55 protein-coding genes and 1 other RNA gene (2 of these 56 cut by a window edge) are annotated in these 57,671 nt (G+C 51.2%); 5 read left to right on the top strand and 51 right to left on the bottom strand.

From position 1 onward, the window contains the following. From mraZ to GYMC10_RS09010, 11 genes are all read right to left on the bottom strand, one after another. Positions 1-186, bottom strand: the start of a protein-coding gene (mraZ, locus tag GYMC10_RS09060; protein WP_009590832.1) for a division/cell wall cluster transcriptional repressor MraZ. 252 nt of this gene lie to the left of the window's left edge; the window shows 186 of its 438 coding nt (coding positions 1-186); the start codon lies at positions 184-186; its stop codon lies beyond the left edge, outside the window. Positions 187-393: 207 nt separating this feature from the next. After that, positions 394-1,662 carry an adenosylhomocysteinase gene (locus tag GYMC10_RS09055; RefSeq protein ID WP_015734228.1) on the bottom strand — a complete coding sequence of 423 codons (1,269 nt, stop codon included), beginning with the start codon at positions 1,660-1,662 and terminating at the stop codon, positions 394-396. Between the two features lie 40 nt (positions 1,663-1,702). Next, positions 1,703-3,334 carry a bacillithiol biosynthesis cysteine-adding enzyme BshC gene (gene bshC / locus GYMC10_RS09050; protein ID WP_015734227.1) on the bottom strand — a complete coding sequence of 544 codons (1,632 nt, stop codon included), beginning with the start codon at positions 3,332-3,334 and terminating at the stop codon, positions 1,703-1,705. A 188-nt stretch (positions 3,335-3,522) separates the two neighbouring features. Continuing rightward, positions 3,523-4,461, bottom strand: coding sequence for an ABC transporter ATP-binding protein (locus GYMC10_RS09045; RefSeq protein WP_009590843.1), 939 nt, complete (start codon positions 4,459-4,461; stop codon positions 3,523-3,525). Then, complete coding sequence (locus GYMC10_RS09040) at positions 4,458-5,453, bottom strand: ABC transporter ATP-binding protein (protein ID WP_009590828.1); 996 nt, start codon at positions 5,451-5,453, stop codon at positions 4,458-4,460. Before GYMC10_RS09040 ends, GYMC10_RS09045 begins: the two co-directional genes overlap by 4 nt. Positions 5,454-5,466: 13 nt before the next feature. After that, entirely contained in the window at positions 5,467-6,417 is a 951-nt protein-coding gene (locus tag GYMC10_RS09035) for an ABC transporter permease (RefSeq protein ID WP_009590830.1), read from the bottom strand. A gap of 2 nt (positions 6,418-6,419) precedes the next feature. Then, positions 6,420-7,352: an ABC transporter permease gene (locus GYMC10_RS09030; RefSeq protein WP_009590847.1), complete on the bottom strand. Its 933-nt coding sequence runs from the start codon at positions 7,350-7,352 to the stop codon at positions 6,420-6,422. A gap of 207 nt (positions 7,353-7,559) precedes the next feature. Continuing rightward, positions 7,560-9,224 (bottom strand): peptide ABC transporter substrate-binding protein, encoded by a 1,665-nt coding sequence (locus GYMC10_RS09025; protein WP_015734226.1) that lies wholly within the window; start codon positions 9,222-9,224, stop codon positions 7,560-7,562. A 149-nt stretch (positions 9,225-9,373) separates the two neighbouring features. Beyond that, positions 9,374-9,760, bottom strand: a complete 387-nt coding sequence (locus GYMC10_RS09020) for a DUF3397 domain-containing protein (protein ID WP_015734225.1) — start codon at positions 9,758-9,760, stop codon at positions 9,374-9,376. 11 nt (positions 9,761-9,771) lie between these two features. Then, positions 9,772-10,731, bottom strand: a complete 960-nt coding sequence (locus GYMC10_RS09015; protein WP_015734224.1) for a ketopantoate reductase family protein — start codon at positions 10,729-10,731, stop codon at positions 9,772-9,774. A 139-nt stretch (positions 10,732-10,870) separates the two neighbouring features. Beyond that, positions 10,871-11,521, bottom strand: a complete 651-nt coding sequence (locus tag GYMC10_RS09010) for an RsfA family transcriptional regulator (RefSeq protein WP_015734223.1) — start codon at positions 11,519-11,521, stop codon at positions 10,871-10,873. A 341-nt stretch (positions 11,522-11,862) separates the two neighbouring features. On the opposite strand from GYMC10_RS09010, the gene GYMC10_RS09005 reads away from it, so the two are divergent. Beyond that, positions 11,863-12,099: a DUF2626 domain-containing protein gene (locus GYMC10_RS09005; protein ID WP_006209059.1), complete on the top strand. Its 237-nt coding sequence runs from the start codon at positions 11,863-11,865 to the stop codon at positions 12,097-12,099. Positions 12,100-12,353: 254 nt separating this feature from the next. Continuing rightward, positions 12,354-13,466 (top strand): coiled-coil domain-containing protein, encoded by a 1,113-nt coding sequence (locus GYMC10_RS09000; protein ID WP_015734222.1) that lies wholly within the window; start codon positions 12,354-12,356, stop codon positions 13,464-13,466. Positions 13,467-13,500: 34 nt separating this feature from the next. Here GYMC10_RS09000 and GYMC10_RS08995 read toward each other — a convergent pair whose 3' ends face one another. Together GYMC10_RS08995 and GYMC10_RS08990 are read right to left on the bottom strand one after the other, a co-directional pair. After that, positions 13,501-14,751, bottom strand: coding sequence for an extracellular solute-binding protein (locus GYMC10_RS08995; protein WP_015734221.1), 1,251 nt, complete (start codon positions 14,749-14,751; stop codon positions 13,501-13,503). Positions 14,752-14,949: 198 nt separating this feature from the next. Further along, a complete protein-coding gene (locus GYMC10_RS08990; protein WP_015734220.1) occupies positions 14,950-16,281 on the bottom strand; it encodes a PhoH family protein in 1,332 nt (443 codons plus the stop codon). A 117-nt stretch (positions 16,282-16,398) separates the two neighbouring features. Between GYMC10_RS08990 and GYMC10_RS08985 the strand changes: the two genes are divergently transcribed. Beyond that, positions 16,399-17,079: a YhcN/YlaJ family sporulation lipoprotein gene (locus GYMC10_RS08985; RefSeq protein ID WP_015734219.1), complete on the top strand. Its 681-nt coding sequence runs from the start codon at positions 16,399-16,401 to the stop codon at positions 17,077-17,079. A gap of 450 nt (positions 17,080-17,529) precedes the next feature. Here GYMC10_RS08985 and GYMC10_RS08975 read toward each other — a convergent pair whose 3' ends face one another. From GYMC10_RS08975 to GYMC10_RS08955, 5 genes are all read right to left on the bottom strand, one after another. Continuing rightward, complete coding sequence (locus GYMC10_RS08975; RefSeq protein WP_015734217.1) at positions 17,530-18,633, bottom strand: LCP family protein; 1,104 nt, start codon at positions 18,631-18,633, stop codon at positions 17,530-17,532. Positions 18,634-18,796: 163 nt separating this feature from the next. Next, a complete protein-coding gene (locus GYMC10_RS08970) occupies positions 18,797-19,090 on the bottom strand; it encodes a YlaH-like family protein (protein ID WP_009592386.1) in 294 nt (97 codons plus the stop codon). A 39-nt stretch (positions 19,091-19,129) separates the two neighbouring features. Next, complete coding sequence (typA, locus tag GYMC10_RS08965) at positions 19,130-20,971, bottom strand: translational GTPase TypA (protein ID WP_009592389.1); 1,842 nt, start codon at positions 20,969-20,971, stop codon at positions 19,130-19,132. Between the two features lie 152 nt (positions 20,972-21,123). Continuing rightward, on the bottom strand, positions 21,124-21,636 hold the full coding sequence (locus tag GYMC10_RS08960; protein ID WP_015734216.1) for a hypothetical protein: 513 nt from the start codon (positions 21,634-21,636) through the stop codon (positions 21,124-21,126). Positions 21,637-21,894: 258 nt separating this feature from the next. Continuing rightward, positions 21,895-22,557: a TerC family protein gene (locus tag GYMC10_RS08955; protein ID WP_036666043.1), complete on the bottom strand. Its 663-nt coding sequence runs from the start codon at positions 22,555-22,557 to the stop codon at positions 21,895-21,897. Positions 22,558-22,685: 128 nt separating this feature from the next. On the opposite strand from GYMC10_RS08955, the gene GYMC10_RS08950 reads away from it, so the two are divergent. Further along, on the top strand, positions 22,686-23,378 hold the full coding sequence (locus tag GYMC10_RS08950) for a TerC family protein (protein WP_015734214.1): 693 nt from the start codon (positions 22,686-22,688) through the stop codon (positions 23,376-23,378). 130 nt (positions 23,379-23,508) lie between these two features. Here the strand turns inward: GYMC10_RS08950 and thiI are convergent, their stop codons facing one another. The 6 genes from thiI to GYMC10_RS08920 form a co-directional block, all read right to left on the bottom strand. After that, positions 23,509-24,747: a tRNA uracil 4-sulfurtransferase ThiI gene (gene thiI / locus GYMC10_RS08945; RefSeq protein WP_015734213.1), complete on the bottom strand. Its 1,239-nt coding sequence runs from the start codon at positions 24,745-24,747 to the stop codon at positions 23,509-23,511. Further along, positions 24,744-25,904 (bottom strand): cysteine desulfurase family protein, encoded by a 1,161-nt coding sequence (locus GYMC10_RS08940; protein WP_015734212.1) that lies wholly within the window; start codon positions 25,902-25,904, stop codon positions 24,744-24,746. The genes thiI and GYMC10_RS08940 overlap by 4 nt, the downstream gene beginning before the upstream one ends. Before the next feature lie 168 nt (positions 25,905-26,072). Continuing rightward, on the bottom strand, positions 26,073-26,762 hold the full coding sequence (locus GYMC10_RS08935) for a lytic transglycosylase domain-containing protein (RefSeq protein ID WP_041621954.1): 690 nt from the start codon (positions 26,760-26,762) through the stop codon (positions 26,073-26,075). Between the two features lie 155 nt (positions 26,763-26,917). Beyond that, on the bottom strand, positions 26,918-27,280 hold the full coding sequence (locus GYMC10_RS08930; RefSeq protein WP_009592139.1) for a hypothetical protein: 363 nt from the start codon (positions 27,278-27,280) through the stop codon (positions 26,918-26,920). Between the two features lie 69 nt (positions 27,281-27,349). Next, on the bottom strand, positions 27,350-27,574 hold the full coding sequence (locus GYMC10_RS08925) for a DUF1540 domain-containing protein (RefSeq protein WP_006209042.1): 225 nt from the start codon (positions 27,572-27,574) through the stop codon (positions 27,350-27,352). Between the two features lie 138 nt (positions 27,575-27,712). Continuing rightward, positions 27,713-28,219 carry a YpuI family protein gene (locus tag GYMC10_RS08920; protein WP_009592128.1) on the bottom strand — a complete coding sequence of 169 codons (507 nt, stop codon included), beginning with the start codon at positions 28,217-28,219 and terminating at the stop codon, positions 27,713-27,715. 255 nt (positions 28,220-28,474) lie between these two features. On the opposite strand from GYMC10_RS08920, the gene GYMC10_RS08915 reads away from it, so the two are divergent. After that, positions 28,475-30,397, top strand: coding sequence for a S8 family peptidase (locus GYMC10_RS08915; RefSeq protein WP_015734210.1), 1,923 nt, complete (start codon positions 28,475-28,477; stop codon positions 30,395-30,397). A gap of 74 nt (positions 30,398-30,471) precedes the next feature. Here GYMC10_RS08915 and GYMC10_RS08910 read toward each other — a convergent pair whose 3' ends face one another. The 27 genes from GYMC10_RS08910 to GYMC10_RS08790 all read right to left on the bottom strand — a co-directional run. Beyond that, entirely contained in the window at positions 30,472-30,750 is a 279-nt protein-coding gene (locus GYMC10_RS08910; RefSeq protein ID WP_015734209.1) for a hypothetical protein, read from the bottom strand. 313 nt (positions 30,751-31,063) lie between these two features. Then, an RNA gene (gene rnpB, locus GYMC10_RS31670) (RNase P RNA component class A) lies at positions 31,064-31,470 on the bottom strand. A gap of 88 nt (positions 31,471-31,558) precedes the next feature. Beyond that, on the bottom strand, positions 31,559-32,674 hold the full coding sequence (locus tag GYMC10_RS08905) for a Nif3-like dinuclear metal center hexameric protein (RefSeq protein WP_015734208.1): 1,116 nt from the start codon (positions 32,672-32,674) through the stop codon (positions 31,559-31,561). Beyond that, positions 32,650-33,408, bottom strand: coding sequence for a tRNA (adenine(22)-N(1))-methyltransferase (locus GYMC10_RS08900; protein WP_041621953.1), 759 nt, complete (start codon positions 33,406-33,408; stop codon positions 32,650-32,652). Before GYMC10_RS08900 ends, GYMC10_RS08905 begins: the two co-directional genes overlap by 25 nt. A 262-nt stretch (positions 33,409-33,670) precedes the next feature. Continuing rightward, positions 33,671-34,801 (bottom strand): RNA polymerase sigma factor RpoD, encoded by a 1,131-nt coding sequence (gene rpoD / locus GYMC10_RS08895; protein WP_036666181.1) that lies wholly within the window; start codon positions 34,799-34,801, stop codon positions 33,671-33,673. 42 nt (positions 34,802-34,843) lie between these two features. Further along, positions 34,844-36,661 carry a DNA primase gene (gene dnaG, locus GYMC10_RS08890; RefSeq protein WP_015734206.1) on the bottom strand — a complete coding sequence of 606 codons (1,818 nt, stop codon included), beginning with the start codon at positions 36,659-36,661 and terminating at the stop codon, positions 34,844-34,846. A gap of 41 nt (positions 36,662-36,702) precedes the next feature. Beyond that, the gene (locus GYMC10_RS08885; RefSeq protein WP_009592134.1) at positions 36,703-37,179 is read right to left on the bottom strand and encodes a YaiI/YqxD family protein; all 477 of its coding nucleotides are present in this window, start codon (positions 37,177-37,179) and stop codon (positions 36,703-36,705) included. A 214-nt stretch (positions 37,180-37,393) separates the two neighbouring features. Further along, positions 37,394-39,469: a glycine--tRNA ligase subunit beta gene (gene glyS, locus GYMC10_RS08880; protein WP_015734205.1), complete on the bottom strand. Its 2,076-nt coding sequence runs from the start codon at positions 39,467-39,469 to the stop codon at positions 37,394-37,396. Then, entirely contained in the window at positions 39,462-40,349 is an 888-nt protein-coding gene (gene glyQ / locus GYMC10_RS08875) for a glycine--tRNA ligase subunit alpha (RefSeq protein ID WP_015734204.1), read from the bottom strand. The genes glyS and glyQ overlap by 8 nt, the downstream gene beginning before the upstream one ends. 370 nt (positions 40,350-40,719) lie before the next feature. After that, on the bottom strand, positions 40,720-41,475 hold the full coding sequence (gene recO, locus GYMC10_RS08870) for a DNA repair protein RecO (RefSeq protein WP_015734203.1): 756 nt from the start codon (positions 41,473-41,475) through the stop codon (positions 40,720-40,722). Between the two features lie 36 nt (positions 41,476-41,511). Further along, positions 41,512-41,652 carry a YqzL family protein gene (locus tag GYMC10_RS31805; protein WP_009590824.1) on the bottom strand — a complete coding sequence of 47 codons (141 nt, stop codon included), beginning with the start codon at positions 41,650-41,652 and terminating at the stop codon, positions 41,512-41,514. 138 nt (positions 41,653-41,790) lie between these two features. Further along, positions 41,791-42,693 carry a GTPase Era gene (era, locus tag GYMC10_RS08865; RefSeq protein ID WP_015734202.1) on the bottom strand — a complete coding sequence of 301 codons (903 nt, stop codon included), beginning with the start codon at positions 42,691-42,693 and terminating at the stop codon, positions 41,791-41,793. Positions 42,694-42,765: 72 nt separating this feature from the next. Continuing rightward, positions 42,766-43,173 carry a cytidine deaminase gene (gene cdd, locus GYMC10_RS08860; RefSeq protein ID WP_015734201.1) on the bottom strand — a complete coding sequence of 136 codons (408 nt, stop codon included), beginning with the start codon at positions 43,171-43,173 and terminating at the stop codon, positions 42,766-42,768. A gap of 21 nt (positions 43,174-43,194) precedes the next feature. Continuing rightward, positions 43,195-43,578: a diacylglycerol kinase family protein gene (locus GYMC10_RS08855; protein WP_015734200.1), complete on the bottom strand. Its 384-nt coding sequence runs from the start codon at positions 43,576-43,578 to the stop codon at positions 43,195-43,197. Further along, positions 43,578-44,075, bottom strand: coding sequence for an rRNA maturation RNase YbeY (gene ybeY / locus GYMC10_RS08850; RefSeq protein ID WP_015734199.1), 498 nt, complete (start codon positions 44,073-44,075; stop codon positions 43,578-43,580). Before ybeY ends, GYMC10_RS08855 begins: the two co-directional genes overlap by 1 nt. 2 nt (positions 44,076-44,077) lie before the next feature. Beyond that, positions 44,078-46,378: an HD family phosphohydrolase gene (locus tag GYMC10_RS08845; protein WP_015734198.1), complete on the bottom strand. Its 2,301-nt coding sequence runs from the start codon at positions 46,376-46,378 to the stop codon at positions 44,078-44,080. 14 nt (positions 46,379-46,392) lie between these two features. Continuing rightward, positions 46,393-47,364, bottom strand: a complete 972-nt coding sequence (locus GYMC10_RS08840; protein WP_009590792.1) for a PhoH family protein — start codon at positions 47,362-47,364, stop codon at positions 46,393-46,395. Positions 47,365-47,370: 6 nt separating this feature from the next. After that, a complete protein-coding gene (yqfD, locus tag GYMC10_RS08835; RefSeq protein WP_015734197.1) occupies positions 47,371-48,564 on the bottom strand; it encodes a sporulation protein YqfD in 1,194 nt (397 codons plus the stop codon). Further along, positions 48,561-48,854, bottom strand: coding sequence for a sporulation protein YqfC (yqfC, locus tag GYMC10_RS08830; RefSeq protein WP_009590797.1), 294 nt, complete (start codon positions 48,852-48,854; stop codon positions 48,561-48,563). The genes yqfD and yqfC overlap by 4 nt, the downstream gene beginning before the upstream one ends. A gap of 192 nt (positions 48,855-49,046) precedes the next feature. Further along, positions 49,047-49,514 carry a hypothetical protein gene (locus tag GYMC10_RS08825; RefSeq protein WP_261979626.1) on the bottom strand — a complete coding sequence of 156 codons (468 nt, stop codon included), beginning with the start codon at positions 49,512-49,514 and terminating at the stop codon, positions 49,047-49,049. Between the two features lie 129 nt (positions 49,515-49,643). Beyond that, positions 49,644-50,651: a flotillin-like protein FloA gene (gene floA, locus GYMC10_RS08820; RefSeq protein WP_009590804.1), complete on the bottom strand. Its 1,008-nt coding sequence runs from the start codon at positions 50,649-50,651 to the stop codon at positions 49,644-49,646. Between the two features lie 93 nt (positions 50,652-50,744). Further along, positions 50,745-52,106, bottom strand: coding sequence for an NfeD family protein (locus GYMC10_RS08815; protein ID WP_015734195.1), 1,362 nt, complete (start codon positions 52,104-52,106; stop codon positions 50,745-50,747). A gap of 265 nt (positions 52,107-52,371) precedes the next feature. After that, the gene (locus GYMC10_RS08810; RefSeq protein ID WP_006209020.1) at positions 52,372-52,812 is read right to left on the bottom strand and encodes a GatB/YqeY domain-containing protein; all 441 of its coding nucleotides are present in this window, start codon (positions 52,810-52,812) and stop codon (positions 52,372-52,374) included. A 16-nt stretch (positions 52,813-52,828) separates the two neighbouring features. After that, complete coding sequence (rpsU, locus tag GYMC10_RS08805; protein WP_005547957.1) at positions 52,829-53,002, bottom strand: 30S ribosomal protein S21; 174 nt, start codon at positions 53,000-53,002, stop codon at positions 52,829-52,831. A 184-nt stretch (positions 53,003-53,186) separates the two neighbouring features. Then, a complete protein-coding gene (locus GYMC10_RS08800) occupies positions 53,187-53,546 on the bottom strand; it encodes a histidine triad nucleotide-binding protein (protein ID WP_015734194.1) in 360 nt (119 codons plus the stop codon). A 282-nt stretch (positions 53,547-53,828) separates the two neighbouring features. Then, entirely contained in the window at positions 53,829-57,272 is a 3,444-nt protein-coding gene (locus GYMC10_RS08795; protein ID WP_015734193.1) for an AAA family ATPase, read from the bottom strand. Position 57,273: 1 nt separating this feature from the next. Next, positions 57,274-57,671: the 3' end of an exonuclease SbcCD subunit D gene (locus GYMC10_RS08790; RefSeq protein WP_015734192.1), read on the bottom strand. Its footprint extends 787 nt past the window's final position; 398 of the gene's 1,185 nt are visible here — the last part of the coding sequence; the start codon falls outside the window, past its right edge; it ends in the stop codon at positions 57,274-57,276.

Here is a 57,671-nt window from a genome sequence, read left to right as displayed (position 1 = left end):
CTTCATGAGGGGTAGGGATTTGAGCTTCTGCTCCATGATGGCCCATTCATCTTTGGGGTATACAAAGAGGCAATTGTCCAAACCGCGGGTTACGATAAACGAGGTGCCCAAGAGGTCGCGAAATTTAGCGGGGATGATGATTCTCCCCTTATCGTCGATGCTATGCTGAAACTCCCCCATAAACATCAGGCATTCCACTCCTTAACCCCGATTCCCCACTTTGCACCACTTTCCACCACTTTAGGATAATAGATTCGGCGTCAAGAATCAAATCCCTTCTGAGCTGCATTTGTTTTTTTGGAACTTTCTCTCAGAACAACCGCGCAAAAAACCTCCTTTCATCCCGCCGGGGGATGGAAAGGAGGTCTGCAAATGATCTGAAGCTGCTGCGGTTTAATGCTGGGCCCAGCTGTCCAAGTAGGATTTCTGCTCAGCGCTCAGGCTGTCGATATGGATACCTAGACTTTCCAGTTTATATAATGCAACCTGTTGATCCAGCTCGTACGGAACATTCACGACGCGGTTGCCGATGCTCTGGTACTGATCATTCACGTGTTTGAGCGACAAGGCCTGAAGCGCAAACGTCATATCCATGATTTCTGCCGGATGTCCGTCCCCTGCCGCCAGATTCACCAAACGGCCTTCAGCAAGCAAATAGATCTTACGGCCGTCCTTCAAATGGTATTCTTCGATATTGCGACGAACCGTCCGAACCGACTGGGATCGCTCCGACAGATCCGGTTTGTTGACTTCCACATCGAAGTGCCCGGCATTGGACAAAATGGCGCCATCCTTCATGACATCAAAGTCTTCTCCGCTAATGACGTCGCGGTTGCCCGTGACGGTTACGAAAAAGTCTCCCCGTTTAGCCGCTTCGCGCATCGGCATAACGTGGAAGCCGTCCATGTACGCCTCAACCGCCTTGATCGGATCAATCTCGGTCACAATGACGTTGGCGCCGAGACCCTTGGCGCGCATCGCCACGCCTTTTCCGCACCAGCCGTAGCCTACGACAACGACCGTCTTACCTGCAACCACCAGGTTGGTGGTTCGGTTAATTCCGTCCCAGACCGATTGCCCCGTACCGTAACGGTTATCGAATAAGTACTTGCAGTACGCGTCGTTCACGGCAACCATCGGGAATTTCAGAGCGCCTTCTTTCTCCAGCGATTTCAGGCGCAGAATGCCCGTCGTTGTCTCTTCGGCACCGCCTCGCACTCCTTCTAGCAGATCCGTGCGCTCGGAGTGAAGGATCGTTACGAGATCCCCGCCATCGTCGATGATCAGATCCGGTCTCGTTTCCAGCGTTGAGATGAGGTGCTGCTTGTATTCCTCCGGATCCGGGTTGTACTTGGCAAACACCGTGATTCCGTCTTCCACCAACGCCGCGCATACATCATCCTGCGTCGACAGCGGATTGCTGCCGGTAATCGTCACTTCGGCTCCGCCGGCTTGGACGACCTTCGCCAGATACGCGGTCTTCGCTTCCAGATGCAGCGAGATGGCCACTTTCAAGCCTTTGAACGGTTGTTCTTTCTCGAATTGTTCGCGTACCCGGTTCAATACCGGCATGTGCGCCTGCACCCAATCAATTTTGAGATGACCTTCCGGTGCCAGTTTCAGGTCGGCAATATTGCTGGTTTGTATTGATGATGAGCTCATTTAACAGCCTCCTAGGATCTGATGTTTGAATTCCTGATCATTATACGTAAACGACGCGGTGCATGCCCGAAGCATCGTATGGGATTTCCATCAGGCGATCCACCAGATTCAATCCGTAACGATTCATGTATTCCAGTATGTTGTATACCCGCTCCTGAGGCTTCCCTTCCGGGAGCAGCGTCTGTTCGATGCGCTTCCATTGTGCCAAGGCGGCCTCATGCTGCTGTTCCAGGGCATTCCGGGATTTACTTAACAGGTAATCCATCTGCTCCAATATTTTATCTTTGTTGGTTAGACCTAATTTTAACAGTCCGCTCTGCATTTTGCCAAGATCTTCTATTAAAGGTTGATATAATGCTTCGAATTGCTTCCGGGTTTCGCTGAAGCGTTCCTCCAGATTCAGTTCGTCCTTGCTTGCCAGCCAAGCCTCGCGCTTCTCGGACAAGCGAAGCTGAACATCCTCGAAAGACAATCCGTATTTCTCCATCAGCTTGTGGACGGCACCGTCCACAATGGAGAAAGACATTCTCGGGATGATTAGCGGCATCTGCAAGCCCATATCGGCAAATGCATAGCGCGTAATCGCCCAGTAAGAGATTTCGCCAGGACCGAGTATCGTCCCCAGCACGGGGAGCAGCGAGTCCTGCATGATCGGCCGGGTCAGCACGTTATTGCTGAAGCGCTCAGGAAACTGATGCAAATCCTGAAGCAATTCTTCCTCCGTGAGAGAAACGATGCCCTTGCGGTCGGAGAACACGCCTCCTCCCCGGTACAGCAGCAGGCGTCTGCCTTCATGCAAGTAGAACAGATTGGCCCCGTTCTCGGATACGTCGGCCTGGACCTCGTATCCCAGTCCGTCGATATCCCTTGCAGCCTGCTGGTACGAAAGTCCCAGTGTCTCGTTGCGGGTAATCAGCGATTCGAATATGGGCACTTCCAGCGCCCGAAGTCCCGGGTCTGCGGAATCCAGGAGGATCAGTCCATATTTGCCGAACATGGAGCCGATGAGTTTAGCAAATGCCTCGCTTAATCCGGCCGAGCCGTCAAACGATTGAGACGCAAGCTTCAGCAGGTCTGCCTTGTATTCGCTGTCCGCCAGCTGCGTCTGAAGCTCTGCCAGCATCATCGACCAGTCCTCTTCAGGAACATCGGTATAACTCACCGATGTCCTGAGCCCGTCCTTGGCATCCAGCTTGATTTTGGACAGCTGCTGATCCGGAGTCAGGAAATACGTGTGATTGACTTCATCCCAGTCATGGTCCTCTCCGGCGATCCAAAATACAGGCACAACGGGACGATTCAAGCGTTCCTCCGCTTCGCGGGCAGCCTGAATCACGGTGATGGCTTTATATATGACAAGCAGGGGGCCGGTAAACAAACCGCTTTGCTGTCCACCAACCATGGTAACAGTTCCGGGCTGTTCCAGCAGTTGAAGTGATTTATGTACGGCGGGGTGATCATTGTGTTTCTGGTTATACGTTCGAAGACATGCTGCCAGCGATTTGCGCTGAATTCGTTTGTCTTCCGAAAGATCCAGCCATTGTACCCGCTCGGCATAGCCGTGCTCGCCGCGGTGATCTTCACCGTAGAACCCGCTTACCCGGTCGAAATGGTGAATATAATCATGGGCGAGACGCGAAGCGAGGGATAATGGTTCCGGAACGATATTCATGAGGTATGCCTCCTATTCTACGTCGCAACCAAATCTAGATTGTGCATGCAGGTAAATTTATTTCTTTATTTTTTGCCTTTCTTGATTGTACCGAATGTTGGCATTGTGCGTCAAAGGAAAAGAATAGCCGCCGGCACGATGCCAGCGGCTATTCTTGAAGCAGCTTCCTATTAGCAGGTATGGATGACTTAAGCGTAGGCTTTGGCAACCCAGTGTCCTTTGGACACTTCGACCAGCTCCGAATCCTTCACGTCCAGCTGAACCGTTCCGTCTTCGCCTTTGGCTGCCGAAATCGGCCCCTGCGAATCGTCTTCCAGCTTGAGGCGCTTTTTGTTTGCCTCAATTTCAGGATCCGGAATCGGAATCGCGGACAGCAGGGTTTTCGTGTACGGATGGATCGGGTTCGCATACAGTTCCTCACTGTCTGCCAGCTCCACCATTTTGCCCAGATACATCACCGCTACCCGGTCGCTGATATGCTTAACCATGGACAGGTCATGCGCAATGAAGAGATAAGTTAAACCAAGCCGATCCTGCAGATCTTTCAACAAATTGACAACCTGCGCCTGAATCGAAACGTCAAGCGCCGAGATCGGCTCGTCACAAATGATGAATTTAGGGTTTACCGCAAGGGCGCGGGCAATTCCGATCCGTTGACGCTGCCCCCCCGAGAATTCGTGAGGGTAACGCGTCGCGTGGTCGCTGTTCAAGCCGACCATATCCAGCAGCTCCTCAATCCGCTTCTTGCGTTCGGCGCGGCTGCCTGCCATTCCATGAATATCCAAGGCTTCGCCGATAATGTCCGACACCGTGAATCTTGGATTCAGCGAGGCATACGGATCCTGGAAAATCATCTGCATATCGCGGCGCATCGCTTTCATCTTGCCAGGGGACAGCTTGTAAATGTCCGTTCCGTTAAAATTAACGCTCCCGGCCGTAGGTTCATAGAGGCGAAGAATCGTCCGTCCTGCGGTTGACTTGCCGCAGCCGGACTCACCCACCATACCAAGCGTTTCGCCTTCGCGAATGAAGAAGTTCAGGTCGTCAACCGCTTTAAGCACTTGACCTTTGCCAACGTTGAAATACTTCTTCAGGCCTTTTACCTCAATTAAATGGTTATCCTTCATGAACCCTGCGCCTCCTTCGCCATCGGGTGCAGATTCCAGCAGCGCGCGATGTGCGTGTCGCTGAATTCCGTTGCGCCCGGGTCGACCCGTTCGCAAATTCGCATAGCCTCATCACAGCGAGCAGCAAACGGGCAGCCTACCGGCGGCTTAATGAGATCGGGAGGCGTACCGATGATCGGGATCAGCGGCTCGTCCTTCTTCTGATCCAGGCGCGGCATGGAACGAAGCAAGCCTTTGGTATAAGGATGCTGCGGATTTTTAAAAATCTCCCATTTCGTTCCCGTTTCCACCACTTCGCCCGCATACATGACGATCACGCGGTCGCACATGCCGGCAACCACTCCGAGATCATGCGTAATCAGAATGATGGATGTGCCCAAACGCTCCTGCATTTCCTTCATCACGTCCATAATCTGCGCCTGAATGGTAACGTCAAGGGCAGTCGTCGGTTCATCCGCGATCAGCAGGGTCGGCTTACATGCAAGGGCGATCGCGATCATCGCGCGCTGGCGCATACCGCCGGAGAATTCATGCGGATACTGGTTGAAGCGCTCTTCCGCGTTTTTGATGCCCACCAGCTTCAGCATTTCGATGGCATGTTTCTTGGCTTCCGAGAATGACATCCCTTGGTGCTTGACCAGCACTTCCGTGATTTGTTTTCCTATTTTAATGGTTGGATTGAGCGAAGTCATCGGATCCTGGAAGATCATCCCGATATCCTTGCCGCGAATCGCTTCCATCTGTTTGTTCGTTTTTTTGAGAAGGTCTTGTCCTTGGAAAATGACCTCTCCTTTTTTTATTTCTGAGGGCGGGGACGGAATCAATCGCATAATGGTCTGGGCGGTAACACTTTTACCGCTTCCGGACTCACCGACGATGGCAACCGTCTCCCCCTTGCCGACTTCAAAATTCATGCCGCGGACTGCCTTTACTTCACCGCCGCGAACACGAAACGATACGTTGAGGTCCTTCACCTGCAAGATCGGTTCCATACCTTCCCACCTCCTATTTTTTCAATTTCGGATCCAGCGCGTCACGCAATCCATCACCGAAAATGTTAAATGCCAACATCGTCAAGCTGATAAATAGAGCAGGGAACAACATCCGCCATGGATAATACATCCATCCGGACAAGGCATCATTAATCATGGAGCCCCATGATGCAACCGGTGCTTGAACGCCAAGACCAAGGAAACTCAGGAAAGCCTCGGCAAAGATTGCGCTTGGAACCGACAAGGTCAAGGTAACGATGATCGGCCCCATCGCATTCGGAATCAAATGCCGGAACAGCAGGCGCGCAGTTCCCGCACCCATCGAGCGTGAAGCGAGCACATACTCTCTGCTCTTCAGCTGCATGATTTCGCCCCGCACGATCCAGGACATGTTAATCCACCCCGTAATGGTTAAGGCGAGTATGATCGTGCCTAAACTTGGCTCGAATACAACCAACAGCAAGATCGTAACGAGCAGGTACGGAATGGAATACAAAATTTCCGCAAATTTATTCATGAACTCATCGACGCGGCCACCGAAATAACCCATGATGCCGCCATATATTACGCCAATCATCAAGTCAATCGCAGCTGCTGCAAGACCAACGGTCAAGGATATCCGAGCTCCCATCCAGGTACGAACAAAGACGTCGCGGCCCAGATCGTCGGTTCCAAACCAATGTTCTGATGAAGGCGGCATATTCGTATTCATCAAATCATTCGTTTCATAATCATATTTAGAGATCATCGGGCCGATGATGGCCATGATGACAATCAGGATCATTATAATCAAGCCTGTCATTGCCAGCTTGTTCTTGCGCAATCTCTCCCAGGAATCTCTCCAGGAAGACAAGCTTTCACGCTGTATTACCTCGGATTGCTTCTCATCAGGACCAATCTTCTGAAAATCTTCAGGCTTCAAGTTTAGTGCCGCAGGATGAGGCATACGCTGTTCTTTCTCCATGTCTACCTCTCCTTCCCGCCGGTCAATTTAATGCGTGGATCCACAAATACATACACGATGTCCGTGACAAAACGAGCCAGCATCAGCAGGATGCCGTAGAAAATCGTAATTCCCATGATGACGGTATAATCACGGTTCGTGATACTTTCAACAAACTGCTTGCCTATGCCGCCGATACCGAAAATCTGTTCAATGACGACCGAACCCGTGATAATGTTCGCTGTCATTGGACCGACATAAGTCACGACCGGCAAAATACCGTTACGGATAACATGACGGAACATAATCGCAAACCAGTTAAGGCCTTTGGCCTTCGCCGTCTTGATATAATCCGAATGCAAAACTTCCAGCATGCTGGACCTTGTCAAACGAGCGATAAATGCAATCGGTTGTGCAGACAGCGCCATGACCGGAAGCACGTAGTCCAGCGGTCCCTCAAAGCCCATGACGTTGAATATGCCTGCTTTCTCCGCGAGAACGAATTGCAACAAGGACGCGAGCACAAAACTCGGTACCGCGATGCCCAGAACCGAGATAATCATGGCGATGTTGTCAATCAGCTTGCGGTGATACAAGGCTGCAAGCATCCCCAGCAGGACGCCCACGATGACGGATACCACAATCGCGATAAGACCCAAACGTAGTGACGGGCCAAACGTGTCTACAATAATATCTGTTACGGATTGTCCCTGTTTCTTCATGGACAAGCCAAAGTCACCCTGGATGATATTGCCCAAGTATTTCGTATACTGCTGAAATACCGGTTTATCCAAATCATACTGCTCCATCAGCCTCGCCAGAATTTCAGGCGATGGCTTTTTCTCTCCCATAAACGGATCGCCCGGTATGGCTTTCATAAGAAAAAAAGTGGCTGAGATCAGTATGAATAACGATACAAGCATATAAAAAAACTTACTCGCCACATACCTCAGCATTTCGCTAGCCTCCTGATCAGTTCTTCTAAACCAAGCCGTCTCTATAATTGTATAATTCCAGGACGGATTGGGCATCCCTTAACTTTCCCCAACGGACACAAGATTTGGAAACCTTGCGCTCATATAAAAAATCGGGATATATATGAGGTTTAGAATGCCCCACATATATATCCCGAAACGTAACCTTTTATAATGGTTTACAAAAGACTACTCGATATATGCGCGTGTGAAATCAATGTCACCTTTATAATCCAGATGCAAGTTCTTCACCCATGGTTTAACCAGGGACACACTGGAGTAGTAGTAGATCGGCATGACCACTTGGTTGTCTTCAACGAGAATTTTCTCAGCTTGGGACATCAGCTCCATGCGCTTGGCATTATCGCTTGTCGCATAGGCATCCTTCACAAGTTTGTCGTATTCTTCGTTTTTGAAACCAGTGTCATTGTTACCGCCGTTGGATGTCCACATATCGATATAAGTCATCGGGTCGTTATAGTCCGCCCCCCAGCCGGAACGTGCCACTTGATAGTTCAAGTCATCACGATTCTTAAGGAATACGCCCCACTCTTGGTTTTGAACCTTCACAGTAACGCCAAGGTTGTTCTTCCACATATCGGCAATGGCAAGCGCAATTTTCTTGTGGTTGTCATCGGAGTTGTGGATCAGAGTAACTTCAGGCATTGTGGTATAGCCTTTTTCCTTCATTCCTTGCTCGAGCAGTTTCTTGGCTTCTTCAAGATTTTCTTGGAAGTAAGTATCCGGCACCTCGTTACGGTACTCATCGGACTCACCCTTGATGCCTGGAGGAACAAAGCCGTAAGCAGGCAATTGTCCGCCTTGCGTAATTTTCTCTACGATCGCTTTACGGTCAATCGCCATAGAAAATGCTTTACGGATGTTCACATTGTCGAATGGTTCTTCCGTTGTGTTAAAGATATAGAAATACGTCGATGAAATCCCTTTGATCATCAGTTCATCGCCCAGTTCCTTTTTGATCGCCGTCAGTTGATCCGTCGGGATGTTGCCTGTTGGATGACCTGCATAATCCAATTCATCGTTACGGTAGCTTGAAAGTTCAGTTGCAGAGCTGTTGACGATGCTCATTTGGACTTTTTCAAGTTTGATGGAGTCCTTGTCCCAATATTGGTCATTCTTAACAAGCTCGATCTTTTGACCTTTTGTCATTTGTGAAACTTTGAACGGACCATTGCCGATCAAAGTGTCCGGTTTGGTCGCCCAAGAAGCATTACCTTCCACAGAGCTGTGAACCGGGAAGTACGTTTGGAAAGACATCAAGCTGAGGAAGTATGGCGTTGGGTTCTCCAGCGTAACTTCCAGCGTGTAATCATCGGTAGCTTTTACGCCCACTTCATTGGCGTCTTTGATCTCTCCAAGATTGTAAGCTTCAGCGTTCTTGATATAGTACAGCTGATATGCGTACGGTGATGCAGGCGTAAAGTTTGGATCAAGTACGCGTTTCCATGCGTATTCAAAGTCCTTGGCCGTTACAGGATCGCCGTTGCTCCATTTGGCATCTTGGCGAAGGGTGAAGACATATTTCAGTCCATCTTCCGAAATATCCCATTTTTCAGCCACGCCCGGCTCTTCAGTGCCTTCTGCACCTTTACGAACCAGACCTTCGAACACAGCATTGATTACCGTATTCGATGTATTGTCTTGAGACAACCCCGGATCCAATGTTGGAGGGTCGGAAGCAAGGTTCATGCGAAAGACTTGCTCTTTCGGTTTGTTACCCGCTTCCCCATTGTTGGCACTTTGATCATTCTTGTTAGCTCCACATGCTGCCAGCACTGAACTGAAGGCAAGAATCAGCGTCATGAGAAGCAGTAGTTTCTTTTGTTTCTTCATCTTGCGGTATCCCCCTCATAGATTTTAGGTATATGCTTATCGATTATACAACCAGTGGTCAAAAAAATCCAGAAATCAATAAATTGAAAAATCTGCCTGACCCAATGATCAAACAGATTTCTCATATAATACTAGTTATTAGATTGTACTTACATCATCTTAATTATGTAGGAGAGTAGACCAAAAAATGTAAAAACTATGTAACCAAAACTCATTGTCACAAAGCCGAGCCTCCACACGGCCCGCAGCAGCCTTTTTCCGTTTACCTTGCCTTTCCAGCGGTTTTGCGCACTCCCGATCAGCCCCGCCGCGATCAGCAGCATCAGGAGTATCAGATAAAATCCGAATTTGGTCTGGAACGTATTATTAAACAAGGCGGAAACCGAGAACAGCATAAAAAAGGTGGTGATATCCATGGCCAGCTCCAGCGCTTGTTTTCGATTCTTATTTCTTTGGAGCACTATGATATACACGATCAGAAACGGAATGAACGGAAAAAGACTCAATGTGTTAAACAGACCCTGCAAAAACCCCATGCTAAGACCCCCTATAGATTCATCCCCTCGATGAGCTGCGTGATCAGCTCGTGTTTTGGCACTGAAACGCCATATTTGTGTCCAAGCTGGACAATGCTTCCGTTAATCCAGGCAACTTCCGTCGTTCGGCCGTCCATCACGTCCTTTAGCATGGAGGACGTGTTACCTGAAGTGGATTGGCAGACGCTTACAATCCATTCCCACAGCTTGTTTCCATACGGAATTCCGGCAGCTTCATATACAAGGATTCCTTCATGATACAGCTGCTTCATAAGCCCGGCCCGTTCAGGGGAGGATAACAGCGCTCCGTTAGGAATCCGCCACAATGCAGTCAAAGGGTTAATGACCGCATTCATCAGCAGTTTACGATAGATCATCTCATCCATCTCATTCGACAATAAAGCTTCAAATCCTGCTCTATTCAGCTCTTTAACCAGCTCAATATCATGATCTTCATGGGATGTAGCCCCTATAAAGCTCGCAGCAGGCATCATTTTGCCGATTGTCGTCGTTCCGTGGCCGGCGTGCAGAACCGAGGAACTGCTTGTACGCTTGGCCCCTTCCGTGGTAATCGCTGCATAGAGCTTCCACATGGGCAGCAGCTCCCGAAGCCGTTCCAAATGGCCTGTACCGTTCTGAAAACATATGAGATTGCGGCGATGGTGTCCGAATGGTGCCAGCACTTCCCTGGCCATCTCTTCGATCCCTTGCTGCTTCAACATGAGAAAGAGATAATCCGCATCCGCTGCCGCTCCCGACTCGGCAAAGGCATTCCATGCACGGACCGAAAAAGCATGGGGGGCAACGGTCTGAGGCTTCCCCTCCGTCTTCTCGATCGTGATGCCGGTAGTCCGGAGTTTGCTCGCCTGCTCCTCGCTGCGGCACCATACCGTGACGCCGCAGCCTGAAGCCGCAAGTTTGCCGGCATACAACAGGCCCAAAGAGCCGGCCCCGATGATATGTATATTCATGATCATCCCCCATTACTGTCTTTAAACATGATGTGCTAGTCTTAGTATATATCAGAATAATCTTCAATACGCACAAATAACCCGCCAAAGCGCATGAAATGCACTAGTGCGGGTTACGGCGGGTCAGGATAACCTTTACCTATTCGATTCGTTCCAGATTACCGTTGGCATCCATTTTGAAGCGGGTCTTCAGTTCCTCGTCCTCTTCATTCAAAAAAGCCAGCCTCCGTGCCCGATCCATAATCTGAATCAGTGCCTTATAATCGTCATTGACCACATGGTAATCGGTTTTCACTTCGCTTACTTCCTTCAACAACCGTTGATTCTCGCTGCGGAGCCTTGCAAGCTCATCCTCTTTTTCACGCAAATTCTTCTCAAGCAGTTTGTACTGGCGTGAACTTTCCTGCAGCCCGCCCTTCCACTGACGAAGGAAACGGATCACCGCATCGATGGACAGCGTCTCTTCGCTTGCGCCATCATTTCTATAAACATCGTGCTCCATTTCCGGAGCTGCCAATCCTGCAACTTGTGGTCCGCTGGCGGAAGGCTGTTTTTTATAATAACTTCTCTTTTGACGCTGAGATTTCGCCAAGCTGATAGCATCCTCATATTTCTTGCGAACACAGCTGTTCCAACGAAATCCGCAAGCCGCCGATGTCCGGCCTATTCTTTCTCCGACTTCCTCAAAGGCAGCCAATTGGGTGCTGCCCTCACGAATATGACGCAGGGTTACCTCCGCCAGTATTAGGTCGTCCTCTGCGCTCCATGCATCCTGTCTCACTGCTGACATACCATAAAACCCTCCTAACGACATCCTAAAATAACCGTCTTCAATACCGTAAATCGGCTGCTGAATAGGGTATAAAAACTGCTTAGTTCATTTCTATGCCTCTCATAGAGTTCATAGAATCTATTTGATACTAAAATGTATTTCCATTTTGATTACAGATCATACTCTTACGGAGGGAAAAGGGGCGTTTCACCCAAATTGTTCCCGAATTCAATGTCCTGCTTCTGGTTAATAATAAAAAATAAAGGGTTTTCTTGAGTTAGGCGTTTACACGTTTTTCCCATAACGCTATAATGTTCATAGCAGCATTATGTGCGTACATACGAGAGGAGGATATAATCGTGGCACGGATGTTTCGAGTCCTTGGCTTTTTCACCCTGACCATCGGGTTGATGGCCTTTGCCGGAGATCATATTGAAATGGCACTGCTTTTCTTCCTGCAGACCGCATTTTTCGTGATCCTGGGATATTTGAAATTCACGGAGAGAACCTATATTCTTCTCTTCTGGGCTTATATGATCGTGACCTTCACAGGCTTTAGCTACTGGACGGTCTTCATTATGGGCAAACCACTCTAATATGTAAACCATGCAAGCGATAAACGAGATCCGCCGGCGGTCAACCTGGACAACCTGAGGCTGCGCTGGTGGATTTTCCTTGCGATTAGAGAACAAGTACTTAAAAGAGCGATCAGGTGCTTTAGCTGCCGGATCGCTTTTTTAGTGCCTAAAGGTTGATAATTGAGTCGTACGCGTCATATATTGGTTAAAATGAAGGGACAGACCATGGTTGGTATCCTTTCGACTAACAACCATGCAAGGAGGACTCCCGTTTGAAAGTACGAATAAAATACCCACTCCTCCCGGTCTTGCTGTGTTTAACCCTATTCTTCTGCTTCATCGGCGCTCCCGCTGCGGTTTATTCCCAGCAGGATGTCAGCCCCGTCATGCCTGACTCGGAAGAGGCGCGCAAGCTTCTGGAGGACAGCCTCTCCATCGTGGAAATCGATCATGAAATCGAACGGATAACCAAACGCATGGAGGAATTGCAGACTCTTCAGAATGAGCTGCAAACCCAAATCCAGGATATGGGCTTGCGCATTGAAGACCGGCGAGCTCGGGCGGCCGCCGTCCTTCGGTCATATTACATGGGTGAGCGGGATAACTTATTTTTCATGCTGCTGTCTGCTAAAGACTTAGCCAGCTTTTTCCGCGTCATGGACTTTTACGATATTATTATTCAGAACGACCGGGATACGCTTACCGTGTATAACAATCAGTACCGCTCCCTTGCTTCCGCTCAGGCTGAAGCAGCACGGAATGCGTCCCAGCTCGCCGAAGTAAAGGACAGCCTGGTTGAGCAGCGCGAACGGGTGCTTGCGCTTGAGCAGCAGGTAGATGGAGCACTCACAGACAGCGGCAATCCGGATGCCATGAAGAGGCTGATCGAGGAGTTCACCCTCTATTGGGAGAATGTAGGGCTGTACGAGGTGAAGCGTCATTTCCAGGCCCTGGCTAGCGCCATGGAAAATCTGCCGTCGTTCGTCCAAGGCAGCAAGAATATACTGAAGACCAACGGCAAGGTATACACCATCGACATCCATGAAGATGATCTCAACACGTTTTTAAGATCCGAAGACGAAATCTTTAATAGCTTTGCGTTTCATTTTGACGATGGAAAAGTAATAGCTTCCGGCGAAAGCGGAAATTTGTCGCTGCTGATTGAAGGGAAATACACCGTCATTAACGAACCGGAGAATGCCATTATGTTTGAAGTCGACAAACTTGTGTTCAACCGGCTGGAATTGCCCGACACAACGCGCAGAGCGCTGCAGGAAGAATTCGACATGAACTTTTATCCCAAGCAGCTGGTTTCTTTCTTGAAAGCGACGGAGGTCGCAAGCGACGATCAACGATTAGTGGTTAAAATGGAGCTGGATCTATAGAAAAAGCTGCCCGCGAGGGCAGCTTTTTTTCTTGTTATGGTTGAGCAGGCGTGTACAATTTCATATATTCTTCAACCGTTATTTCGCCATGCAGCAATCGATATGCCGATTCGCTATAAGTCTGGAAACCTTCCGAATCGCCAAAATCCAAGGCGGCCGGCTCATTCCGGGAGAGCAGCACCTGGGCGGGAACCGCTGCTTTTTGCCAAATGCCCCGATCCTTCAGGTTCGTGCCCGTGACATACATTTCGGATATAACGGGGAGTGTTCCTGACGTTTTGCTCCATTCCTGCTGCATCTCTTTGCTTGTCATATACGTAATCCATTTCATGGCAAGCGCGGACGACTCCGTCTGTGCGGCTACCGCAAAACTTCTCGCTCGTACAACCGGCGTATTCAAATGGCTCTTTCCCATGGCCAATGCGGAAGACAATCCGCTTACCTCTCGGTCCGCGAAGCTCGAATACGGCTCAACGGCCACGGAAGCCTCCTCTATGCCAGAGGAAGGTTCCTGCCCCGTTTCTATCGTATCTGCTGCGCCTTGGGACGATTCCAGCGTTCGAAGGTGATTGCGGATTAACATTTCAAGTACTTCTTGATCCGGCTTGGAAGGATCGCCTTCAAGCAAATGCACCGCCGCGCCGAATGCGTAAGGATCCTTCGGATCAAATGAGAGGACAGGGCTCGTCTTATGAAGCTCCATATATTCCTTCCAAGCCTGACGGCTCTCCGGCATGTTAAATGAGGCGCCGTCTTTCCCTTCGGTCTGCCAGGTCACGATATAGGGATCTATATCAAAAGGCATTCCCCATTGATACCCGTTCCATTGCAGCTGCGGCAGAAGACCATTCAGGGTATCCTCGCCGGTCACCGTTGTCTGTGATGCATCGACGGGCAGAAGATATCCCGTCATTGCAAGCGCTTTAATGTAATGGGAATCCGTTAATATAATGTCCGGTCCTTCGCCAAGGGACATATGAAGCAAAAACGATTCTTTCTCCGTACCGGCTGTTTCCAGAGGCGTGATTTCGATCTCGGCTCCGGTCTCTTCCATAAACCGTTCGTTGAGCGCTTTCAGTTGCCTCAGCTCGTCCGGATTCAATTGGACGCCGACCTTGATGGGGCCTAGGTCGCTCTCTGGCACCTCCGGCCTCTGCTGCGGAGGAATCGGTTCATCCCCGGGCGGTTCCCGTCTCGTATGATGAGTGAAGTCAAAGCTGGGAGATAAACTGGATAAGGATAATAATAAAATGGCGAATAAGAACCAATATTTCTTCCGCTTCATATCCCCTCTTCACTCCTCCCATAGTCGCATGCCCTTATTTTACCAAACTTATAGTGCTCTTGTCCTATCTTTTTTTATAATTTACCAGTCCATATTTTACTAATAGGACCCGATCGCTAAAAGGACTGTCCATATGAATTCCGGACAGTCCTTCTCGTACAAGTTACTTTGTGAAATCATTTCTCGGGAAATATCACGCTACAGCAAATCGGCCGCCAGCTGTGCCAGCTTGGAACGCTCCCCTTTAGTCAGCGTAATATGTCCGCTTAAACCTTCCTGCTTAAATCGTTCAACCACATAAGTCAGCCCATTGCTAACGGCATCCAGGTAGGGATGGTCAATCTGTTCCGGGTCCCCCATCAGTATCACCTTGCTCCCTTCTCCCGCCCGGGAAACAATCGTTTTGACCTCATGGCGGGATAAGTTCTGAGCCTCATCAACGATGATGAACTGACCTGGAATGGAGCGACCGCGGATGTAAGTCAGTGCTTCTACCTGGATGCTTCCCAGACCCATCAATATTTTATCGATATCGCCGGATTTCTTGGTGTCGAACAAATACTCCAGGTTGTCATAGATCGGCTGCATCCACGGTCTCAGCTTCTCTTCCTTTTCTCCCGGCAAATATCCGATATCTTTCCCCATCGGAACGACCGGACGCGCAATGAGCAGTTTTTTGTATTTGTGTTCATCCTCCACCTTGGATAGTCCTGCTGCCAATGCCAGCAAGGTTTTGCCCGTACCGGCTTTTCCCGTAATGGTAACCAGCGGAATGTCGTCATTCAGGAGAAGCTCAATCGCCATGCGCTGTTGAGCATTCCGGGCACTGATGCCCCATACGGGCTCATTGCTTAGATGAAGCGGCTCTAGTCGGGTTGCATCTTCATTCACATGAAGAAGGGCAGACTTGCCGGATCCCATCTCGTCCTTCAGAATAACGAATTCGTGCGGATAAAGCGGATAAGAGAGTTGAAGTGGTTTAATCGGCAAATAACGATAGCTGTAGAATTCATCGATCACGGAAGGATGCACCTTGATCGTTGAGAATCCCGGATATAATTCGCTTGGATCCGCCGTGCGGTCAGTTAGATAATCCTGTGTCGTTAGCCCAAGCACATCCGCTTTTATTCGAACGAGGACATCCTTGCTGACAAGAACAACGGGTCTTCCGTCCTCCTTCGGCTCCTCCTCCAATTTATAATTTAACGCGACAGCCAAAATACGATTGTCGTTCGATGCTTCGCTAAATAACTCCTGTACCTTGACGAAGCTGCGATGATTTAGCTCAACCTTCAACGTCCCGCCGTTCTCCAGAAGAACTCCGTCGTGAAGATGACCTTGTTCTCTAATCCCATCAAGCAATCGGGAGACCATACGGGCATTGCGGCCGATTTCATCGACATTTCGCTTCTTGGAATCAATCTCTTCAAGAACCACCGCAGGAATGATGACTTCATGCTCCTCGAATGCATAAATCGATTGAGGATCATGCAGCAGTACGTTCGTATCCAGTACAAATATTTTTTTCATCTTATCCCTCCACTGCTTCTTCATCAGGTACACACATAAACCTTTCCGTCCCGGACATAATAAGCGTAGCGACTGGAGTAATTTAGCGAATTCTATTACGAAAGGACAGATCAATCCATGAGAGCTGCTCTATCCATCATGCTGGCGGTGTTGTTGCTCGCAGGCTGCGGGACCGCCAATAACAATGCATCACCCTCTCCTCGTAATCAAACCGATGGAACCACTGCTAACAGTGTTCGCAACATGAACAGGAACAGAGGTTATACCACCAACAATGTAGACGGTTGGACACCGGATAACCCCAATACGGGGCGTGTCGGTAACGTAAATGATAACAACGGACGAGTTGACGCTACAACCGCAAATCACCTGAAATCGCTGGCTGAGAGCGTGCCTGGCGTTAAAAACGCGAACTGTGTTGTCATGGGCAAAACGGCTGTCGTCGGGCTGAATGTAGATGGAAATTTAGATCGTGCAGAAGTTGGAACCATTAAATACACGGTCGCGGAAGCCCTTCAAACCGATCCGGCAGGCGCCAATGCGCTGGTTACCGCCGATTTGGACGTAGCCAACCGGATTGCCGAGCTTGGTCGGCACATTCAGGAGGGACATCCTGTTTCCGGACTTGCCAGTGAACTTGCAGACATCGTTGGCCGTATCATCCCTCAATTGCCGAAAGACGTAACGCCGCGAGACGGGAATGCACAGCGAAACGGGAATGGGCAGCAAAACGGTGCTAAAACGGTAAAACCAAATCATCGCGGTCATGCACCGGCCCATCCACAAAACGGGAAATAAACTTGAGGATGATTTCGGTCTTACGCGCGGACATATCCCGTCATGACCCGAGTTTGTCCGTCACAAGTCTCCAAATTTCATACAAAAAAAGCCCAGTGAAACTCACTGGGCTTTTTTTAAGGTCATAACAACGCCACTAACCGGCATAGCTGCTTCGCTAGGGACATGACCGTTAACATATTTGGAGTATGACTGCTTATTCGGTGCAACATGGACACCCATGTCGAAAGAACCCGTCATGAGCGACATGGAATCAGAAGGACGACATCCGAAGGATCCCCGTTCCCTAATGGAATCCGCCCGCACCAGTGCAGGGCAACCCGTCTGCCGACTATGGATCAATGGGTGTGTCGTATGCATCATGAGGTAGGACATTCCTTCGGCCTCCTGTACAATGATCTCCATCTGATACATTGTATTATAACATACGATAAAACTTGCCTTCAATTGTCACGGAGCCGTTGCAGAATCCGCTTCTGTTCCCTGATCGCCGGCGTTGTGTTTCCCTGCAAGCTCATCTTGCAGCGCTTGTTTGGCTGCATTGAGTTCATTTGCATTAATGTAAACGTTAGGACTTCTCCACTCACCGGTAATCGGCATAAATTTAACGTCTTCTTTGCCAATATCATAATAAGTCGCGAGCAAGTTCCGGATTTGCTCCTGCTCGAAATCGGTGGTCATATTGTCGCTGACCGCATCCAGCGCATTGCCGACCTTCGTAACGCCGCCGAACGATTTCATCTTGTCCAGCAAGGAATGCAACACTTCGCTTTGGCGGGCATTGCGATCAAAGTCGTTGGACTCCTTGGTTTTCGGATTACAGTTCATTGATTTGCGGTAACGCACATAGTCTAGCGCCTTCTTGCCATCCAGCTTTTGCGGACCCACCGTCAGGTTGATGTCGGTTCCATCCACGGAATCCCGGTGGCACATGTTGTATTGTACGTTAACATCCACCCCGCCGAAGGTATCCACGACGTCGCGGAAACCCTGAAAATCGATGACCGTTACATAATCGATATTAACGCCAAGATACTTGCTCATCATGACTTTCATTTCTTCTTCTGCCGGAATGCCGCTGCCCGGCTCCTTTTTCTCGGCTGCTTTGTAAGCTGCTTTAAATCTTGGGTAGTAGGCGTTCAGCTTCGTCGCCTTGTATCCTTCAAGTTCAATCAGCGTATCCCGCGGCAGGGATACCAGCGTCGACGTATTGGTTTCCGGATGCATGGAGGCGACCATCACCACGTCCGTCAGGTACGTCCCTGTTTCCGGACGATGATCGGTTCCCAAGAGCAGCACGGTAATCGGTTTTTCTTTCGCGGAATGGCCCGGAGCTACCGGCTTGTCGATCCCGCTTTTCTCGATGACCTGATTCCCCTTGAAGAAGAGATATCCGGCATAACCTGCTGCAGCCAAAACCGCGATTAGCAGTACGATCAGAATAAATTTAAAAAATGATTTCCATGGACTTTTTTTCTTTTTAGGAACTGGCTGTTTCTTGCCCTTCCCCCCACTTTTGGCTCTTGGAGGGAGATTGGTATGAGTAGGATTCATATCATAACACCTGATTTCATTCAAATTAGATGAATGTCCGATAAACGCTTCACATTTCGAAGCATTTACCGGACCATGGTTGACTTCTCTCTCTTATAAACGATGGGGACTGACAAAAAGTTGCCGTAGTGTTGTTGCCTGAAATGCTAAATTTCTACAAACCTTATGACTTCGGCTCGGCTTGAGCCTTCTTCTTCTGACGATCTTCAACAAAGTATCGAATACGCACCATCAGCATCAACGCCACAGCGACCAACAAGCATTGGATAATCGGCAGCTTATCGATCTGAAACACAAGCAGTATCGCCGAACCCAGGGCCATCAAGATATACAGGAGAATCTCCTTCAACAGAGGAAGCTTCTGCTTCACTCGGAATACCTTGTTGTAAACGTAGGTGATCAGCACAAAAATGACGATATACGAAACGAGCGGGTGCGCGGCAAACCATTCCTGCATGATAGGTTCACTCCTTTTGGGCAAGTAGATCTCTATCTATTATAGATTTGCTTGCGCCATTTTACGATGTTTTTCTGCGCGTTCGCGCTCACTCTTGTTCAAAATCTTCTTGCGGAGACGAACAGATTTCGGCGTAATCTCGCAATACTCGTCGTCGTTCAAGTATTCCAGAGCTTGCTCAAGCGAGAAGATGACCGGTGTTTTCAATTTCACCGTATCGTCCTTCGTTGCCGAACGAACGTTGGTCAATTGCTTCTCTTTACAAATATTGACGACGATATCGTTGTCGCGGGTATGCTCCCCGACGATCATGCCTTCATAAATCTCGGTCCCCGGTTCCAGGAACAGGGTTCCGCGGTCTTCAACCGACATCATGCCGTAGAACGTCGAAGATCCGTTTTCCGTGGAAACCAGCACGCCTTGATGGCGTCCGCCCACTTGGCCGCCAACCAGCGGGCCATAGCTGTCGAACGCGTGGTTCATAATGCCGTAGCCGCGTGTCAGCGTCAAGAAATGGGTGCGGTAGCCGATAAGCCCGCGAGCCGGAATCAGGAATTCCAGACGGACTTGACCGTTTCCGTTGTTCACCATGTTCACCATTTCGGCCTTGCGTGTTCCAAGGCTTTCCATAACGGCGCCCATGCTCTCTTCCGGCACGTCAATCAGGAGGCGTTCGATCGGTTCCATTTTGACGCCATCGATTTCCCTTACGATAACTTCAGGCTTGGATACTTGAAGCTCATAGCCTTCACGACGCATATTCTCAATCAGGATACTGAGGTGAAGCTCGCCGCGTCCCGAAACGATATAGGCATCCGGGCTGTCCGTCTCATCCACTCGCAAGCTGACGTCCGTTTCCAGTTCTTTGAAGAGACGGTCACGAAGCTTGCGGGATGTCACCCATTTGCCTTCGCGTCCGGCAAAAGGACTGTTGTTCACCAGGAACGTCATTTGCAGGGTAGGCTCGTCAATTTTGAGAACCGGGAGGGCTTCCGGATGCTGCGGATCCGCAATGGTTTCTCCGATGTTGATGTCTTTGATGCCTGCGATCGCCACGATGTCGCCAGCGCCTGCTTCGGCAACCTCGATCCGCTTCAGTCCCTGGAAACCGAACAGCTTCTCGATACGGGCATTCTTGGTGGAACCGTCTCTAAGCATAACGGCAACCGGTTGGCCTTGCTTAATGACCCCGCGATTCACGCGGCCGACGGCGATACGGCCCAGATATTCATTGTAATCCATCAAGGTAACGAGGAACTGCAGAGGCTCGTCCACTTTCTCGGTAGGGGAAGGGATATGGTCGATAATGGTTTCGTAAAGAGCAAGCATGTTATCGTCTTGCTTCTCCGGATCCATGCTAGAAGTACCGTTTAGGGCAGATGCATATACTACGGGGAAATCCAACTGGTCGTCGTTCGCTCCAAGCTCAATGAACAGGTCAAGCACTTCATCGATCACTTCAGCTGGGCGAGCAGCCGGACGGTCGATCTTGTTTACAACGACGATCGGCGTCAAGTTATGGGCAAGCGCTTTGCCCAGAACGAACTTGGTCTGAGGCATGCAGCCTTCGTATGCGTCAACAACGAGCAGAACGCCGTCGACCATTTTCATGATACGTTCGACTTCACCGCCGAAATCGGCGTGTCCAGGCGTATCCACGATGTTGATCAAGAAATCTTTATACGTAATAGCCGTATTTTTGGCTAGGATGGTAATACCGCGTTCGCGCTCCAAATCATTGGAGTCCATCGCGCGCTCCTGCAGGGTCTCATGCTCCCGGAAAATACCGGACTGCTGCAGCAGTTGGTCTACAAGTGTTGTTTTGCCATGGTCAACGTGAGCAATAATGGCAATGTTGCGAATCTGATCTCTTGATTGCATAAATATATCTCAAATCCCTTCTATTCGAATGAGCCACAAAGAAAGCGCCGGACGACATGCCGACGCTTCAACATACATCCTATAATATAGGTAAACGAGCGGGAAAATCAAGTCTTTTCAGAAAACTTCCAGCAACTTTTACCTCTTCCCGATTACCAGCCTCGGCTCCATTTATTATTGCGTCTCGGACGATTGCGGCCGAAGATCATCCAAGCGCCCGCAGCGATCAAGATCAGCGCAATAATGTAGAACGCTCCTGTCTGAAGCCAGGTGAAGATGAATATCACAACGGAAAGCGCCGTCAAACCAAGCGCAATCGGCAGTGCAGCGCCGGGACGCGGGCTCTCGTACAGATAATACTCAAACAGGCCTACGGCCACACCGAGAATGAGAACAGGCCATAATGAAGCCATTAGTCCCCAGCCGCCCATATTGCATATGAAGAACAGAAGCCCGTATACCGTCAGAATACCGCCCGGAATCAGAACGGCGGCAGAAGCCCGGCGACCAAAAAACAGGATATGCAAAAAAATACCCGGCAGCAGCAGGACGAGCGGCCATAACGTTCTGCCCAGAAATCCGAACACGCCAAGCTTGCCGAGCAAAATAACGACTCCAGCGACAACGATGAAAATACCCAATGCCAAATCTTTTCTGGAGGACATTTGATCACCCTCTCTTCAATATATGTATCACCATAAACAGCGGTTTCTAACAGAAGCAGTTACGTTAATTTTAGCCCAAACCGACAAAAAAAACCATATCCCGAGCTTGTTCCGCTTAAAAATTACCCCGCCCGGTCAACGAGGCATCGGCCTAGCATCACAAAAAAATGGACGACTGCGCGAGACAGTCGTCCATCTATCCGGTTTCAGCTACCGCATGAGTATGTCCAACACCGCAGCCTGCAGAAATGTCCCCGTTTACGCGCCGGTCCGTCTTACCGTCTGCAATCCGCCGATGAGAACAACGAAACCCGCAACGATAATCGGCAGCAAGCTGTGCGCATAGGGCATCCAATAAGCCAGCAACAAGCCGACGCGAGAATCCTGTATGAGCATTTCGCCTGCTGTAAAAGCTAGAATACCGGCACCTATATAGAGCAGTACGGGAAACTTTTGAAGCAGCCTGGAGATCATCCCGCTTCCCCATACAACAATTGGAATGCTTAATATAATCCCGATGACAATCAGGGAGAGATCGCCATTGGCAAGCCCCGCGATTGCCAAGACATTGTCCAGGCTCATGACAAAATCGGCGATCAGAATCGTATTGACCGCGCCCCATATCGTGGAAGCCCTGGCCATGCTCGCAGGATCATGTTCCTTTTGCATCATCAGTTTGACCGCGATCCAGATGAGCAGCAATGCGCCGCCAGCCTGCAGAAACGGAATTTTCAACAGCAGAACGGCCACAAAAGTCAGAATGCAGCGCAAAAGTACAGCCCCCGCCGTCCCGATCCAAACGGCCCGTTTGCGGTGTATTTCCGGAAGATCCTTGCTGGCCATAGCAATGACCAAGGCATTGTCGCCGCTGAGTACAAGATTGATCACTAATATTTGTCCCAACAAAAAAATCGTCTCCACCAGAACAACACCCCCACTCTACACATATGTGGTTTTTGTCCAGGCTATGCTTGCACATCAGGAAAAATAGGCCTATAATAAATCCACTTTGTTTAATGGTGGAACGTATTCTAAGAGGAGTGACATTCATGGAAACCACAGCCGCTGAATTTTTTCTTGCACTAATCAACATTGTGTTTTTGGATTTGATATTGGCCGGGGACAACGCCATCGTGATCGGCCTTGCGGCACGCAATCTTCCGAAGGAAACCCAGAAAAAAGCCATTATCTACGGTACGGCAGGTGCTGTAATTCTCCGCATCATAGCCACCATCCTTGTCGTTTGGCTGCTCAACATCCCTTGGCTTCTGCTTGTGGGAGGCGTGCTCCTGATCGGCATTGCTTACAAGCTGTTGACCGACGACAATAATGATCACGGCAATATCAAGGCTGGCAACAACCTGGGCGCGGCCATCCGCACCATCATTGTAGCCGATGCCGCCATGGGCCTGGACAACGTCATTGCCGTTGCCGGCGCGGCCAAACATAACATGATCCTTGTAACCCTGGGCCTGCTCATCAGCGTTCCCATCGTGGTATGGGGCAGCACCCTGTTCATCAAGCTGATCAACCGCTTCCCATGGATTATCTATGTAGGTTCAGCGGTGCTTGCATATACGGCATCCTCCATGATTACCGAGGAGAAGCATTTTATGGGGTACTTTGAAGGGCACCAGATTATAAAGTATCTGTTCATTGCCGCCATCATCATCGGCGTGCTGACGGCAGGACATCTGAAAAAAAAATCAGCCGCTCGCCGTCAGTCGTCCACCCTGTCCTAACGGTCTCAACATATTATAAAAACGCCCCAAGGCTTATGATAAGCCTCGGGGCGTTTTTATGTTTTTTATCTAGTCGAATAGCATAAGACGCTCTGTCGGCGGCGCCATGGCGGCCGCCGCTTCATACGATTTAGAACCAGTCTTCGTTGACTACGGGCTCCTCACGCTTCTCGCCAAGCTCGCCGATCTTACTGTCCGGCGTGATGATCACGGTCTCCGTGCCTTCAACCGCCGCTTGAATCAAGGCAGGCAGCTCGGTAAGCGAAGCCTCCACCTTCTCGATAATCTTCAGATTCGGATTGGTGGTCGGCGATTTAGGAACAAACAACGTGCAGCAATCCTCATACGGCAGAATCGACGTGTCAAATGTGCCGATGTCCATCGCAATGTTGATGATGTCGTTCTTATCCATCATGACGAGCGGTCTAAGCAGCGGCAGTTCGGTAGCTCTTCCGATCACATTCATGCTCGGCAGCGTTTGGCTGGCCACTTGTCCTAAGCTATCCCCGGTCACGATCGCCAGTGCCCCTTCCCGCTCAGCAAGCGAGGAAGCAATCCGTAACATGGCTCTGCGCATAAAAGTAATGATCAAATTGTCCTGGCCGATGCCGACAAAGGAGGTCTGCACATCGGTAAACGGCACCAGGTGAAGCTTGATTTTTCCTGTATAGCCCGATAACAGCCTCGTTAACTCCATGACCTTTTCCTTCGCAAGCTGGCTGGTGTAGGGGAAGCTGTAGAAGTGGACGCACTCAATTTCAAGTCCCCTGCGCATCGCTGACCAGCCCGCTACAGGACTGTCAATTCCTCCGGAGAGGAGCAGCATCGCCTTCCCGTTCGTACCAAGGGGGTAACCGCCGGCGCCGGGAATCACTTCATAGTACAAATACGTCTCGTTCTCCCGAATTTCCACGCGCAGTTCCATATCGGGCTGCTTCACTTTCACTTTAAGCTGGGGATAGGTCCGCAGCAATGGAGATCCGACCAAATGATTCATCTCTTGCGAGGAATGAGGGAATTGCTTCCATACTCTTCTGGCATTGACTTTGAAGGTTACCGTGCCTTCCAGTTCCTTCTGCCCCACAAATTCAACCGCTGTTTCGATAATGCGGTCAGGTTCCGAAGAGCAAACGCGAACCGGACTGATGGAAACCAGGCCAAATACCTTCTTCAGCACTTGAATCAGCGCCTCGGGAGACTCTCCGTTAAGCTCGACGTACAGGCGGCCGTATTCCTTGATGATTTTCGCGCCCGGATACGGTCTGAGCACGCTTCGAATATGATTCAGCACCGATCTCTCGAACCGGTTGCGGTTTTTGCCTTTCAGGGTAAACTCGCCAAAGCGAAGCAGCAGTTTATCGTAAGTCATCTCCGATTACCCTCTCTTTCTATGACGGGACGCAAGTTCCCGCAAACTTTCGCCAATACCTCGACCAGCCGCGCTACATCGCCCAGCTGATGCTCCTTGCCAAGACTGATACGAATTCCGGAGGAAGCTGCCTCCATGTCTTTTCCCATCGCCAACAGCACCCGGCTGGGCTCGCTTAATTTGGACGAACAAGCCGATTTGGTCGATACGAGCATGCCCATCTCTTCCAGAGCATGGACCATCACCTCGGGTTTTAATCCCGGATACGAAAAATGAATGATGTGCGGTGCGCTCTGCTCGCTGCTGTTTAACACCAAGCCCGGAATTTTGCGGATGCCCTGAAACAGCAGCTCCCTGATCTCCGTCATCCTGGCATAAAGCTCAGGCTGATTTTCCCTGGACAATCGCATGGCCTTCGACATCGCTACCGCTCCGGCAACATTCTCCGTGCCCGCCCGATGCCCGCTCTCCTGGGATCCGCCGGATATCAAGGGAAAGAGCTGCACGCCTTGCCTGATGTACAGCACCCCCATTCCCCTTGGACCGTTGAACTTATGTGCGGACAAGCTGTACAAATCGGCCTGCCACCCGGATAGCGAGACCGGGAGCTTGCCGAATCCCTGTACGCCATCGACGTGCAGCAGCGTGCGTGGGTTCCGCTCCTTCACGATACGCCCCACTTCCGCCAGCGGCTGTACGGCCCCCGTTTCATTATTCACATGCATGATGCTGACCAGCACCGTATCTTTACGGACCGCTTGGCTCAAGGCAGCCAGATCCACCATGCCTTCGGCATCCACGGGAAGGTACGTCACTTCCCACCCCAGCGTTTCCAGCTGTCTGCAGCATTCATATACGGACGGATGCTCGGTTCCCGTCGTGATGATATGCTTGCCCCGGCTGCTGTACTGCATCGCAGCCCCTTTTATCGCCATGTTATTGCCCTCGGTTGCCCCGGACGTAAATACGATCTCATCCGGCTTAACGTCCAGCGCGGCTGCGCACACCTCTCTTGCCCTTTTCTGCAATTTGGCGGCCGCTTCGCCTGAACGATGAAGGGCTGACGGGTTAGCATAATGAAGCTTCATGACTTCCGCCATCGTGTCCACCACTTCATCAAAAGGAGGGGTCGTTGCAGCGTGATCCCAATATATCAAGGTAATTTCCCCTTTCCATCTTACGCATCGCAGATTGCATAGCTTATGATTCCAGACCTTTATATTTACACAAAAAGACCAAACGGTAAAGCCGCACTCCATCTTGTCTTGGACAAAGCGGCGCTTATCGTTTGATCCTCTATCAGATTACTATTCGCCCCAATCGGACTACAATGCGTATTTCGACTGGGCGTTCATGACTTTGCTAATGTATGCCTGGGTTTCCTTGGGCAATTCATGAGCCACGGACATCAGCTCTTCATCGCTGGATACACCCAAACCCGCGACGCGTGTCGGTCCTGCATTATAGGCAGCAAGCACCATGGCTATCTCTCCGCCAAACCGTTGGATCAGATTGGACAAATATTTGGTGCCGCCCTCGATGTTCTGAGCCGGATCAAAAGGGTTGCTTACCCCGAGTCCTCTCGCCGTACCATCCATGAGCTGCATCAGTCCCTTGGCACCTGCAGACGAGACCGCATGCGGATTAAACGAGGATTCCGCGTCGATGACCGCTTTGATCAACGATACCGGCACGCCATAGCGTTCCCCTGCCGCCGTGATTAAATCCTCAAAAGTCGTAGGCTTTGTTCCCCCGGTGTCGTTGACCACTGCTTCTATCGAGGTGCTCGACGAAACGGATTCATTCACAACGCCTAACTGCTGCCACAACAGCCCGTCCTTAAAGGTGACGCCGGGCGCCAGCTGTGTCATGGAACGTTCAACCGGTTTGGAAGTGGATTCTTCGTTAAGCAGGCTGCTCAGCACATTGACAAATCCGGCTGACGATTCGGTGGAATTCGTATTCATCTGTGATACATCCGTCATTTGCTTCCATGATATCGGATCTATTTGCATCGTTTAACTCACTTTCTGCCGTTAAATTTCAAACTTGTCCTTATTTTATCACGGAACTGGAACAATCTGCTATACCTATTCGACAAAAAAATAGCGGAGCAACCCTTCTTCCCGGTTGACCCGCCCATATTAAACGATGATAAATAAATCAATCATTATCTGCTGAAAGGAATCAAGATAAAATAACTGAGCGTCGCCAGAATGCCGAGTCCTATGGACCAAGCACCTGTCGTTCTGCTGCCTTTGCTGTATGCGTAATAACCCACGACAGCCGCGATAGGTCCGAGAATGACCGACCACATGAACAAGGAGGCAATCCCTAATACCAGGCCTACGTATCCGACCGCCCGGCCGGTGGAGAGATCCGTCTTATCCTCGTCTGCATGCCGTACCGAAGTTTCCATCGGCGGAGCCACCTCGGCAGCATATTCCTCGCGGTGATCCTTCCGCGGGAAGTCTACCCGGTTTCGCTTGCCTTGAACAACCTTCATTTTATTTTTGCGATGTTTTTTATCCATAGCTCGCTTCCTCCATTTCCATCATCCTAAAGTGCCCGGCATCCGGACTTTATCCGGGGCTTGTGCCCGTCAGCCCTTCGGCTTGAAGGTCAGACAGCAGGTCTCGGAAGACTTGTCAGCAACATCCTGATGATCGTCTACGTAAGGCTCTGCCCCATACTCTTCGTTAAGTTTCACATTCGCATGACGGTCAATCTCGATCATAATCATCTCGGCATGACATAAATTTTGTTCTCCCCAGTAATGGCAATTGCTGACACTGCACTTCACTAATGGTTTGGCTTCGTTGGCCATTTTAGCATCACCTCGTCAACATTTTTTCCTATGTTTAGGACCGGTATGCACGATAACGATTGTCAGTTGGTGCCTTAGGCGCGGAACGCAAAAAAGAGATGCCAACGACTGGCATCTCTTGAGTCTTCCATAATTATACTAAGCGTGGCTTCTCTCGGATTGCATCCGGCGCTCCGTCAAATAATCGCTCTCGTAATAAGCAAGATCGTCGCGAAGCTCTTCATAAATCTTGGTAATGTTCATGATGACGTCACGTGCGGGACGTACCGGCTTCTTCCGGAAACGGATGGCATCCTGTCCGGTGTAGGCGTAACGGCCATCTTCGGAATAACTTTCATTTTTGGGATAGAAGAAGCTGTTCACGCAGCGATGATACAAATTATACAAAGCCTTCTCGGCAAAATCGATATCAAAATTAGGGCGACGCTGTACAACGCCTAGCTTCTCATAGGAAACTTCAGAAAATACGAGCAAATGGCGAACATCCGACAGAAATCCTTTGTAAAAGTGAACGGTTTCCTCGTCCTGTTCCGTTACCAATTGAGATAAAGCATGTTCATTCAAAAACGTTTCCATAATCGAAATAGCAGATTTCAACTTTTCTCTGGATTCTGAGCATAATTTCTGAAGATTGTCTGCTGGCATTACGATAGATCCCCCTTAAATGGTCGTGACCTGCAGGCCAAAACGGCCTGACGGTCATGCTAATATGTACTATCCTAACACAAATTTTGGGATAACGAAATCCCTATCATGAATACACTTACAAGGTTATTTTTAGTACATTTTTTTGGCGTATTCACTCTTATTGACTAAAGATTTCTTGCACGCATAAAAAGGATACACTCTTCCCACGCTAAGATTACTTACAATCCTGAAATGCGGCGAGGAGGAAAATATGTGAAATCTCGTACCTTTTGGAGCATTATAGGGGCAGCGTCAGTGATTGGCGCGCTTTTGATCTTGCTGTTCATCCCCGGCTCGAAACAGCCGGCTCCAACGGCTGAACCGTCACGGCCCTTAAAACCCCAGCAGGAGAACAAGGCCAAGCATTTTACCATGCTGGGCGATATCCAGGCAACGGATCAATTAAACCGTCTCGATGCCAGGGGACACCTCCGCAAAATGCTGAACAATGATTCTTTGCGCAGCGCGGGGCAAGTTAAGGCGTATACGCAGAAAGAGCAAAAGATGCACAAGCATTTTCAGCAAGTACGCTGGTATAACCTCAAGGAAAACAAGATGGCGGACATTCAAGGCCAGCTTCCCAAAATGAGCAAAACCGACAAAAATCGGATCGCTCATCATTTTCAACTGGCGCAGCAGAAATTGAAACGCGGGGAACCTTATGATTCCCCCAAATTCAACGCGGCGGGGCAGCCTTATTTTGTTGTGGCCGAACCGTCCAAGGATGGCAGATATGGCGCTGCCGCCCTGGTCAATCAAGCCGTGCTCCAAGAGGTAAGCAATCACCAGAAGCGGAATCTCCGCTTAATTCCGTATCCGAAGGAAGGAAAATTCCGGGTCGAGTCCATCCATGCGGATACCCTCTCCGACATCACCGTCAAAACCGGCCATGATAATGAAAAGGCCAGTCATTTTTACGAAAATGAAATCGTGGTGTCCTTTCAAAATGAACCGTCAAAGCAGCAGCTGTTGGATATCTCCAAGGAAATATCATGCGAAACGCCAAGGAAACTGGGTTATGCCTATGTTTTCCGTTCCAAAGATATGGATTACCAGAAGCTTCGCTCCTATTTCCAGCAGAAGTGGAAAATCAAATACACGGAGCCTCACTACATTTATTTAACCAATGATCGCAGCCCTCAATCCCGGGTTAACTCGGATTTCCCGGATGGGACGAATGCCCAAGTCAATATTCCGAATGATCTCCTGTTTTCGGAATATCAATGGAATCTGCCCGTCATCGAGACAAACCGGGGCTGGGATCTGTCCAAAGGCAGCGAAGATGTCATCATCGCCGTAATTGACACAGGGGTGGATCTTCAGCATTCCGATTTGGACGGACAACTGGTGGAAGGATACAACATTGTCCAGAAAGACAAACAGCCGCTGGATGATGTGGGTCACGGGACGCACGTAGCCGGGATCATCGGTGCCCTGGTCAACAACGGCGAAGGCGTTGCGGGCGTTAGCTGGTACAACAAAATCATGCCGGTCAAAGCGCTCGACGGATCCGGATCGGGAACAACCTATGCTGTCGCGGAAGGCATTATTTGGGCCACGGATCACGGAGCCAAGGTAATCAATATGAGTCTTGGCAACTATGCCGACTCCCAGTTCCTGCATGATGCCGTTAAATACGCCTATGATCGCGACGTTGTGCTTGTTGCCGCATCAGGCAACGACAACACGGAGCGCCCCGGCTATCCTGCCGCCTATCCGGAGGTGCTGGCTGTCGCCGCAACGGATTCCAATCAGAAGCGGGCCGAATATTCCAACTACGGCGATTACATCGATGTGGCCGCTCCAGGGACCAATATCGCAAGCACCTTCCCGGGAAATCAATATGCTGCTCTATCCGGGACCTCCATGGCCAGTCCCCATGCAGCCGCCATGGCGGGGCTCATCCGTTCCCTTAATCCTGACCTGACCAATCAAGAAGTCATGGACGTCATGATCAACCAAGCGGTGGATCTCGGCGACAAGGGAAGGGATAAATATTACGGTCATGGTCAGATCGATATCTTCCAGTCCTTGAAAGCGGTTGGCGCGCCTGAAGTGCCTCTTCAAATGTGGCCCGGCCATACCCTTCGCAATCTGGAGCAAGAGCTCCGCAAATTAAACGGCTCAAACGAATAAAAGATAAAGAATAAAGCAGCTTCCGCCTCTCGCGTTGGCTGCTCTATTCATGATCCGAGACAATGCCGTCACATTTATTTCTTCCGGCGGGTACGGCTGGTACGCACTGTAGCTTTCTTGGAACGCTTGCCGGATACCGTAACGCCGCCGTAGCCTCCATTTTCGGTTACGACTTCTTCTTCGCTGTACGTGTACAGATGTTTTTCTACCGGGACGCAGTGAATCTTATCCACCACTTTTATAGGATGAATAACCGGTACGATTTGCGGTACATAGTGGTCTCTCACGACTACAATCGGATCGCACACAATCGGGGACACCGGAGGACATGGATAATCGTTATGACAAGACATGTGTTTGCATCTCCTTTCCGTTGATGATTATAGCTTATTATCCCAAGGGCTATTTGGTATGGACGATTATCCGTACAGGGCACATGATCTCCCAATATTTTCACAAATCCAGAAGAAAAACGTCTATCGACGTACTTTCTCGGAAGACAGACCGCGGTTAGAGGAAGTTTTTCTTGCGATATCAGGAAGACCCAAGCTTCGAAGTTTAACTTTCTGATATCTTGAAAAAACGCGTATTTCCTATACACCCCCTACAAGGAGTGAAAAGAAAATACGCGTTTGTACCTTAGCATATTCATAAACGTTGTGCAGTTGGGAAAGTTTTCCGTAAGCCGGGTTCTGTGCTCTTCGTGGTCATAGCGGGAACTACCCTGCCACCATAAGCGACAATCATCTATCTAGGCCGATCATTACTAATCGGCTCAAGCGACCAACCCGGACGCGCCTCGGGCTAAGGCTGTCTCCTCGAAGGAGACTGCGTCCCATTAGGTCTTGCTCCAGGTGGGGTTTACCAGGAACGAAGTCACCAGCGTTCCTCGGGGTCTCTTACACCTCGGTTCCATCCTTGCCTGTGCCGCCCTAAGGCGGCCATCGGCGGTCCATTTCTGTGGCACTATCCTTCAACTCGCGCTGACTGGACGTTATCCAGCACCCTGCCCTATGGAGCCCGGACTTTCCTCTCGCGGCTTTGAGGCCGCCAGCGATTGTCTGTCAAACTTTCCGGACAACATTACATATTATATCGTGATTCCATGCGGTACACAACCATTAAACATTAACAACAGCTGATTATTTTCCCATTCCGAAATCAAACAAACTGGAACGGCTCCGTGTTGATGCGGGAAGCCACGACCCGAGTTTCGTACTTATGCTCCTGCAGCTTCTGCTCCATCCACTCGGCAACTTTGACTTTCATGATCTTCTCGGCATTGTGGCCCGGATCAATGATGGTAAGTCCTGCGGCCAACGCGTCCTGTGCCGTATGATAATCCACATCCCCCGTTACCAGCACGTCTGCTCCCCGAAACAGCGCCTTCATCATGTAGCGTCCTCCGGAGCCGCCGATAACGGCTGCCTTGCGTATGGTACGGTCGAGTTCTCCTACGACGCGAACATGAGGGACCTCCAGCTTCTCTTTTACCACGTCGACCAACTCAGCCAGTATCAGGGGCTCCTTCAGCTTCCCGACCCGTCCAAGACCGAGGGATCTTCCCTTCAGGTCCATGTTATACAGATCGTAGGCAACCTCTTCATAAGGATGCGCCTTCAGCATGGCCTGGATGACCTTGTTCTTAATCGTGTGGGGAACGATCGTTTCGATCCGGACCTCGTCTGCCCGTTCCATCTTTCCTTCTTTACCTTGAAAAGGGGTGCTGCCTTCTCTTGGAACGAAGGTACCGAAGCCCTCGATATTGAAGCTGCAGTGGCTGTAATTTCCGATCCAGCCTGCGCCGGCCCCGAGCACGGCATCCAGCACCTCTTGATGATGGCTCTTCGGAACAAACACCACCAGCTTGGACAGCTGCTCGTTATGCATGTCATGGATGGGCGACGTATCCTCGATGCCCAACGCCTCCGCCATCCAATCGTTCATGCCGCCCTCGGTTACGTCCAGATTGGTATGGCTTACATAGACCGCGATGTCGTGTTTGATCAGCTTCTCGTATACCTTGCCCATCGGCGTATCCGTCTGCAGCTGCTTCAGCGGACGGTAGATAATCGCATGATGCGCGATAATCAGATCAGCCCCAAGCTCAATGGCTTCATCCACCACTTCATCATTCACGTCCAGTGCAACCAGCACCGTGCGAATGTCCTTTTGCAAGGTTCCAAGCTGGAGCCCGATTCGGTCATCGGGTTCGGCCACGTGCTTCGGGGCCAATTGCTCCATGTATTGAATTACGGTTTGTCCTTTGGCAAGCATGCCAGCACCTCCTGAATAAACTCGATATCCGATCGAATCTCGCTCGCCTTATCGGCCGCCGTGGGCAGATCCGAACGCGATAACGACTGAAGTATATGCCCCATCTTCTCCATCTCCGACGTCCATTTATCGTGGAAAACCGGATTCGGGGATTGCGTCAACCAAGGCCCCATACGGAACAGCCAGTTCGCAGAAAGCCGGACACCGTCTCCGATCGTCCTTTCCTTGTATACCTGTTCATTCGTCAGGTCCGTTCCGTCCGAAGGCTCGGCGACCAGCACCTCGTAAATTTTCCCGTCTTCCTCCAGGATCCATTCCTCGATCAGCACCCAGCCATGGGAATGCAGCCATCTGCGCAAAATATCCTCTCCCACGTTCGGCTGTAAAACAAGCCTGCGAACGCCGGCCAGCTTCTCGATCCCGCGATCCAGAATCGCTGCAATCAGGCTGCCGCCCATGCCGGCAATGGTAATAACGTCGGCCTCACCGGCCGAGAGCACATTCAATCCGTCCCCTTTTCGCACGCTGATGACATCGGTCATCCCTGATTCGATGACCTGCTTGACGGCAGCATCGTAAGGTCCTGGATTTACCTCACCGGCGACGGCTTGAACCGCAGCTCCGCACTCCACGGCAGCCACGGGCAGCAGGGCATGATCCGAACCGATATCTGCAAGTTTGCTGCCGCGCGGAATCTTCTCCAGAATTTTCGTTAATCTTATTGATAATTTCAATGCTGACACCCTTACATTCCATATTTTCGTTCAATCCACGATCTATTCATTACCCTAACAGACACAATACCAAACTGCAAACCCGCAAATCCGGCAATCCAACCTGGTGCCAGGTCATTTGCAATGGGTCTGGAAAAGAGCTAAAATAAAGACCAATACAACAAATGCAGGAAGAAATTCCAGAACCAAGAAACTTCATTCGCCCTGCTTGCATTCGAAAAAAAGGACCTGCTGCGTTACTGCAGAAGGTCCGTGGATTAAGCTATTCGAGAAAATCCTTTAACCGCTTGCTGCGGCTCGGGTGACGAAGCTTACGGAGCGCTTTGGCTTCGATCTGCCGTATCCGCTCACGCGTAACGCCGAATACTTTGCCGACCTCTTCCAGCGTTCTTGTGCGGCCGTCATCGAGTCCGAAACGAAGGCGAAGGACATTCTCCTCGCGCTCTGTCAGCGTATCCAGCACATCCTCGAGCTGTTCCTTCAGGAGCTCGTAGGCAGCCGCGTCAGCAGGAGCGAGTGCTTCCTGATCCTCGATGAAATCCCCAAGATGGGAATCGTCCTCTTCGCCGATCGGCGTTTCCAGCGAAACCGGCTCCTGGGCAATCTTCATGATCTCCCGGACTTTCTCAACGCTGAGTTCCATCTCTGCAGCAATTTCCTCCGGCGAAGGCTCGCGCCCAAGCTCCTGCAGAAGCTGTCTGGATACACGAATCAGCTTGTTGATGGTCTCTACCATATGCACGGGAATACGGATGGTACGGGCCTGGTCCGCGATTGCGCGCGTGATCGCTTGGCGAATCCACCAAGTCGCATACGTACTGAATTTGAAGCCTTTTTTGTAATCGAATTTCTCCACGGCTTTGATCAAACCCATGTTGCCCTCCTGAATCAAATCCAGGAACAGCATTCCACGACCCACATAACGCTTCGCAATACTTACGACGAGACGCAGGTTGGCTTCGGCCAGACGGCGCTTGGCTTCTTCATCTCCCTGTTCAATCCGGTTGGCAAGCTCAATCTCATCATCCGCGGACAACAGCGGAACCCGTCCAATTTCCTTCAGGTACATCCGAACCGGGTCGTTAATTTTGATCCCCGGAGGCAGTGAAAGATCGTCGTCAAATCCAAAATCCTCATTATCATGGGATTCGGAATCTCCCGATTGCCGGTGAGGGCCCTCTTCGTCATTTTCATTTACCACATCGATGCCCAGGTCGGCCAGCTGCTCATAGAACTCTTCCATCTGCTCCGTGTCCTGATCAAATGGCGACAATTTCTCCATAATATCTTTATAGCTTAATACGGATCTCTTTTTACCCTGTTCAATCAACTGATCCTTGACTTGATCCAGCGTAAATTCCGTTTCTAGTTCAGTATGCTGATCATTCGCCATCATTCGACTCCCTCCTCCCTAGAAACAGCAATGCGCGGGGCTTCATTGTCTTTCTAGGGCGATAATCTCACTTGCAATTTGCGCGGCTCGCAAAAAATCACCAGAGCGCTCCGCTTTTATCATTTCTTCTTTTTTCTGGTCGATCTCTCTCTGCTGCGGAAATTTCAGCACCTCGCGTATGCAATCATCGAGCACTTGAACGTTCCACTCGGCGGGTGCTTCCATCATCATGATCGAGCTGACCGTCATTTCCAAACGATCGTCTTGGAGCGATGACATGAAACGGCTGATATCCGGAGATTTGCCCTGTGCGTAAAAAGCATATAGATAAGCAGCGATTGCCGCATGATCTTCAATATTAAACGCTTCTCCCAGGCGATCGCCAACGTATCGCGCGGCCTCCGCATCCTGCAGCATCAGCGACAGCAGCCGCCGTTCTGCAGCATGGTAAGCAGGCAGAAGTGCCGGGGCGGGCTGGCGCCCTTTTTTATGCCTACCATTATTCCACCTTTTTTCCTTATTATCCCCATCGCCCATCTTTTTTTGCATCGATTGCCGAAGCAGATTGCAATCCTGCTTAAGACTTTCGTAGGAAAGATGAAGCTCGGAGGATAATTCCCTCAAATAAACCTCCCGTTCGGTTGAGGAATCCAGTACGGCGATAATGGGCAGTGCCTCTTTGGCGTAGGCAATTTTACCATCTTCTTCTAGCAGTATATGGTTTTTCTTCAGATATATAAGTTTAAATTTTGTTGTTGAAACGGCTGTTTCTACCACATGCCTGAAACGCTCGGGACCGAACTTGCGGATATAATCATCCGGGTCCATTCCTTCGTTCACCAAAGCGATTCGTACCTTGAGACCAACGCCTTCCAGCATTGGAATGACTTTTGACGCGGCGGCCATGCCGGCTTTATCGCCATCATAGACAACAACAACTTCTTCAGCCACCGATTTCATGATTGCCACTTGGTTTTCCGTTAGAGAGGTTCCCATCGTTGCCACGCCGTTGTGCAGTCCTGCTTCCCATGACGAAATGACATCGCCGTATCCTTCGAATAACAGGATTTGACGCAATTTGCGTATGGATGTTTTGGCCTGGTGCAGGTTGTACAATGTGCGGCTCTTATTAAATAGAAGTGTCTCCGGGGAATTCAGGTACTTCGGTTGACCGTCCCCCAGTATTCTGCCAGCAAACGCGATGACCTTGCCGCTGCGGTCATGTATCGGAAACATGATTCGTCCGCGAAAACGGTCGAGATAGCCTTCTTGTTCATGTCTTGCGGATAATAAACCGCCTCTTTCCATCTCTTTCAAGTCAAAGGAGCGTTTGGTCAGGAACTGAACCAGCGTGTCCCAACGATCTGGCGCATAACCGATTTGAAACTGATCAATCATCTTGTCGTTCATTCCGCGGGCTCTTAAATACTTCATGGCTTCCGTACCATGTTCCGTATTCTTCAGCAGGAAATGGTACAGCTTGGCGCTAAGCTCATACGCTTCAATCAAACGTTCTTTTTCCGGATTACGAGGAATTACGGGAACTCCTTGACCTTCCGGCAACGAGATATCATTCTCTTCTGCCATTGTCTTGACGGCTTCGGGAAAAGAAAATCCTTCGATTTCCATTCTAAACTTAATGGCGTTTCCGCCCTTACCGCAGCCATAGCAGTAAAAGATTTGGCGTTCCGGTGTAACCGTAAAGGAAGGAGTCTTCTCTGAGTGAAACGGGCATAAGCCCTTCAGGTATTTCCCCTGTTTGGTAAGATGCACGTATTTGCTGACCGTATCCACAATATCGCTTTTGGCCAGTACTTCCTCAATGACATCATCCGGAATATTGCCTTGTCCGGTACTCATCCAAACCACCTTCATCTCTTTTGGCACGTAAATAGTATTCGCTACGGGTGGACATTCTCCTGCAATTCACGCAAAAGTTTTGTCAGTTTATGTTGAAAAAACCTCCGGTCTTCGTCAAGCAGTTTCTTGGGCCCTTTGCCATACCTTCCTTGTTTCCTCGCCTTCGCCTGATGGTGACGGGAATCCAGCATGAAATCGATATCCGTATTATGGAAAATACGGCCGCGAAAGGAGATCACGTGGCATGATTTGGCAAGCGCAAGCGCAGCCAGTCCATAATCCTGCGTCACCACGATATCCCCCCTGGATATGTGGTTGGCGATGTAGAGGTCCGCACTTTGATCACTCCGGTCCACCTGGATCGTCGTAACCCCTTCTTCGGCTTGCAGCAGATGATCATAGGAAGAAACAAGCAGCACCGGCACACGGAATGCACGAGCAGTCTCTGCGATTTCCTTCTTGACTGGACAAGCATCCCCGTCAACCACGATTGAAATGGAGCTTTCGTTCATACGCATCACCGGCTCTTATCTTTAATCTTGGGTCCTTATTATGCTGTATATTATTATATACGTCTTTGGCCGATTAAAATCCTGCTGCCCAAATAAACAATGACCTTGCCCATGCTTGAATCCGTCCGTTCATAGCGAAAGCGCCATCCCGCGCTGAACCGCGGGCTGTCGCTTTCACTGAACAATACATTATACCATTTGCAAAATCATGCTGTCACTACTACCACACCAATTTCGTGAAATCGGCATACCGCTTCAGATCACCGTCGATTCCAGAGAGCAGCGCAAGGCGATTGGCCCGAACCGCTTCGTCTTCAGCCATCACCATGACCGAATCAAAGAACCCGGTAATCGGCTCCCTTAGTCCACTCAGCAAGGACAGCGAGCGTTCGCCGTCCGCTGCCTGCAGCGCGGCATGGTAATCTGCGCGAATCGCGTTCCAAGCTTCATAAAGCTTGTTTTCTTCCGATTCCGTGAACAGTTCGGCGTTGACAGCGGCCTTGCCCGCCTTGGCAGCCAAATTGCTGACCCGGTTGAAGGACTCTACCGTCGTTTTGAAATCCTGGACGCTCTCCACGGCATTCATCAGCGCATGGCCGCGGGATACGACGGACACCACATGATCGAATCCGGCCGTAATGACCGCATCCACCACATCATAACGCTGGTCTTCGGACAACAGCTTCTTCACGCGAAGCCCGAAGAACTCCTTAAGGTCTTTGCGGATTTCGTCAGTCGATCGCTTCAATACGCGAATGTTCTCGTGAACCTCGAGCGCCACGCCGAACACGTCGGATAAAGTCACCGGAAGTTTGTGCTCCAAGATGATCTGAACGATGCCCGCAGCCTGACGCCGGAGTGCGTAAGGATCCTGGGAGCCAGTCGGAATAATGCCGATGGAGAAGCATCCAACGATGGTGTCGATTTTATCCGCGATGCTCACGATGGAACCCACCGTCGTGGAAGGCACCGAATCGCCGGCAAAGCGAGGCTGGTAATGCTCGAACACCGCTTTGGCCACATGCTCCTTCTCGCCGGCTTTTCTTGCGTAATCCTCACCCATAACCCCTTGCAATTCAGGGAATTCATAGACCATCTGCGTCACCAGATCGAATTTGCAAATATCGGCCGCACGGCTCACGGAATCCGCTGCGTCTGCAGAAACGTTAAGCTTCGCGGACAACTGATCCGAAATCCGGCGGATTCTGCGGACTTTATCGCCGATCGTCCCCAGCTCTTCATGGAAAACGATGCTCTCCAGCTTCGACAGGGCATCCTTGATCTGAAGCTTCTGGTCTTCCTCATAGAAGAATTTCGCATCCGATAACCGGGCCCGCAGCACCTTCTCGTTTCCTCTCGCAATCACGTCGAGGGAGCGGCTGTCCCCGCTGCGAACCGTTACGAAATACGGAAGCAATTGTCCCTGCTTATCCAGCACCGGGAAATACCGCTGATGCTCACGCATGGACGTAATCAATACTTCCTGCGGAATATGAAGGAATGAGGAGTCGAACGATCCGTACAGCACGGTTGGAGTCTCAACCAGGAACAATACCTCCTCAAGCAGGTCATCCTTGATCGCGATATTCCAGTCCTTCTCCTGGGCCAGCGCCTGGATTTGCGAAACGATCATCTCCTGGCGCTCATTCACGTCGACGATAACATGCTGTTCGCGAAGTACGTCGCGGTAAGCTGATGCTTCCGGAATTACGGCTTCTCCGCCAAGGAAACGATGCCCGCGAGTTACGTTACCGGCCTTCACGCCCGTAATTTCCAGATCTACCGTCTCGCTGCCCAGCATCGCGACCATCCACTTAATCGGACGGACGAATTTGAATTCGTGCGCTCCCCAGCGCATGTTTTTCGGGAATGTCATCGAAGTCAGTATGCCAAGCAGTCCTTCGGACAGGATGGACTTCGTATCCACGCCGACGCTATTCTTCGTCACGTAAATATACTCGACTCCGCCGAGCTCCTTAAACGTAAAGCTCTCGGGATCAACGCCCTGGCTTTTGGCAAAACCAAGAGCCGCCTTGCTCCACTGCCCGCTGTCATCAAGAGCGATCTTGCGGGAAGGCCCTTTCACTTCCTCGCTTACGTCCTCTTGTTTATCCGCAACGTTCTGAACCCATACCGCCAAGCGGCGCGGGGTAGCAAATGCCGTGACTTCGCCATGCGCGATTCTGGAAGTTTCCAGCCATTTGACCAACTTGTCCTGAAGCTGCTCCATCGCGGCGCGCAGAAATCTCGCCGGCACTTCTTCCAGGCCGATTTCAAACAATAAATCCTTAGACATGCTCTGCGCCCCCTTTCTTAATCAGCGGGAAGCCCAGCTTCTCGCGCTCCTCCAAATACGTGGCAGCTACCTGACGAGCCAGGTTGCGCACGCGCATGATGTATCCCGTTCTCTCCGTTACGCTGATCGCGCCTCTGGCATCCAGAAGGTTGAACGTGTGCGAGCATTTCAGAACATAATCATACGCGGGGAACACCAGATGCTGGTTCATCGCTTTATTCGCTTCTTCCTCGTACATGTTAAACAGCGTAAACAGCATCTTCACGTCGGACACTTCAAAGGTATACTTCGAATGCTCGAATTCCGGCTGATGGAACACGTCTCCGTAGGTAATGCCGTCTACCCACTCCAGATCGAACACGTTCTCTTTATCCTGGATGTAGGATGCAAGGCGCTCCATGCCGTAGGTAATCTCCACAGCCACCGGATTGGCGTCAATGCCGCCAACCTGCTGGAAATACGTAAACTGCGTGATCTCCATACCATCGAGCCATACTTCCCAGCCCAAGCCCCATGCACCGAGCGTTGGCGCTTCCCAGTTGTCCTCCACAAAACGGATGTCATGATCAAGCGGATTGATGCCAAGACGCTTCAAGCTCTCCAAATACAGCTCCTGGATATTGTCAGGCGAGGGTTTGAGAATGACCTGGAATTGGTGATGCTGATACAAACGGTTCGGGTTCTCCCCATAGCGGCCGTCGGCCGGGCGACGGGAAGGCTCAACATAAGCCACGTTCCACGGCTCAGGTCCGATCGAACGCAAATACGTCATCGGGTTCATCGTACCGGCGCCTTTTTCCGTGTCGTACGGCTGCACGATGATGCAATTCTGTTCCGCCCAAAATTGCTGCAGCGTCAAAATCATCTGCTGGAAATTCATGATTTTAGCTCCTTTGTTTTCTTTTTCGAATCCAATCCATCATGCTAACATTTCTCTGTACAACAAAAAGCTCTCGTCCTACGCCTGTTGTACAGACATAGGGACGAGAGCTGTAGCTTCCCGCGGTTCCACCCTACTTGGCCTTGCTTTTGCCGCCGAGTGATCTGACGATCTCCAGCGATAAGCAAAACCCACTTTATCGTTTCACCATGCTCCCGGGTGCCCTGTTCATGAATATCTCCCGCCAGGCTTCCACCGCCCCCGGCTCGCTATCATTGGATCGATTATTCACTACTTTCCCGTTCAATGCATGTCAGTATTCAAAAAACTAATAAACTGATAAATATAATACCTCATTCCATACCTTACGTCAAATGTTGTACTTGTCCATTTGATCCAAAAAGTTTTGCGATTTCAAACGCAGCCCCAGCTGCATATCCATCAACGCTCGCATAACTTTTTTGAGCTCGGCCTTCGTTTCGTCCTTTACGTCTACATTGCCCAGCCGCCTCAGGTCCAGGCGTCCAAACAGGCGCAGCAGCTTCAACGTTCTGGTTGAGATGGCCATCGCCGGCGGATCCAGATGTTTGCAGTAACGGCACAGCACGCCGCCAAGGCGGGGGCTCACCAGCATATCTTCGTCTTTTCTGGATTGATTGCATGAAATGCAAACATCCAGCTCCGGCCCGTACCCTGCCGCCTGCAAAATTTTCATCTCATACAGATTGATGATAATTTGGGGATCCTTATCCTCCTGAAGGGCTTCCAGGCAGGCCTTGAGCTGATGAAACCAAAAAGCGCCCGTCTCCTCATCCTGCAGCACCCGATCCAAGAGCTCGCAGGCATAAGAAGCATAGGCGGCTTTTACAAGGTCCTCCCTGAGCCCGTGGTGAGATTCCATAATCTCGCCGGCGTTCAAGTTGCCAAGCCCGGTACCATTTCGGAAGAACACATATTCTCCATAAGTAAACAGCTGCGTCAGAGCAGCATGACGGCTTTTCACCTTCTTTGCTCCTCTGACCAGCACGCCTACCTTGCCCGATTCTTTGGTGCAAAGTGTAATGATTTTGTTCCCTTCACCGTAGTCCATGCTGCGGATGACAATCCCTTCCGCCCGATATAGCATGCGCTTTCCCCCAACCATTCCTGGAACAACCAATGATTACTCGTCTTCTTCATTCGGGGCCGCCTCGTCTTCAACGGATGCAGCTGCAAGGACCGATTCACCCTCGGCTTCCTTATACAGCAAATACGCATCGACATCTCCAGTCATCGCAAAATACTTCCACGAAAAATCTCGCATTCGTATTCATCCTCTCTTCGGAAATGACGTCTGCATCATCTACGAAAATTAGGATGTGCCTCTAGAGCAGATTTATGAAATGCAATTGTTGGCAGGCGGCAGCCGCGTATGATTTCCCTCGAATTTGAGCCGGCTTCATTATTCCCCGCGGTGAAATCCGAGATCGCGAAGAACGCGTTCTTGATTGCGCCAATCTTTTTTTACTTTAACCCAGAGCTCCAAGAAAATCTTGGACCCCAGCAGCCTTTGAATATCCTGGCGGGCCTGTCTGCCCACTTCTTTAAGCAGCGCCCCCTGCTTGCCGATAATGATGCCCTTCTGGGAATCGCGCTCTACGAAAATAACGGCGGAAATATAGACGGTTCCGTTCTCTTCTACCCGCATGTCCTCGATGGTGACTGCGATGGAATGAGGCACTTCCTCCCTGGTCATGTGCAAAATTTTCTCGCGAATCAGCTCGGCGCATACGAATTGCTCCGGATGATCCGTCACTTGGTCCTCAGGATAGTACTGCGGGCCTGGCGGCAAATACTTCTGGATCTGCTCGAGCAGCGTGTTCACATTGCTGCCGAGCTTCGCGGAAATCGGGACGATCTCTGCAAAATCATGCAGCTTCCGATATTGCTCGATCAGAGGCAGCAGAGCGGGCGGCTCAATCTTGTCGATTTTGTTCATCACCAGGATGATCGGCGTCTTGATCTTCTGCAGCTGCTCGGCGATATACCGGTCTCCCCCGCCGATGCCCTCGGACGCGTCAACCAGGAACAATGCCGCTTCAACCTCACCCAATGTGCTCAAAGCGGTCTGGTTCATATAATCTCCGAGCTTGGACTGACGCTTATGGATGCCCGGCGTATCCAGAAAGACCACTTGGGAATCCGGGGTCGTATAAACGCCATGGATTTTGTTTCTTGTCGTTTGCGGCTTGTCCGACATGATGGCGATTTTCTGGCCGATCACTTGGTTCATCAGCGTCGATTTTCCTACGTTCGGTCTGCCGATAATTGCCACAAAACCGGATTTAAATTGTTTTTTTTGCATACCATGCCTCCGTTACGGTTCCGTATCTACGTGTTGTGTACTACATGATTCCATACTATATGATTTGGAGTCTTACTGCTTGTTTAAATCCCATGGACCGAACGCCCCAGGCAGCAGTTCGCTGACGGTCGTCTCCTTGATGTCGCCCTTCATGTTACCCATAATGACCTTCATATCCGGCTTGCACAGCTCCACCAGCACTTGCCGGCATACGCCGCACGGCGTGCACGGGCCGTCCGTATCCGCAACGATGGCGATCGCTTGGAAACTCCCCGCTTCATGACCGTCGGCAATCGCCCGGAACAATGCCGTGCGCTCCGCGCAGTTGGTCGGTCCGTAGGCGGCATTCTCCACGTTGCAGCCCAAATGCACCTGTCCGCGAGAATCCAGCAGGGCCGCTCCCACGCCGAATTTCGAATAAGGTATGTACGCCCGCGTGCGCGCCTTAATCGCTTCTTGCATCAACAAACCTTCATCCATATCTAGTTCCTCCTATATCGTTCAGTTTGTTAAAGTTTGTATCCATTTCCATACCGGTTCATAGAAGACCATAATGCCGATCACGACGGCAAAAACCGCTGCAACGAGTGCTGCACCGGCTGCCGTATCCTTAGCCACCCGGGCTAACACATGTTCTTCAGGCGAGACCAGATCGATGATGGCCTCCACCGCAGTATTGACCAGCTCCGCGATGAATACAACGGAAACCGCCAATAGCAAAAATAACCAGCGGATTCGATCCAATTGCAGCAAAGCTGCTGCGATGAACACGATCAAGGCAGCAGCAATGTGGATTTTCATATTGCGTTCCGTTTGTACAGCCGTCAAGATGCCTCGCATGGCGCACCCAAAAGCCCTGTATAACGATTGTCTGTGCGGCTTCACTATCTTGTTAATCCTACTTCGGCTAGTACGGCTTCCTGTTTGCCCATCATTTCGGCTTCGCTTGCCTCATCCTGATGGTCATATCCGAGCAAGTGAAGAAATCCGTGAACAAACAGAAAACCCAGCTCACGCTCCAGGGAGTGACCGTATTCTTCGCTTTGCAGCTTCGCCCGGGGGACCGAAATAATGATATCGCCCAGTACATCCGGCACGCTCTCCAGCTCTTCTCCCTCTTCCAGCTCATAAATGATCTCGAGCTCATCGTTCGTTATTTCATTCATGGCAAAGGAGAGCACGTCGGTCGGACGATCGATTCCCCGGTACTCCCGGTTCAATTCATGGATCCCTTCATCATCGACAAAGGTCAGATCAACCTCGCCATCGGTTACGCCTTCAGCCTCTCCGGCCTTCTGCAGAATCGCTTCAAGCAGGGCGATCAATTCCTCGCCAATCTGAAAATCCTCTTGTTCATTATTCCATGCCAGCTGCAGGCTCATTCTTATACGCTCCTTCTCTGTTCCTCACTCGTTGCGGACGTCTCCGATGCGGTCGAGGCTTCGCCGTTCGGCGCGGATAGTTTGGGACGCTTCACATCCTCCGGATATTCGATCCGGGAATGGAAAATCCCCATCACCGTCTCCTTTAACGTCTTGGCGATGATATCCAGTTCCTTCATCGTTAAATCGCAATCATTAAACTGATGGTCATCAAGACGCCCCTTGATAATCTTCTCGATCATCGATTCGACCTGTTCGACCGTTGGTTTACGCAATGATCGGACGGCCGCTTCCACGCTGTCGGCGATGCCGACAATCGCAGACTCCTTGGATTGGGCCTTCGGCCCCGGATAGCGGAAATCATCCTCCGTGAAATCCGGCTCGACGCCCTGCTCTTCCGCCTGGCGAACCGCCTTATGATAGAAATAGTGTAAAAACGTGGTGCCATGGTGCTGCTCCGCGATATCCCTTATCGGCTTGGGAAGCTTATACTCCTTAAGCATCTCCACGCCATCCCTTGCATGCGCAACGATAATGGATTTGCTCAGCTTCGGTTCTATGGAATCATGCGGATTCTCCATATTGTTCTGATTCTCGATGAAATAGATCGGGCGCTTGGTTTTTCCGATATCGTGATAATAAGAACCGACGCGGCACAGCAGTCCGTTCGCGCCAATCGCTTCCGCAGCAGCCTCGGACAAGTTGCCGACCATGACGCTGTGATGGTATGTGCCCGGCGTCTCTGTCAGCAGTTTACGGAGCAGCGGATGGTTCGGATTCGACAATTCAACCAGCTTCAGCGCCGAGAGGATGCCGAAGGTGACTTCAAAGAACGGCATGAGCCCGATAACCAGGATCGCCGTTAACAGTCCGCCCGCGATGGCAAAGCCGATCGAATACAGCGTTTCCGTCGTAGTCCACGTGTCGTTATTGAGCAGCAGCATAATGAACACGATCAAGGCGCCGAAGAGAGAAGCCATGATGCCGCCCTTCAGCATCGTCGACCGCTGGCTCGCGCGGTGGATCGAGAAGATCGCCACGCAGGAAGTCACGGCTGCGAATAACCCGAACTTGAAGTCGAACAGTTCCCCTTGAACGTTCAATATGACGCTTGCCATGATGCTGAAGATAATGACGCTGAAATAGGCAAGCGAGGTCTCCAGCAGCAGGGTAACCAGAATCGCGCCGATCGCGACAGGCGCCAAATACCCCACGTACATCTGGGAATCGCTCTGCAGAAATGCGGTCAAATGCATGGTGATCAGCGTAATGACGTACACCAGGACCAACATCAGCAGTTGCGAGTTGTTGTATTTGAATTTGCCCGGCTCCGACTGCCGGATGAACATCAGTATGCCGAGGGACAGCAAAACGGACAGGAGCAAAACGCCAAGCTCCGGCCAGTAGTTGATGTCGTCCTTCAGCAGCCCGTTCTTGCCGAGCAGCTCGTACAGTTCCGGCGTGATGAGCTGACCCTTTGCCACAAGGGTGTCCCCTTGTTTGATAAAGACGGGCGGGGTATTCTCGCGAGCTTCAACCTTCGCATTCTTCGTGGCGACCTCGTCATAGAACTTGTTGGCCGTAATCGTTAAACTCGCCAGTTCCTGAACGACTTCCCTCGCGGTCCGATCATTCAACGAGCTGGTGTTCACTCGTTCCGCCACGCGGGTGCGGGCCGTGTCGGCATCCACGATCTCGTTCAGCATCAGCCTGGAGACGATCTCGCGAGCTACGGGCTTCATCTGGATAATATCTTCCGAATTCAATCGCGGTATCTTAATGAACGTTTCCTCGGGAATCCGATAGGTTTGTTCTTCGATGACCCGCTGCATTTCCTGAAGCAGCTCTTTGGAGTAGGCTTCATTCGTGCTGTTGGCCGACACGAAATTTTGCACGAATTCTCTGGCCATCCGCGGAATTTCTTTGCGATAAATCTCCACCTTTTCGGCGGAGCTGATATCCACGTCCTGGTTCAAACGTTCAATACGGTCAAGGATCTGCGTAACCAGAACGTCGTTCCGCAGCGGGACGAGAGGGTAAATCGGCTGGACGTTCTCCGCCGCCGCCTCCTGTGCCTTCAGCGTCGCCTTGCTGTCCTCGATTTGAACGGGCGCCACGATATTCTTTTCGCTTTTCGTATTGACCTGGATGTCATAGCGTTCCGGTAAAAGCTTGGATGCTAGACTGATATAGAAGAGCAAAGCAAGCAGCAGAAACAGAATATAGCGTGTTGCCACGCTATATTTCCATCCGCTGTTTTTACTCCACATGGACTTGTCCGTCGATGGTTCTTTGGAGGCCATTGCGACAATCCCCTTTAATCTTGGTTTTCTGCTGCTTTATCATAAGCGACGATGATTTTTTGTACTAAGGAATGACGTACAACATCCTGTTCGGCAAAATAGACGAATCCGACTTCCTCAATTCCGCTTAATATCGTTTTAGCTTCGATAAGTCCTGATTTTTTCCCCCGCGGCAGGTCAATCTGGGTCACGTCCCCTGTAATGACCATCTTCGAACCGAATCCGAGCCGTGTCAGAAACATCTTCATCTGTTCCGGCGTGGTGTTCTGTGCTTCATCCAAAATAATAAACGAGTCGTCCAGCGTCCGTCCGCGCATGTACGCGAGCGGCGCGATTTCGATCAACCCGCGCTCCAGCGCCTTGGCCGTTTGATCCGGGCCCATGACGTCGTATAAGGCATCGTACAAAGGTCTCAGATAAGGGTCAACCTTCTCTTGTAGGTCTCCGGGAAGGAAGCCCAGGCTCTCTCCGGCCTCCACCGCGGGCCTTGTCAGAATGATTCTTTTGACGGATCCTTCCTTCAGCGCGGCTACGGCCAGAACGACGGCCAAATAGGTCTTCCCTGTTCCGGCAGGACCGATGCCGAATACGATGTCCCGCTTCTTGATGGTGGTCACATAGTGCTTCTGACCGATGGTTTTTACTCGAATAGGCTTACCTTTGAAAGTTGTCGTAATCTCGCCCTTGTACAGATCCAGCAGCTGATCGGCTCTCAGATCCTTGGCAAGTTCTACAGCATAAAGAATATCGCGCTCGGTCAAAATGTAGCCGTTGCGCACAAGCTGGAGCAGCACTTCAAACAGCTGCTGAAGACTCTCCACATTTCGATGTTGTCCCCGAATCGTGATGACGGCTTCCCGTGAATCGATCGTCGCAGGAATCTCTTTTTCGATTAATTTTAGAAATGTATCTTGTGGTCCGAATAAGGACAGACCTTCTGACGCGCTTTGAAGTAAAATTTGAATGCTGGTCGTTTGCTGTGACAAATAGCCTCATTCTCCTTGATCGTATACTATGGGAAGTTCTTTCGCGATGGTCTCTTCCACCTCAAAAAGCACTTTCATATAAACTTTACCATTCTCTTTCTTATCATGCAAAATTTTTTGGCTTACGAATCTTGAATCGGTCCCATATTTCGCCAAAATATCGCGGCGTGCCCCCTCGATTCCCTCTTTTTTGGCTTCATCCTCGGTAATGGTCCGCTGGACCTCGGTGACCTCCATGATTTTTTCCGTCATCCAGCCGAGCGGCAGCACGCGCGTCCTCCAAGTCAGCGGATCATAGAAGGTCAGGGTCTCCTGCTGCGAATACGGGATTTCCCCGTAGCCCCACAACTGAACGGCACGATCCCCGAACACGATATAGGAGCGTTTCTTTCCTTCGCCCGTATAGACCTTATGCGTTTTTACCAACGGAATTTCGATATCGTATTCATGCCATACCAGGCCTCTCACTTCCCCCTTGGCTACGACTCTTTCCGAGTTCTCCTCATCCCCAAGAACCCCGGAGATCAGAATGTCGCCCTTCTTCACCCGGCTGTTGATCCCTACTTTAGGAACCCCCTTCTCTGCGTACATGTGAGTAATTACCGCGTCCTGGGTACTGATCAGATGCCTTGGGCTCTGGAGAGGCGGTTTCTCCGGCACGGCTGCCTCGACGATCTGAATGCGTATGCGCGTCCCGTTGCGTTCCACCCCTACCCAAGAGGTTCCCGGAAGACGGACGGTCAAATTGCCGGACAGCTTGTCCATCGATTGCAGCTTAAATATCCATTGAAACGGATAAATGCCCTCCTGTTTGGCCGCATCGAGCACATCTTCCGACGCAATCGTTTCATTCCCCTCGACTTCCACGTTCCATACCATGGACGAAAGCGTCAGCAGGATCATAAAAAACGCAACGACGCCGATAACAAAAGCTTTGCGTTTGAACAGACGTCGTGCTTGAAAAGGATAACCAAAACGCTCCTTGATGCGCGTACGGCAGCCTGTCCGTTTTAACAGCGGACGGAGCCCTTTGAAATCTTTCAGCAGCAGCTTAAACTCTGCTGAATGCGCCCCTGTCGGTGTTACATCCCAAACCGGGGTCCCGGCCTCCGCCAATGAATTGATGAATGCTTCCACATGCTCACCGCGAACGGCGAGCTTCAAATATCCTCGAAGATGGATCATCGTCGGAATCTTCACGGTTTCTCCCCCAATCCTATGTATTGAATATTATGAATGGTGCCAATGATGGTCACTTCGTGGCTTTGAATGGCCTGAATCGCAAGCCCGGTCCCGGAAATCTCCAAAGAACCCTGCGTTAATGACAACACAAGTCGTTCCTCGGAAAAATGCCGGACTCCGCGATGGTTTTCGATATGCAGCTCTTTATTGCCAATCAGGGTCAACCGCGGTAAATCAAATAACAGGTCCTGTGGCAAATCAAGCATTTCTTGGGTCCATTTCTGCAGCTTGCGGCTGATGCGGGACATATGGAGACTTTCCCCCTTCCTGTACTGTACACCTTATGCCCCAGGTAGCCGTTTTATGAGATGAAAAGTAAAAAGACCGCCCCGTCAAAAATCTGACGAGGCGGTCTCCCGCTTCTATGAATCTATTAACAGCAGCTAATTTCGTAAAACTCACCCAATCTTAGTTTCTGAAACCCTCAAAGCGTCCGAAGATTACCGGCGAGAGTTCATGGAGCGTTTGGCACGCGGGGGTCCCAAAATTTCGGCCCAAACAATGCCGTTTCGAGCCTGTTCTGCAAGATTCGATCGACTGCTCCTAGTCTGTTCGCGATCTTCATCTTGGCTTTCGACAACAGTTTCAGGTAATGCGATGGTCATCCGATTCAAATTAGAGTGAATCCGGGTTAAGTCCTTCTCCATCATCTCGATTCTATGATCTATGCTGTCAGGGTGGAACCTCATCTCTTCCTCACGTCTCGCTCGATCAATCTCTTGATGTTCAAGAGAGTATCCGTTCCCGGTATCCGTTTCTTCTTCATCCAACCGCTCGATCCGGGTGCTTTCCTGAACAGGCGGACGGGAGACTTGTGGAGCCGTCTGTACCCGTCTTGCTTCAGGCCGCTGTGACCGCTGCTGCCCCGGTCTTGCAGGACGGTCCCCTTCGCCGCCGAAGGATGGCATACGAGGGTTTTTCCCCTCCTCGGGGTTCTTTCCCCTTCTTCCGAGGGCGGAGATAATGAAGAAGCCTATAACAGCTACAATGTAAAAATTTTCGATTAACCAGCTCACTATAGGCTCACCTCATCGTGGTTACTTGGTTTTGTTGTCTCCGGAGTTGTCATTATTCTCACCCATCTTACCGAAGGAACCTCTCATTTGCGTATCGGCTTCGATATTCTTCAGGTTCATATAATCCATCACGCCCAGCTGGCCGCTGCGAAGCGCTTCTGCCATCGCGAGCGGAACTTGAGATTCCGATTCCACGACGCGTGCTCTCATCTCTACGACGCGAGCCTTCATCTCCTGCTCTTGCGCTACCGCCATGGCACGGCGTTCTTCCGCCTTCGCTTGAGCAATGCGCTTGTCGGCTTCGGCCTGTTCGGTCTGCAGGTAAGCACCGATGTTTTTGCCTACATCCACGTCCGCGATATCAATAGACAGAATCTCAAACGCTGTTCCTGCGTCGAGTCCCTTGGACAGAACCGTTCTTGAGATCAGGTCCGGATTTTCAAGAACATCTTTATGCGAATTACTGGAACCTACCGTCGTTACGATACCTTCACCGACACGAGCAATAATCGTCTCTTCGCCAGCACCCCCGACCAAACGGTCAATATTGGCACGTACCGTTACACGTGCTTTAACTTTGACTTCAATACCGTCTTTTGCTACGGCTGCTACAACCGGCGTTTCGATCACGCGCGGGTTAACGCTCATTTGCACCGCCTGCAGTACATCGCGTCCGGCAAGGTCGATCGCAGCAGCTCTTTCAAACTCGAGCGGAATATTCGCGCGCTGGGCTGCAATCAAGGCGTTGACCACCCGGTCTACGTTACCGCCGGCCAGATAGTGACTCTCCAGCTGGTTGATATTAAGACCAAGTCCTGCCTTTGTGGCCTTGATGAGCGGATTCACGATCCGGCTTGGCGTTACGCGCCGCAGGCGCATAGCCACCAATGTAATAATCCCGATGCGCACGCCGGAAGCGAGCGCCGAGATCCAGAGCATTAACGGGAAGAAACTGAAAAACACGCTAAGCAGGATAATCGCGACAACCCCGATTAGAAGAATCGGTACCAAAGAACCATCCAATTCCATATTCGTTTACCCTCCAATATTGAATATTTGCCTTCATCACGTAGAACGTTTAAACACGGGCTCTTTTAATACTACACAATTCCGCGCAGAGGTTCACCCTTTTTCTTCCTCTACCACAATTCGGGTACCGTCCGTCTTGATGACGCGGACCGGTCGGCCGGAATCGATGAATCCGCCAAGGGTAACCACATCAAGGCGCCGTCCCTCAAGTTCCATCGTCCCAGCCGGCCTAAGCGGCGTAATCGAAGTTCCGACCAGGCCGATCAGTACATCCCGGTCTTCATTCGGAATATACCCCTGTTCCTTCGATAAGCTGTCGCTGAGTATGAACTTGCGCCATACTCCCCGTTCCTTGAATACGAGGGCAACCACAATGATGGCCACCAGGGCCGATGCCGCCGCAACCCCAAGGGACAGAGCAACATGAGAGGTGCTATAGGCCGCCATGACGACGCCGGCAATCAAGCTGGCTGAGCCTATGATGCCCAGTATCCCGAAGCTTGGCACAAACAGCTCCATCGCCAGCATCACGATACCGATCACAAACAGCAGCCAGGTCTCCCAACCGGCAAATCCGGCCACCTGATTGCCGAAGAAATAGAGCACGAATGCAACCACGCCAAGAATCCCCGGCACGCCGAAGCCTGGAACAATGACTTCGATAATCACGCCGGCGATACCGATGAACAACAGCAGCGTCATAACCCCGGGATGCGTAAGAAATGTAGCCAGCTTCTCCGAGAAGGTCGGCTCCATCCGAAATACGTCCTGCGTGGAGTAGTCCATCCATGTGATGACCTCTTCGGTGCTGTTCGCAATCGTGTCCGCATAGCCTGTCTTCAGCGCTTCATCATGCGTCAAGGATAGACCCTCGCCAGGTTGTTTCGTCAATCCGATTTCAGGCATATCGACCTTCAGATTGATATCTGCCATGCCCATCGCGATTTCTTTGTTTCGACCACCCGCCTCGGCAGCTCCTGCCATCTTGCTCTTCCACCAGGAAACCAGCTTGGCATCTTCGATCCGATTGCCTCTGGCATCCACCATATAAGCCGCGCCGATCATGCTGCCCTCGGACATGGCAATCTTGTCTGCATTGAGTGCGATGTAACTGCCGGCCGATGCCGCATCGCCCGTAATGTAAGCCACGATCGGAATCTCGCTGCCCTTCATCAAGGTAGCAATTTCACCCGCTTGGTCGACAAGACCGCCCGGCGTATCGATTTCCAGGACGATCAGTCCTGCCGCCATCTCTTTGGCTTCCTTAAATCCGCGTTCCATAAAGCTGGTTAAGCCGCGTTCGATCGGCTGCTTCACCGGAATGACGTACACCGACCCGATGTTAGCCGCCATCGCGGATTTCATCGGTGCTGCATACATTCCGATCGATATCAGCATCATCACGACCGCTGCCGTTAACGTCAGGAATCTGCGCATCCACAACTTTCTACTCATCTTTTCCCCTCCTTTTCGACTTAATTCGGCCACCTCTACCTTCATTTCGACAAAACAAGTTCAGCGGCCTGCCTCTTGCATAAGCATATGTATCTACTTGCACCCATATGGTAGTTATTACGAATCAGAAACGATTTCGTTTCAAAAAGTATGCCCATCCATGGAAAAAACCATCGATCAAGGCGCTCGGCTTCTCCAAGCCCTGCTCCTTCACGACAAAGAAAAAACACCCCTTGAGAAAACAAGGGGTGTTTCACTTATGTTGTTACAGAAATTGTTGAACAACTTGATTGACAAGCTTTCCGTCTGCACGCCCTTTAACTTTCGGCATGAGAGCGCTCATTACTTTACCCATCTCGGCTTTTGAAGAAGCACCGGTTTCCTGGATGGTCTGCTGTACAATGACTTTAATTTCTTCTTCAGTAAGCTGTTCCGGGAGGTAGGCGCTAAGGAGCTCAATTTCTGCTTTTGCATCGGCGGCAAGATCGTCGCGTCCCGCTTTTTCAAATTCTTGGAGGGCATCTTTGCGCTGTTTGATTTCACGACTAAAAATATCAAGCACTTCGTTGTCATCCAAACTTCGTTTCAAATCTATTTCAAGATTTTTTATCGTCGAACGAACCATTCGAATCGTTGAGAGTTTGAACTTGTCCTTACTCTTCATCGCTTGCTTCATATCTTCGTTCAATCGTTCGCTAAGATTCATGCTAGTTCAGATCCTCCTAAAACTTTCTCTTACGAGCAGCCTCGGACTTTTTCTTGCGCTTTACGCTTGGCTTTTCATAATGCTTGCGTTTCTTCACTTCAGCCAATACGCCATCTTTAGCAATGGAACGCTTGAAGCGACGAAGTGCAGCATCAATTGTCTCGTTTTTGCGAACTTTAGTTTCAGACACCAGTTTTCCCTCCCTCCGACCAGACCGTCCAAGAGCATTAACACGGTTCATCAAACTTCATTATAGGGCAAACCGAAATAGGGTGTCAACCTTGGGCGTTTAATTTACGATAGTCCGTGCAATGGAAACACCCCCGCGGCGGCCATGCGCTGCGAGGCTGATATATTTCTTCCTATGCAAGAAATTATGTATGAGCCGGGGAAATGCCGGTTAATGCGCCTAAGCGGCGGCCGCCCATCAGGTGATAGTGCACGTGGAACACCGTTTGTTCCCCATCGCGACCACAGTTGTTAATTAACCGATAACCGCTCTCCGCAATGCCCAGCTTGGCCGCGGCCTCTTTAGCCGCTTTGTGCATCTCGCCAATCAGCAGCAGGTCCTCATCCCCAATATCGTTCATGGAAGCGATATGCTTCTTCGGAATGATCAAGACATGAACCGGCGCTTCCGGGTTGATGTTTTGAAATACGAGCACCTTATCATTCTCGAGTATCTTCGTGGAAGGAAGCTCACCTTCTACGATTTTACAAAAAACACAATCCATTCGCGGTTACCCCTTTCATGCGTGTACATGCTTTTATCATATAAGAAAACGGGCAGTGCGTCCAATCAATGGAAGATGATCCATATAAAAAAAAAGAGAAGCACCCCTGGAACGCAGCTGTCCAGTAAGGAGGCGCTTCATCACGAGAGCAAGGGAAAAGAAAGGAATCTCTCATGATCAAGCGCCAGCCCGGTGCTTCCTCTATATGTCGGCTTATCTGTACTATAACAGTGCCTTGTTGCTGTTTCCGTGATTTAAATCACACCGCCTTATGTTTTGCGGCTACATCGATTCGATTGCAATCCGGGATCCCGCTCCCGCCTGTTCCGCCGGCTGTACCACCAGCTTGCGCGGCAGGCGTGCCCGAAGCTCGGGCACATGGCTGATGATGCCGACGGTTAGCTTATCGGTATGGAGGCGCTCAAGCGCGGTGATGACCGTCTCCAGCAGCTCCGGATCCAGCGTGCCGAATCCTTCGTCGAGGAAAAAGAATTGCAGCGGATATTGCCCGCGCAGCTGGATTTGGGCGGAGAGCGCCAAAGCCAAGGCCAATGAGGTCAGGAACGTCTCGCCGCCGGATAAAGTGGATACCGGACGCCGGACGCCGCCGTTGGCATCGTCCCGAATGACAAAACCTCCGCCGGAATCCACCTCAAGCGAGTAGCGCTGCTTGGTCAAATAGCGAAGACGCTGGGAGGCCGACTGGCTCACCTGCATCAGCTGTTCTTCCGCAATATATTCAACAAACGCGTTGCCGCGCAAGCAGGACTGCAATTTGGACAAGCGTTCGCTCTCTCGCTGGAGGTTTAGGCGCCGCTCTTCCAATTCCATGAACCGGACGTGACGCTGGTTCAAGTCTTCCAAATCCCGCTCCGCCCGGGCTCTCGCCTGCAGCGCTTCCTCGTCGGTTGCACGGGCCGCCTGAAGCTCGGCTGTGCACCGTTCCCAGTCCTCTTCTTGGAACGGGCGGGTGCCAAGCTTCAGCTCGACGTCGCGAAGCCTCAGGGTCCATTCCCGCTGCCCGTCCCGATGCGCTTTCACGAGCTGGGCACATCGTTCGCTTTCTTCCGGGGTCAAGCAGGCTTCCATGACGGCATGCTCCGTAGCGAACGGAGAGGCGGCCAGCTGGTTCTCCCAGGCAAGCTTGGCAGCCACGTGCTGCTCCTGCGCGGCTATTTCCGCCTGTTCCGCAAGCGCCGCTTCCTTGGCTGCATGCCGAGCCGCCTCCTCTGCCTTCCTGCATTCGCTCCTGGCTTGTTCCGCGGACTCCTTAAGCAGCTTCATCCTGGACCTGCACTCGCCCAGCATTTCCTCAGCCGACCGGTCTCCGATCCAAGCCTGAAGCCGCTCTTCTTTATCCTTCAGGCCATCCGCCTTTCCTTCCCGCTGCGCATCCCATTGAATCTGCAGCTTTTCGAGCTCAAGCAGCTGCTGCTCCAAGCGGAGGACGGCCTCCTTTTTCTCTTCGATGAATGGAACGCTGCGCTCAAGCCCTTCCTTAATCGATTCGGATTCCGCGTCCTTCTCTTGCATGAGCTGAAAACGGGCAGCTGCCTCTTCCAAAGGAAATTCCGGCTTGTTTTCCTGCCAGGAAGCCAAAATGTCCGCAGCTTCGGTTTCCAACCCGGCTAACTGATCCCGCATCTGGTGCTCTGCCGCTTGCCCATTCTCCAGCGCGGCGCTCTGTTTCATCAGCTCCTGCCGACATGCCAGGAGACTCTGCTGCACCTTGGAAACTTCCGCTCGGCATTGTCCGATGGCAGCAGCTTGAGCATCAGCCGCTTCTATGAGCCAGGCTGTATCCGAAGCAAGCTTTTCCGCGTCGTACGGCCCTTCAGCGACAGGCATGGCGGTTACCGCGGCTTCCATCGATCCGCTCTGCCTGAAGGAAATCGCGTCAATCAATTCGCCTTCTGCGAAAGTGCCGATCTGCGAACGCGATTGACTCGCCAGCGACTCCGCTTCGTTATGCTGCCCCCGCAGAGTCAGTCTGGCTTCCTGGATTTGATGCGTGATCCGCGTCAGCCGGTCCATGCCCTCATCCAAAGTCTCTTCAGGCTGTCCTGCCGAAACGGCCGGTTGCGGATGATGCTGACTTCCGCACACGGGACAAGGCTCGCCTGGCCGGAGCTCGGCGGCCAGCGAAAGGGACAGCGCATGAAGCTGTCTGTCCCGAAGCGATCGGCTCATCGCCTGGCTTACCTCGACTGCGGCGGCGGCGATCCGATCGGCAAATGCCGATGCTTCGGCTGCGTCACGCTGCAAGCCGTCAGCCTGCATGGAGAGCTGTATGTAATCGCGCTGCAGCTCCTGCTCCTGCTTCTGCATGGTACCCAATCTGGCCTCGAGCTCCTTCAGCTTGCCCTCCTGCGATTTCAGTTCGAGCTCGGACTTGTGCTTCTGCCTTCGGACAGCCTCAAGCGCTTGAACCTTCTGCATCGCCAAATGAAGCGCCTGGCGCTCCCCTGAGCGGGTCTCCAGCCCTTTCAGCTTGCCCTGCAGCTCCTCCTGCCGCCTGCGGCCTCGTTCGAGCAGCTCCTGCTCCTTATGCAGCAGAGCGGTTACCCCTTCGCGCTCTTGGCGCGCTTTCGTTCGCTGCGCATCCAGCTTGGCCAGTTCTTCCCGTAATGCATCACGTTCCCGCTGCAATAAAACGGCCTGCTCCAGCTGCTGCTCCCGAAGCACCAGCTTCGGTTCCTCGGCCCGAAGCGCAGCTTGGGCGGCTTCATCCGCCTTCACCGCCTGCTCGGCTGCCTGCTGGGCGGACGCGGCTTGCGCCAGGAGCCCTTCGGCAGTCCGCCGCCGCTGATCCCATGCCTTGCCGGATTCGCGCCATGCCTCAAGCGCGGGGAGAACGGCGGCCGCAGCCCCTGTCAGCTCAAGGCGGCGTTCCAACCGCTGCATCTCTTCCTCATGCTGGGCAAGCTCGTCCAGCTTCCCCTGCAGCCGCCGCTTTTCCATATCCAGCTCGCGAATTTTTCCCATAGCTTCATGGGCTTCCATGGCGGCTTGGAGTTGATTGCGGGATAACGCCGCGTGTTTCTTGGCATGTTCCAGCACCGCAGTTGCTTCCGCCAAAGCTTCCTTGCCTGCACTTCCAAGACCCTGCTGTTCCGCTTCGACCGATTTCAGAGAACCCTCCGTATCCTTAACACGGCGGCTGAGCTTGATCGCAAGCTGATCCCCGTACCGTTCCAAATGGAACAACCGCTGCAGCATCTGCCGGCGTTCGCTCCCCTTCAGGGAAAGGAATTCGGCGAACTTTCCCTGTGGAAGCACGACCGCACGGGTAAAATCGTCCATTTTGAGCCCGATTTTCTCTTCGACGCAGCGGGTGACCTCGGCCAATTTATCCGCCACCACCTGATCCCCTTCGGGGGTAACGCGAATGAAACGGCTCACCGTATTGCTGATGGAAAGCTCGTTTACCCGTTTGAACCTGCGCTCTACCCGGTATCGCTCCAGCCCAGCCGCGGAAGACAACTCAAACGTAAAGGAGACGGACAGACCGTCCTCCGAGTGGTTCATGATGCCCTGGGTTCCGTTAACCGCGCGCTCCACTTTTCCGTACATGGCTAAGGTAATCGCATCCAGCAGCGTGGATTTCCCGCTGCCCGTCGGTCCGAAAATACCGAAGAGCCCGGTTTCGCACAACGTTTCGAAATCAATCTCCTGCGTGCTTCGGTAGCTCTGCAGTCCGGATAACTTCAACAAAATCGGCTTCATTCTAAGACTTCACCTCCGTGCCGTCAGACTCAGACTCCTCTTCCTCAACCAGCTCCAGAAACAAATCGACCAGGTGATCCTCAGGCTCAGCTCCCCCGGTTTGCCGTTGGTAGAACTTTCGGAACAGGTCCGGCAGCGGCAGCCTTGAGCGCTCGCTCTCCAGCTCCAACGCTTCCATCTCCGGGTATACCGGACGAATGTGGACGATGCCGTCCCTGCTCTTGCGCAGCCGCTGAATATCGGCAAGCCCCATGGCCTCCGTTAAGGATACCTCCAGATCAATGAAAGCCTCGGGATCACGCCCCTCATCCAGCCAGCGGTAGACTTCATCCAAGCCGCCTTTGGCCTTCCATCGGACAAGCGGGCGGCCGCTGCTGAGAAACAGCTCCTCAATCACGG

Origin of the sequence: Paenibacillus sp. Y412MC10 (genome assembly GCF_000024685.1) — a bacterium.
Classification (GTDB): Bacteria; Bacillota; Bacilli; order Paenibacillales; family Paenibacillaceae; genus Paenibacillus_AQ; species Paenibacillus_AQ lautus_A.
This window is presented reverse-complemented; position numbering and strand designations above follow the sequence as displayed.

Excerpts from the sequence above, each read along its gene's own strand:
- GYMC10_RS08845 (WP_015734198.1), bottom strand. The coding sequence starts at position 46,378 with ATGGCCTCCAAAGAACCATCGACGGACAAGTCCATGTGGAGTAAAAAC.
- GYMC10_RS31805 (WP_009590824.1), bottom strand. The coding sequence starts at position 41,652 with ATGCGAGATTTTTCGTGGAAGTATTTTGCGATGACTGGAGATGTCGAT.
- GYMC10_RS09035 (WP_009590830.1), bottom strand. The coding sequence starts at position 6,417 with ATGGAGAAAGAACAGCGTATGCCTCATCCTGCGGCACTAAACTTGAAG.
- GYMC10_RS08825 (WP_261979626.1), bottom strand. The coding sequence starts at position 49,514 with ATGCCATCCTTCGGCGGCGAAGGGGACCGTCCTGCAAGACCGGGGCAG.
- cdd (WP_015734201.1), bottom strand. The coding sequence starts at position 43,173 with ATGGATGAAGGTTTGTTGATGCAAGAAGCGATTAAGGCGCGCACGCGG.
- glyQ (WP_015734204.1), bottom strand. The coding sequence starts at position 40,349 with ATGAATTTCCAGCAGATGATTTTGACGCTGCAGCAATTTTGGGCGGAA.
- glyS (WP_015734205.1), bottom strand. The coding sequence starts at position 39,469 with ATGTCTAAGGATTTATTGTTTGAAATCGGCCTGGAAGAAGTGCCGGCG.
- GYMC10_RS09030 (WP_009590847.1), bottom strand. The coding sequence starts at position 7,352 with ATGCTGAGGTATGTGGCGAGTAAGTTTTTTTATATGCTTGTATCGTTA.
- ybeY (WP_015734199.1), bottom strand. The coding sequence starts at position 44,075 with ATGAGCCTGCAGCTGGCATGGAATAATGAACAAGAGGATTTTCAGATT.
- GYMC10_RS09040 (WP_009590828.1), bottom strand. The coding sequence starts at position 5,453 with ATGGAACCGATCTTGCAGGTGAAGGACCTCAACGTATCGTTTCGTGTT.
- bshC (WP_015734227.1), bottom strand. The coding sequence starts at position 3,334 with ATGAATATCGTTCCGGAACCATTATCCCTCGCTTCGCGTCTCGCCCAT.
- typA (WP_009592389.1), bottom strand. The coding sequence starts at position 20,971 with ATGCAATCAAGAGATCAGATTCGCAACATTGCCATTATTGCTCACGTT.
- GYMC10_RS08985 (WP_015734219.1), top strand. The coding sequence starts at position 16,399 with ATGAGAGCTGCTCTATCCATCATGCTGGCGGTGTTGTTGCTCGCAGGC.
- dnaG (WP_015734206.1), bottom strand. The coding sequence starts at position 36,661 with ATGAGTACCGGACAAGGCAATATTCCGGATGATGTCATTGAGGAAGTA.
- GYMC10_RS08960 (WP_015734216.1), bottom strand. The coding sequence starts at position 21,636 with ATGTCCTCCAGAAAAGATTTGGCATTGGGTATTTTCATCGTTGTCGCT.
- GYMC10_RS08810 (WP_006209020.1), bottom strand. The coding sequence starts at position 52,812 with ATGAATCTTAGCGAACGATTGAACGAAGATATGAAGCAAGCGATGAAG.
- GYMC10_RS08910 (WP_015734209.1), bottom strand. The coding sequence starts at position 30,750 with ATGTCTTGTCATAACGATTATCCATGTCCTCCGGTGTCCCCGATTGTG.
- GYMC10_RS08930 (WP_009592139.1), bottom strand. The coding sequence starts at position 27,280 with ATGGATAAAAAACATCGCAAAAATAAAATGAAGGTTGTTCAAGGCAAG.
- GYMC10_RS08925 (WP_006209042.1), bottom strand. The coding sequence starts at position 27,574 with ATGGCCAACGAAGCCAAACCATTAGTGAAGTGCAGTGTCAGCAATTGC.
- rpoD (WP_036666181.1), bottom strand. The coding sequence starts at position 34,801 with ATGGCGAATGATCAGCATACTGAACTAGAAACGGAATTTACGCTGGAT.
- GYMC10_RS08975 (WP_015734217.1), bottom strand. The coding sequence starts at position 18,633 with ATGAATCCTACTCATACCAATCTCCCTCCAAGAGCCAAAAGTGGGGGG.
- GYMC10_RS08995 (WP_015734221.1), bottom strand. The coding sequence starts at position 14,751 with ATGAAGCGGAAGAAATATTGGTTCTTATTCGCCATTTTATTATTATCC.
- floA (WP_009590804.1), bottom strand. The coding sequence starts at position 50,651 with ATGGAATTGGATGGTTCTTTGGTACCGATTCTTCTAATCGGGGTTGTC.
- GYMC10_RS09020 (WP_015734225.1), bottom strand. The coding sequence starts at position 9,760 with ATGGGGTTTTTGCAGGGTCTGTTTAACACATTGAGTCTTTTTCCGTTC.
- era (WP_015734202.1), bottom strand. The coding sequence starts at position 42,693 with ATGCAAAAAAAACAATTTAAATCCGGTTTTGTGGCAATTATCGGCAGA.
- GYMC10_RS08990 (WP_015734220.1), bottom strand. The coding sequence starts at position 16,281 with ATGAAAAAAATATTTGTACTGGATACGAACGTACTGCTGCATGATCCT.
- GYMC10_RS08795 (WP_015734193.1), bottom strand. The coding sequence starts at position 57,272 with ATGAAGCCGATTTTGTTGAAGTTATCCGGACTGCAGAGCTACCGAAGC.
- GYMC10_RS08905 (WP_015734208.1), bottom strand. The coding sequence starts at position 32,674 with ATGCTTGCCAAAGGACAAACCGTAATTCAATACATGGAGCAATTGGCC.
- GYMC10_RS08935 (WP_041621954.1), bottom strand. The coding sequence starts at position 26,762 with ATGCAAATAGATCCGATATCATGGAAGCAAATGACGGATGTATCACAG.
- GYMC10_RS09055 (WP_015734228.1), bottom strand. The coding sequence starts at position 1,662 with ATGAGCTCATCATCAATACAAACCAGCAATATTGCCGACCTGAAACTG.
- GYMC10_RS09045 (WP_009590843.1), bottom strand. The coding sequence starts at position 4,461 with ATGAAGGATAACCATTTAATTGAGGTAAAAGGCCTGAAGAAGTATTTC.
- GYMC10_RS09015 (WP_015734224.1), bottom strand. The coding sequence starts at position 10,731 with ATGAATATACATATCATCGGGGCCGGCTCTTTGGGCCTGTTGTATGCC.
- GYMC10_RS09010 (WP_015734223.1), bottom strand. The coding sequence starts at position 11,521 with ATGTCAGCAGTGAGACAGGATGCATGGAGCGCAGAGGACGACCTAATA.
- yqfC (WP_009590797.1), bottom strand. The coding sequence starts at position 48,854 with ATGTCCCGCATCAGCCGCAAGCTGCAGAAATGGACCCAAGAAATGCTT.
- GYMC10_RS08815 (WP_015734195.1), bottom strand. The coding sequence starts at position 52,106 with ATGAGTAGAAAGTTGTGGATGCGCAGATTCCTGACGTTAACGGCAGCG.
- thiI (WP_015734213.1), bottom strand. The coding sequence starts at position 24,747 with ATGACTTACGATAAACTGCTGCTTCGCTTTGGCGAGTTTACCCTGAAA.
- GYMC10_RS08885 (WP_009592134.1), bottom strand. The coding sequence starts at position 37,179 with ATGCGTATGAACGAAAGCTCCATTTCAATCGTGGTTGACGGGGATGCT.
- GYMC10_RS09025 (WP_015734226.1), bottom strand. The coding sequence starts at position 9,224 with ATGAAGAAACAAAAGAAACTACTGCTTCTCATGACGCTGATTCTTGCC.
- GYMC10_RS08970 (WP_009592386.1), bottom strand. The coding sequence starts at position 19,090 with ATGCAGGAATGGTTTGCCGCGCACCCGCTCGTTTCGTATATCGTCATT.
- GYMC10_RS08920 (WP_009592128.1), bottom strand. The coding sequence starts at position 28,219 with ATGCCAGCAGACAATCTTCAGAAATTATGCTCAGAATCCAGAGAAAAG.
- GYMC10_RS08950 (WP_015734214.1), top strand. The coding sequence starts at position 22,686 with ATGGAAACCACAGCCGCTGAATTTTTTCTTGCACTAATCAACATTGTG.
- GYMC10_RS08800 (WP_015734194.1), bottom strand. The coding sequence starts at position 53,546 with ATGGATTGTGTTTTTTGTAAAATCGTAGAAGGTGAGCTTCCTTCCACG.
- recO (WP_015734203.1), bottom strand. The coding sequence starts at position 41,475 with ATGCTATATCGGGCGGAAGGGATTGTCATCCGCAGCATGGACTACGGT.